Genomic DNA, 57,671 nt, shown 5'->3' with positions numbered 1-57,671 from the left:
TGGTGGTCGAGCGGGTGCGCTCGAGGATCGGCTGGAGTGTCGTGCTCGTCCTGGGCTGCCTCTTCCTCGGCTCGCCCGCCCTCGTTGAGATCTTCGCGAGCCAGGCCTGGCACGTGGTCGCGCTCGCCGCCGTACGTGGGATCGGCTTCGGCATCATCACCGTCAGCGGGGCGTCTGCCATCGCGGTGCTCTTCACCCCCGAGCGCCGCGGTCGTGCCGTCGGAGCGTACGGCCTCGCGGTTGCCGCAGCTCAGCTCCTGCTCACGCCATTGGCTCCCTGGATCGCGGAGACCGCCGGCTTCACAACTGCGATGGTGCTTGCGGCGATCCCCATTGTCGGTATCCCCTTCGGCATCTCGGCGGGCGAGGTGATCGGCCGACATCCCCGCACCGTGCCGACAGCGACCATCAAGCCGGCCACGGTGACCGGGCCCCGAATCCCGCTCGTGCGCCTGCTCCCGCCCATCGCTGCACTCACGGCGGTCACCTGCTCCGGCGGCGCGATCATGACGTTCGCGCCCCAGTTCGCCCCGGACGCCGTCCTCACGCTCGTGTTGCTTCTCGTCTTCACCGCTACCGGAGCGATCTCGCGCTGGCTCGCCGGCCATCTCGCGGACCGTTTCGGTGCGCAGACCTTCATCGTGCCCGGGCTCGGCATCGCCGCGCTCGGGCTCGTCGGCATCGCTGCGAGCATCGCCGGGATCGCCGATACGGGCGGCCCAGTGCTGCTCGTCGCCGGCGCGCTGCTGGTCGGCACTTCCTTCGGTGTCATGCAGAACGTGACCCTGGTACGCGCCTTCGAACTCGCCGGCGAGCATGCCAAGGGCACGGCCAGCACCGCATGGAACGTCGCCTTCGACGCCGGTACGGGCGTCGGTGCCCTCGGGATCGGTGCCCTCGCGACCGGTACGTCGTTCGCGTTCTCCTTCGTGCTTCTCGCCGGCCTGTGCTCTATCGTCGGCGCGGCGCTGTTGGTGAGTTCAGGGCGTCACAACGGGGAGGTTTGAATGGCCGGCATCCATCTGCACCACCATGACCTGTTCCACGAGGGGCCGGAGGCCATTCGGCCATACCTGGCGCGGATGGAGGATCTGACGCACGTGTTCGTGCAGGTCAACGACATCTTCGAGCGCAATCCGTCGCCGGTCGGCACGCTCGAACGGAACCCGGTCGAGGACGTCATCCACGGCGCCGGCCGGCTGTACGCCGACGTGGACGTCGCGCGCTTCTCACCCGAGCTGCGCCAACTCGTCGCGGAGGACCCGGCGGACGACCCGCTGGCGATCGTCAGCACCTCGACGCTCGCGGCCGACTACGAGATCGTGCCGTGGCTCAACATCACCAATGGCGCGTGGCTGGGCGACGTGGCCGGCAACGGCGTCGTCGACTATCGCGGGCGTGACGTGGACCGCTGGCTGTGCCCGAATGGACCCCTGGTCGCACCGATGTGGGGTCGCACGATCTCGGCGTTGGTGGCGCGCTACGGCTTCCGTACCTTCCTCATCGACCGCATCCGCTACCCCGACTGGGGTGGCGAGCGGGTGCAGCCGGCGAACCTGTTCAGCTGCTTCTGCGCACGGTGCTGCGCGCTGATGAGCGACCAGGGCATCGACGTCGGGGCGCTGCGCCAGGAGATGACAAGGATCGCCGAACTGCTGAGGACGGGGGAGTTCGAGGCGGCTCGGGAGCGGTTCGGCTCGGAGCCGCTGATTCGACGCTGGCTGCTCTTCCGGCAGCAGAGCGTGACCAGGCTGGTTGCTGAGATCATCCGGATCGTCGGCGAGAGCCAACCCGACGCCGAGCTGTGGCTGGACCTATGGCCGCCGTCCTACTCCTGGATTCTCGGCCAGGACTACCCGGCGCTGACCGAGCTGTCACCGCGGCTCAAGCATTTCCCCTATCACCGGTTGGGCGGTGGCGCGGATGTGCAGAGCCTCATCGACTATTTCGGACGCGACGATGCCGAGCGGGAGCGTGCGTTTGCGGCGTTCGTGCGGCTGTTCGGGCTGGACTATGGCCAGACGTACGCCCAGTTCCGCGCCGACGGCTTTCCGATCCGGCTGGTCGAGGACCAGAACCGGATGGTCCGGGAGCGGTCCCGGCCGGGCACCTATATCTACTCCGGCGTCCAGATGTGGAACCTGCCGCCCGAGGAACTGCATCGCGCCGCGGTGGCCGCGTACGCCAGCGATGCCGACGACGTCATCTACTACTGCTATGGCTGGGCGGGCACCGAGTTGTTCGGGGTGAGCAACGGCGCGCGGCCGCCGCTGATCTCGCCGACCCTCCCTAGGGCAGCCGACGGCCGCTGAACGCCTGCCCCGGATCCGGCGGCGTCGGGATGCGACCCGAGAGCCGAGTGAACTCGGTGGGGCGCACGAGCTGCACATTCACCACCACAGGTACCGAAGTCAGGGCAATCAGGGTGAACCGGTCGAGAGACTCGCTCCCGAGCAGCCGACGGCCACCTGCTATCGGCCTTCCCACGAAGCTGGAGTCGGGCGGGCAGCTGAGTTGGCTGGTCTGATCGTCGAGGCGGATCTGCAGCTGCGTCGTCACAGCCCGGTCGACCGCCTGGAAGCCGAGCCAGACCGCCTCGCCGGGCCAGAGCGCCGCCACCACGTCGCCACCCGGGGTCATCGCCAAGGGAGCCACGCCGTACGGTCGAGGCGCGGTTTCGCTCGGCACCGGCTCCAGCAGCGCCGGGGTGCGCTCCAGATACACCAGCACGGCGTCGGCGAGCCGGATCCGATCGCCGTCCAGCCTGACCTGAGTAGCCACGCCTACAGGCGGTCGCCGTCGGCGAGCCGGTCGATCGCGGCCCGTGGCATCAGCAGTTCCTCGCTGACTCGACGACGCGCCTCCTCGTCGAGGGCTGGCGCGCTCGACGCCAACTGGCTCCCGGCGTCCCCCCAGAAGACCTCAGCCTGTGGCTCGGGTGCCCGAGCCGAGAGGCTGTTGGCGATGTCCTGCGCCCAGGTCCGGGTCAGCTCGGTGTCCTGATCGGCCGGGCTCCACAAGAAGAACGGCCGCAGCGGCAGCACATGCACGGTCTGCTGCCAAACGCTGATCGGCACCAGCTCCGGGGCGTGATTGCTGGCGGCGATCAGCAGGACCCAGCTGCGCCAGAGCATCGGGGGCGCACTGATCGGCTGCAGTGCGCGTACGTCCTGGTCACTGCGCTGGGTGCTGAGCGCCAGGATGTCGGGGTGCTCCGAGCCGAGCACGGCGGCCAGTCGGTCGACGATCAGATCGAAGCGCGACTGGTCGAACTCCACCGGTGCCGCTATTGCTCGCTCGCTGAGCCGTCCGGCGCCGGCATCTTCGCGCTGCGTCAGTTGGGCATCCCGGGAGATCAGCATCAGGTGGGCGCCGAAGAGACCCAGCATCGGGTTGTCGGTCTCCTCCAACAACTCAACCAGCGCGTCGGACGCGACCTTGCGCTCGTCCGCCAAAGCGGTCCGGGCTGCTTCCACCAAGGGCAGTTCCGGATCGTTCGGTGTGAACCGATGCTGCGCCATCAACACGCTGACCCGGCTCGAGCCGATCGTGGCGTCGTCGCCTGACGCCTCGATCGCGAACAGCTGCGTCTGCCAGCCTGCTACGGCGTACACGGATTGCTCGATCACATCGCCCATCCGGTCGCGTCGGCGGACCAGATACGCGCCCGGGTCGACGTCGATGGTCTGCGCCCGCCCGCCCGTATCGGGTTCGTCTGCCGGGTCGAGGGCGGCGATCGTCGTCCCGTCGAGTTGGTGCAGTGAGATCGCGGCTGGTAGGGCCGGAGCCTCCGATGACTGTGTGTCCGCACGCGTCATCAGCAGAATCTGTGCGCTGTCGAGCCCGGTGATCGAGCGGGTCGACTGCTCGTGCGGCAGTTCGTCCCCTCGGAGGCTCGGCTCGGGCGCCGAACCCGCTGGACCAGCTGGCACAGTCGGACTGATCGGCCCTTCAGGACTGATCGGCCCTTCAGGACTGATGGACCCTGCAGGACTGATGGGCACCGCGGACCCCATCACCAGCTCGCCAGAGACGTCGAGGGAGGTGTCCTCGTCCAGGAGAATGAGCCGCTCGTAGGTGGCGTCGGCAAGCTTGGCCTTCACCTTGTACACCCCAGGCGAGACGCGGCAGTCCAGATCGCCGATCGAGCGGTCGACCAGGGCGAACTGGTCGTCGATCACGAAGATCTCGGCGAGCGGGCTGCGTGCGGTCACGCTCAGCTGGAGCTCACGTGACGGTGACATGGGCACCTCCTGCAGCCTCGAACACGACGGCCAGGTTCAGGGCGTCGACCAGCACGGCATAGAACCCCGGTTCGAGCGAGACCTCCCAGGCGGTCTCCGCGACGACGGTATCAGCCACCGCCGCAGCCTTTCGGTCTCGCGCCACCCTCGCGTGCTGTCCGATGCAGGACGGGTCGAACGTGATCGTCACTGGCACGGTCTGGCGTGCGGGAGCGGCGAACGTCAGAGGATCTCGTCGCCCGAACGACGGTTCGTGTGCGACCACACCGCGCTGCTGGTCCTCGGGGCTCTGGAACTGCTTCATCGCGTTGCGCAGATAGTCGGTCAGACTGTCACTGGTGACGGGGGTGGGCGCCTCGCCCTCGAGCCCACGCAGCAACGCGTACGTGAAGGCGCCGTGCCAGTTGCCGTCAGGCATCTGGTGTTCCACCGCGCGCAGGCCGATACCGGCGGCAAAGCTCTCGAACACTCGGACGAACGGCGCATTCGGGTGTCCCTTCGGCAACAGTCCGTTGGCGATCGGCGTCCCCTGCAGCAGGGTCGGTCGGGTACGAGTGGCGCAGGAGTCCGCCCACAACACGATCTGCTGGAACTGCGCGGCTTCGGTGAGCTGATCTGTCCAGCTCGTGATGTCGACATTGATGGGCCGGTCCTTGACCGCCTCCGCGGTGACCAGCACGGCCTGCCTGCTCCGCGTCGCCCAGCCATGGCCACTGACATAGACATAGAGCCGGCGCCCGGCGTACTGCCGCTTGTTCTCGTCCAGATACGTCTTGGGTAGCTCCGCGATCTCTTTGAACGCCGCGACGACCTGTTCCTGATCCGGCTCACCCCGCCCGTTCTGGAACGGGTTGGGTACGTGGGCTGAGCACACCACCCGGACGTTTCCTGGCGGCAGTCCACCGCCATCGGCACGCCGTAGCCACGCCGCGATGGCCGCGGCGTCGTTGTCCGGGCCTCGCAGATCCGTCGGCCAACCGGAGGCGGTGCCGAAGTATCGAGCGATGCCGAACACCAAGGCATGATCGTCGGGATTGGCGGCGATGGGGCCGGTGGCGTCGCTCTCCGTCATGCGATCAGGGCGCCGCTGGATCAGACGCTGGCTGCCGCACCGCCATAGATGCTGGCGATGAAGGCGACGTCCTTTTCGGAAAGATCGTGATTCAGATCCGCGGAGAAGCCGTCGTTGGTCCAGGATGCCGGGATCGGATACATCATGATCGACAGCCCATCGACGTCTGTGGCGGTGACCTCGTCCGGTGGGTAGTGATCGAGCACATTGTGGCGGATCTGCTCGATGGTCCAGCTGTTCGGGGGCTTGCTCAGATCGGCGATGACGGCCGGCTCATTCCAGTCGATGCCGCCTTGGGGATTCTGATGCTCGTGAATCAGCCCCAGTGCATGCCCGAATTCGTGCAGGACAACCCGCTGAACCTCGTCGTCGGGTGAGTCGGCGTCGATCCAGCCGTAGTTCATGGTCGGCTGGCTGGTGGGGATCTCCCGGCACTGGATCCCGAGATACGACCACGAGCCGTCGCCCTCGACGAACGCGATCCGTACGTCGGCCTCCGCGCTGTCGTCGACCCACTCGAACGTCAGCTGGGCCATCCCGGGGCCGGTCCAGCGCTCGGCCATTGCTCGTACGCGGTCGCGCAGCGCTGGTGAGCCTTGCAGGAACTTGACCCGGATCACCTCGTCCTGCTCCCACTGAGACTCGTTCAGTAGGGCAGCCCGGTCGTTCGCGGTCTGCGGGCCTTGCGATATTGCCACGCAGTAGTGGGTCAGATTCGAGTCAGCCATGATGACGCCCCTGTTCTTCTCGCCCCAATGGCCTGATTTTATCCGCGAGCCATCGGATGCGGAAGGGATGTTGTCGTCCGGGTGAGCGTCAGTTCTGTGGTGGCTGGTCGTCTTTGGCCCGTGGGCGCCAGATGCGCCGCCGCTTCGCTGCAGCCGCGGTCCGCTACTGGCCGTCAGGAGAGGGGAACCAGGTACGAATCCACCTGAGCGATCAGTTCGCCGCGGAAGGTGAAGATGTCGTTGTAGGCGAAGCGGAATCGTCCGTTCTCCCGGTGATGTCCGGTGCCGACGCCGGTGACCACGACGACGTCGCCGGCCTCGATGGTGCGATCGACGCTGAGTTCGGGGCTGCCCTCGAACGCCGGATTCTCGATCTCGTCGTCGAACTCGGTCTTCCCGCGGGTGGTGCGTACGCCGTGGATCTGCCAGACGACGTCGGCGGTCAGGCAGCTGAGGATTGTCTCGTGGTCGCTGCTGCGGAAGCCGTCCAGGTAGCGATGGACGGTCTGTTCGTGCTCGCTGGTCATCTGCTTCGTCTCCGTTCATCGGTCAGCTCGTCCGCCACGGCACCGAGCCGGCGGAGGATGCCGGCCAGTCCGGCCCGAGCCTGTTCGGTTTGCAGTTCGGGGGGCAGTCGGCGCTGGTGGATAGTCACACTGGTTCCGCCGGCGCTCGGCCGGAGGCTGATCGCGGTCGTCAAGCCGGTGCGGGGTTCGGTCAGCACCAAGCGGTTCGGTGGATCGATCGCCTCGTACCGAAAGCTCAGCCGATGGGTGCTGCCGTCCGGTCCCCGGGTCTCGAGCTCGAAGGTGCCGCCCACCCGAAGGTCGACAACCACCGATTCTGGTGTGACGGTGGCATGGTCGCCGCCCCAGAATGCCGCCAGGTGTGCGGGTGTGGTGAACATCGTCCAGACCAGCTCCGGATCGGCGCCAAGCTGGCGGGAGGCAATCAACTGGTCGCCATCGAGCACGGCGTCGACGCTCATCGGGACTGTTCCTCTGCCTGTGCGTCCTCTGGTCGAGTGCCCTCGAGTTGCGTGTCCTCGGGCTGCGTGTCCTGGAGCAGCGTGGCCAGGTGGGTATCGAGCCGGCGGAGCCGCGACTCCCATTCGCGCCGCTGCTCGTTGATCCAACCGGTCAGCTCCTGCAGGCGCTCGACGTTCAGTTGGCAGGGGCGGCGCTGTCCGTCGACGCGTTGTCGGATCAGCCCGCACCGTCGCAGGATGCCGACGTGGCGGGAGACCGCCTGGTGGGTCAGGTCGAACGGTTCGGCCAGCTCGCCAACTGTCGCTTCGCCCCTGGCCAGCTGGCTGACGATCGCGCGGCGGGTCCGGTCGCCGAGAGCCGCGAAGGCGGCGTCCAGGTCCGTGTCCGTATCGGTCATGGTCACGTCCCGGACTCTATCTGCAACGAATACCTTGTGCAAGGAATTCGTTGAATATAGTCGCTAACTTGCGGGCGTCGGTGACCCGCCGCTGAGCGGATTGTCGTCAGTCATGCGGACTGCCGGTGCTCCGTAGCGGGCGACCATGGTGCGAACCGCTTCGTCGACCACGTGCTGCGTCTCCGCTTCGCTGAGCGACCAGTTGCCATGCATCAGACGGGGCCAGAAGACGACGGTGGAGATCATGCCGAGAAACTGCGCTGCCGCCGTGTCGGGATCCTCGACGTGTGCGGTTCCGGCGGCGCTCTCTGTACGGAGATAGCGACCCAGTGCCGCGAGCACGGGCAGCGTGCCGAAGTCGAAGGTCCGCTCGCGTAGCTCCGGGAACCGCTGACGCTCGGCGATCAACGTCCGGATCAAATCCTCCATGCGAGGAAGGGTCAGCAACTCCACGTACGCGGTACCCAGAACAACCAGGCCCGCGTGGAAGTCCCCGGTCGGCGGCTCGACGAGCTCCCCGGCGGGCGCGGCGCCGGCTGCGAGAACTGTGGCTTCGAAGAGCTGCGCCTTGGTCGGAAACTGTTTGAACAGGGTCGCCTTGGAGACCCCGGCGTCCTCGGCGACGCGCGCCAGCGAGGTTCGGTCATAGCCGAGCTCCAGGAACAGCTCCGTCGCCGCGTCGAGGATCGCCGCGCGGTTGGTCGCCGCGATCTGTCGGTGGTAGGCGGAGACTTCGCGCGGCATGCGCCTTAGCATGCCAGAGAGGTGAGTCGCTTGACTCATGACCGGCCTGGTTGGTACGTTCCTCATGTGGTGAGTCGACCGACTCACCTTGGGCGAAGGAGTCGGACATGGCCAAGCTCATCTACTCGATGATCACCTCGCTCGACGGCTACGCGAAGGCGGCTGAGGGTGACCTCGGCAGGGGAGCCGAGGATCCGGAGATCCACACCTTCATCGGCGACGTCTTCCGTCACGTGGGGACGTTCCTCTATGGCCGGCGGATGTACGAGACGATGGTCTTCTGGGAGGCCGTGCACACTCAGCCCGACGTGCCGCCGCACATCCTGCAGTACGCCGACGACTGGAAGGCCGCAGAGAAGATCGTCTACTCCACGACTCTGGAATCGGTGTCGAGTGCGAAGACCCGGATCGAGCGGACCTTCGATCCGGAGGCCGTGCGCAAACTCAAGGCCGAGTCGGATCATGACCTCTCGGTCGACGGCCCGAACCTTGCCGCCCAGGCGATCGCGGCCGGACTGGTCGACGAGTACCACCTGTTCATCACCACGACTGTGGTGGGCGGCGGCACCCGGTTCTTCCCCGACGGTGTCCGCCTCGATCTCGACCTGGTCGAGGAGCACTCCTTCGACAGCGGACTGATCTATGCGCGCTACCGGACCCGCTGAGTCTGCGTTGTGCCGCTCTTGGTCATGCCGGTTGCGCGAGGGCACTCGTCGCAGGAAAGTCCATCGGCACGGCGAGCGTCTTGGTTTCGAGGTACTCCTCGAATCCTTCGACGCCATTCTCCCTGCCGATCCCAGACTGCTTGTAGCCGCCGAATGGCGCATTGGCGGAGAAGAAGAAGGCCCCGTTCACGTTCATCGGTCCCATGATGTTGTTCGCATCGTTCGGGTCGCCGTATGGCACGTTGCGATAGACCGCCTCCAGGATCGCGACGGCCTCGTCATAGCGTGAGCGCGGGACGAGCAGGCGCGTGTTCAGCACGCAGCCCTGGCCGGCGTTGGCACAGACATTGGCGGCCCCGAGCAATGCCTGGGAGAAGTCCGCGTCGTCGAGCACGATCATGGCCGACTTGCCCCCCAGTTCCAGCAGCGTCCGCTTGATCGTCTTCGACGCGCTTTCCATGACGCGACGTCCGGTGGCGGTCGACCCCGTGAACGAGATGACGTCCACCCGCGGGTCGGCCGTCAGCATGGCGCCGAGTGATCCGGTGGCTGTTGACGTCAGCACGTTGAACGCTCCCGGCGGGAAGTCGGGGCACTGCGACGCGACGCGGCCCAGCATGGTGGCCGACCACGGCGTGTCGTGGGCTGCCTTGAGGACCACGGTGCAACCGGCAGCCAGGGCAGGGATGATCTTCTGCAGGTTCGTCTGCACGGGAGCGTTCCACGGCGTGATGGCCACCACCACGCCGGCGGCCTCCTTGCGCACCACGCGGCGCGCGGGGCCGCCCATCGGTGATCCCAGATCCTCGATCTCCCGCTCGAATTCATAGGTGGCCAAGAGCTCCAACGAGTAGTCGATGTCGGCCACCGAGCTATCGAGCAGCGGGCCATAGGTGAAGGCGACGGGACATCCGCTTTCGGCGACGATCTGGCGGCGCCAGTCGTCCGCCACCGCCTTGAGGCCATCCCGGAACTGGGTCAGAGCGCGCATGCGTCGCGCGCGATTGGTGGACCAATCCGACTCCTCGAAGCAGCGCCGAGCCGCCGCGAGTGCACGGTCTCCATCTGCGACGGACGCTGCGGCCACGACGCCCGCGATCTCCTCGGTCGTTGGATTGACTACGTCGTAGGTCTGCCCGTCCTGCGCATCAACCAATGCGCCATCGATGTAGAGACGGTGTTCTGCGTTGAGATGTGACATGGTGATCTTCTCCTCGTGGTTTGGCTGCGGCCGCTGGGTGTCCGCCGTCGTCAGATGATGTTCAGGGTCGGTCGGTGCCCTCAGGCAGGTCCGACCGAGGTAGTGGTCAAGCCGACTTCGCCAGTGCGATGGCATCGGCGCCTGCGGGGAAGTGGAGCTGACTCGAGGTGTCGCTCGCAGCCTTCAATACGGTTTCAGCGACGTCGGTCTCCTTCGTCACCGCCTCCGGATTCGTGAACCCGGCGAAGACGCTGTGGGCGAACGGCTCGTAGGCTTCCGGAATCAGACCCTGCATCCGCTGCTGGCCGTTGGTGGCGAAGCCGGTCGTCGGGCCGTAGCCGGGCTCGACGAGCTTGACTCGCACATTGAAACCGTCGAGTTCGAGTGCCAGGGATGCTGTGAAGCCTTCGATAGCCGCCTTGCTGGCGGTGTAGGCGGCAACCAGAGGGAACGGGGCCAGGGCCACGTTCGAAGTGACGTTCACGATCGTGCCGGCCCGGCGCCCCCGGAACTGCGGGATGAATGCCTGGCACATCGCCAGCACCCCGAACGTGTTGGTCTCGAAGATGTCCCGCACGGTGGACATCGGCGTGGCCTCGAACGCCCCGAGCAGACCGACGCCGGCGTTGTTCACCAGCACGTCGATGGGTCCGGCGGCGTCCAGGGCGTTGGCGATGCTGTCGGGCCGGGTCACATCCAGCGCCAGAACGCGCAGGTGCTCGTTCGCCGGGAGGAGGTCCTCCCGTGGTGTGCGCATCGTTGCCACGACCTTCCAGCCCTGCGCAAGGAAGTGGCGAGCCGTCTCCAGGCCATAGCCGGAGGAACAGCCGGTGATGAGTACTGTCTTCATGTCTTTCTCTCCTCGGGAAGCGGATTGACTCTCTGGAGAAGACGATATGAGTTCAGATCAGGACTGTCGATAATACAAAGTCCACATTTGTTTAGTGAGAGTCCATTCCCTCCTGATGTGTCCGGCGCTCTGGTCGTGGGCTGTGCCGCCCCCAGGTGGGAGTCCGGCAGCCTCGTCAGCCTCACCTCGGGAGAGCCGAGCCGCTCAGATCGCGGTGAAGATCATCGGTAAGCTGCATGCGCAAACCGCACGTGCGGATTGACAGCGGGCGGATTGACAACGGGCGGATTGAAAGGGGAGGGGAAACGGGCCAGCGATGGCGCCGGGCCCCTGACTGCCGATGATTGACCCACTCTCCGAGGTCGTTCGACTTCTGCAGCCCCAGGCGGCGTTCGCCAACGTGATCAGCGGCAAGGGCAACTGGGCCGTGTGCTACGCAGAATTTGGCCTGCCCAGTTTCTGCATCGTGCTGGACGGAAGCTGCCGGCTGACGGTCGATGGACGCGAACCCATCACCATCGGTGTCGGTGACTTCGTCCTGCTGCCCGCCACACCGGCCTTCACCCTCTCGAGCTTCGTGCCAGCGCCGCCGGTCCTCTTGGACCCCAGGACGGTGGCGAGTGAACGCCGCGAGCATCGCTACGGCGACCCGATCGGCCCTCCTGACATGCGCTTGCTGGGAGGTTCCTTTCTGTTCGATGCCGCCGATCCGGGCCTGCTGGTGTCCTTGCTGCCTTCGTTGGTTCACGTACGGGACTCCGTCCGTCTATCGCAGCTCGTTCAGATGGTGGGCGAAGAGTCTGCTGATCAGAAGCCCGGCAGCGAGTTCGTGATGTCCCGACTGTTGGAGCTGCTGCTGGTGGAAGCCATGCGCTCGGCGTCGGGCGGGACCGCGCCTCCCGGGCTGCTGCGGGGCCTGGGAGATGAGCGGCTCGCACCTGCTCTGAACCAGATGCACGCGCGCGTTGATCACGCCTGGAGCGTCGATCAGCTGGCGAGGGTCGCCGCCCTGTCCCGTTCCGCGTTCTTTCAGCGCTTCACGCGCCTGGTGGGGGTGGCGCCAATGGAGTATCTGCTGGCGTGGCGGATGGAGATCGCAAAGAAGCTGCTTCGCGGTGGCGCACTGTCGGTCTCCGAGGTGGCTGAACGTGTGGGCTACGGCTCGACCAGCGCATTCAGCGTGGCGTTCAGCAGGCATGTCGGGCAACCGCCGAGCCAGTATGCGCGGAGACCTGAGCCGTGAGGCGCAGTCGGCCGTGGCGACGACCAGAGGCTCGGCCATCGGCACCGATCCGGTGCCTCGATCAGCTACGCCAACGCCGATGCGCTGGGCCGGAGGGCAGCCGCGTCAAGAACGTACAATCGCCGACTCGGTCCTGATCGCTAGCGTGACGACATGGACGTGGACGCCGCGACGCAGACGATGATCGACAACCTTCCCGCGAAGACTGGGAAGCCGCTCGATGAGTGGTTCGCGGTGCTCGACGCCGCCGGACTCGACAAGCACGGGCAAGCCGTCGTATTCCTCAAGACTGAGCATGGGATGTCGCACGGTTTCGCCAACCTGGTCGTCACGCTCCATCGTCGGCGCAGTGCCGGGACTTCATCGGATGCCGATCTCGTGGCGGCGCAATACACCGGCGCGAAGGCGGCGCTCCGGCCGATCTGCGACCGGCTTCTCGCCGAAGCCGAGGCGCTTGGTGCCGACGTCGAGGTCGCGCCGAAGAAGACGGGGGTGTCGCTACGGCGCTCCAAGCAGTTCGCCCTCGTCGAGGCGCCGAGCGCGAAGCGTATCCAGCTCGGACTGAACCTGCGGGGCGTCGCCGCCACCGAACGGTTGCGCTCGATGAGCGGCATGTGCACGCACCGCGTCGACCTCACATCGGTGAACGACGTAGATGACGAGGTGCAGGGCTGGCTGCGCGCGGCCTATGACCTTGCCTGAGCGGGGAGGTGCTCCAACGGCACGAAATGTGCCGCCTCCTGACCGTACTCAGACACCAGCCGGTGATACTCCGCGGGCGTCCAGCCGCTGAAGCGCTTGAACGCACGGATCACGTGGGGCTGGTCGTAGTAGCCGGATCCGGCCGCCAGCCCGGCCCAGTCGGGGGCAACTCCAGCCGTGGGCAGGACATCGACGAATCTGTGGAAGCGCAACACCTGGGCGTGGCGCTTCGGCGTCGTGCCGGTGGCCGTACGGAAGCGGGTGATGAGCGTCCGGTGTGAGACGCCGAGCTCGTCTGCGAGCAAGCTCATCGTCAGGTCCGGATCGGCGTCGATCGCCGCCAGCGCCGCAGCTACCAACGGATCGGCATCGCGGATGCGGGCCTTGATCGCCCAGCCGATCATCACGTCGATCGCCTCCGATGGGGTGCTGCACGCTCGGAGCCGATCCACCAGCAGGTCGATCCCGTCGAGCAGGGCTCGGGCATCCTGCACTCTGCCCGCACTGCCCGCACTGCCCGCACTGCCCGCACTGCCCGCACTTGCCGACGCGGCGCTCGGTGTGAGCGCGTGGAGACCACCGGGAGTGAGCTCGAGCCCGACGTGGCGGATCAACTTCGGCGACTCGATCACCAGGTACTCCGACTGCAGACCTGACACGAACGCATCGGAGACGACTACCGATCCTCCGCTGGGGCTGAACAGGCGGTACGGGGTGGAGAGGTTGACGATGACATGGGCGAACGGCAGCGGGAGGATCTTCTCGAAGCGCTGGAGGCGTGGTGCCTCGATGAACCAGGCGCGCGACACGATGCCCGCCAGTCCGGCCGGTGCCCGCCGCTCTTCGTAGGTCAACTCTCGTCCTTCACTGGACAGGCTTGGCACGTCTTGTCTGAGGGTCTCACCAGCCCGCTCGGCGGTCTCGACCTCGCGCGGTCTGAACCGCGGCCAAGCCTCGTGGAGTCAGGTTGCCATCCCCAAGGCACTTCAGAACCACGTGACTCCGCCTCTGTCTGACGGAATTGACATGGTAGAACCAGCACAGACCCCGATCACCCCGGGGAGAGTGAGTTGAGGGATCCGACTGTCGGTTGCAGAGCGCTCGTGTTGCGCGGCGATCGTCAGGAGCCGTGTCGGTCTGCGACTGCTTTTCGTCGGCTCGTGGCTCTACCGCTCCAACCCAGGAGCCAGACCAAGAGGACTACCTCGCCGACGAAGGCGAACTCGCCGATCGCGAGAGGCGTAGCAGGCGCGATCGCGATACTCACCGAATCGGCCAAGTAGCCCAGTCCCGCGGCGAGCACGAGCACGCCGACCCATCTTGGTATCCCGTCGGCGCGTACCCCCGCGATCCCGACCAGAAGGAGGTGACCGGCGAAGACGAAGAGGCCCATTTCCCAGACGGCCTCGAATCGTTCAACGTCGGATGGGCCGGCAAGCGAGCCGGCGGCCGTCGCGAAAACAGCTGCGTAGGCAAGTCGAAGGCCGCTCGCGCAGGCTGCGAGGAGTGCACCCGCTGGGAGGAGCACGGGGTAGAGGCCCACAGCGACGAACACGTCGAGAACGGCGATCAGGAGGACAACGGTGGCGGCGACGCCGACAGCACCGGCCGGCAGGGCGATCATCAGACCCAGAGGTGCGAGCACTGCCATGAGTGCCAACGACACGCCTGCCAGGAGCGATGCGGTGCGGATAGAGACAGTGCTCATCAGTGGTGCGCCGTTTCGGTGAGGGTGAGTGCGGTCTTGCCGACGACACGTCCGGGGACCAGGTCGTTGAGGGACTCGCGTACCTCGGCAAGCGGGCGTACCGCGTGAAGGTGAGGGCGGAGTCCACCCCGCGCTTTGGCGGTGAGAAGGTCCAGGTCTTGCGGCGACGTGCGTACCAGGAGGTTCGCGAACCGCTGCGAATGCCTCGTCATCCGCAGCTGGTAGGCAAACGGGCGCTCGTAGCCGCCGGTCAGGGCGCCGCCTGTCTCGTTCCCGACGAAGACGAGCGTCCCGTAGGGCTGGAGCGACGATCGCATTCGAGCGAGTGGTGTCCCGCCGGCGCAGTCGAGGATGACGTCGTAGGTGTCATCGAGCGCAGCGGACAGGCCCTCTCGATAGTCGAAGGAACGTGTTGCTCCCCACTCGAGGACGTATCGTGCCTTCCGCGCACTGCAGACGGCGGTGACATCCGCTCCCCAACGCGTCGCCAGTTTCACGGCGAAACTCCCCACTCCGCCAGAGGCTCCGAGCACCAGGATCGGTGACCCGGTCATCATGTGCACGACGCCTCGGGAGACCCCAGCGGCGTGCACTCTGACGAGCACGTGATCGGTCGCAGCGACCGGTATCGGCAGTCCGCTCGCGATCTCGAGTGACTCCGGTGTGCCGTACCGGCGGTGTCGCACGGCCGTCATGGTCACGGGTGAGGAGTCCTGATCGGCTCCAACGTATGCGCGCATCGTTCTCTCCTTGGTGTCGTACAACGTGCGATACGATGTACGATACAACGTACGATAGCATTCGGCCATGACAACTCTCAGGGCGCCGCGAAACACGCTGACCCGCGAGCGGGTGTTGGCTGGCGCGCTTGAGCTTGCCGACTCACAGGGCTTGGACGCCTTGACGATCCGGGCTCTCGCCACGCAGCTGGGCGTGCGGCCCATGTCGATCTACCACTACGTGGCGACGAAGGAAGCACTGCTCGATGCCCTTGTGGATGTGGTCTTCTTGGAGTTGTACGTGCCCACGACGACGGGAGAGTGGCGGGAGGAGCTGACCCGACGCGCGCGGTCCGTGCACTCCTCGCTCGGTCGTCATCCCTGGGCGCTCACCGTGATGGAGTCCCGGGCACAGCCTGGCCCAGCCAACCTCGCCGGGCATGAGGCGGTCCTCGACCTGCTGGGGACTGCGGGGTTCTCGGTTGAGGCTGCAGGGCATGCGTACGCAGTCCTGGACGCCTTCATCTACGGTTTCGCCCTGCAAGACGCCATGCTGCGTTCGGTTGGATTGAGCACCTCGGCGGCCGAGGTCAGGGACGGAATGGACCTGAGCCGTCACCCTCGGCTGGCCGCCATGGCTGCGCACTATGCGGAGGCCCAGGAGTATCCGCTGGACACCTCGTTCGACATCGGACTCACGATCGCGCTGGAGGGGATCGCCCGCCTCCGCGACGACGGGGATGGCGCGGCGGACTGATGTGGGCTGACTTGGGCTGACCGACCTCGGTCGGGAAATGTTGCGCTCCTGGTTTGGTCCGGTTAGCTGCGTCGTCCTTGGCTCTATAGGACCAACCCATGCCGCCGCCAGCCTGGTGGTATGACTCCGGAGTTCTGGGTGGCGTCGGTCGTGGTGACGGCCACGCCGGGCACGGGCGCGTTGTTCACGATCGCGGCGGGCCTGGCTCGTGGAACCTGGGCGGGTCTCATCGCCGCGGTCGGGTGCACGTTCGGAATCGTGCCGCATCTGGCGCTGGCCCTGACCGGGGCGGCGGCGCTCTTGGCTGCGAGTCCGTTGGCGTTCGCGACGATCAAGTGGCTTGGAGTCGCGTACCTGGTCTACCTGGCGTGGGGGATGTGGCGGCAGACCGGCGTACTCGCTCCCGAGGCAGACCAGGCGGCGCCAGGTGGTTCGCCCTCGGTCGGAAGGGTGATCGGCAGTGCGGTGCTGGTGAACCTGCTGAATCCGAAGCTCACGATCTTCTTCTTCGTGTTCTTGCCGATGTTCGTCAACCCGGCCGCGGACGGGGCGGTGCTACGCATGGCCGGGCTCGGGCTGGTGTTCATGGCGATCACGCTGGTGGTCTTCGCCGGCTACGGTGTGTGCGCGAGTTGGCTGCGGCGGCATGTGATTGGCAAGCCAGCTGTGATGCGATGGCTAGGACGTGTCTTCGCCGTGACCTTCGTGCTGCTCGCCGCGATGCTCGCGTTCACCCACCAGTGAGCACGGACCGAATCACGACGGCGAGAGACCGGCTAGGGTGCCGAGGGTCTTGATGGCCGCGTCGAGCCGGGGTGCGGGATGCGGGCCGTACCCGATGACCAGACCTGGCCGACCAGGGGTGAAGCGGTGGGCGGACAGCGGCTGTACGGCGATGCCTTCCGTCTCCGCCCGTGCCGCGAGTGCGGTGTCGTGCAGATGATCGGGGAGGAAGACGACGAGGTGGAGCCCTGCGGCGATGCCCTCGATCTGGCAGCCCGGCAGGTAGTGGTTGATCGCGGCGACGGCGGCGTCTCGTCGATCGCGATGTCGTAGTCGCAGGCCGCGGAGGTGTCGTTCCAGCGTTCCGGTGGCGATGAGTTCGGCGAGGGTGAGCTGTGGCAGGGCCGGCGATCCCAGATCGGTCGCCCAGCGTTTGCGAACGAGGTCTCGGTGCAGGGTGGTGGGTGCGATCATCCAGCCGAGCCGGAGTGCGGGTGCGAGCACTTTGGAAAGACTGGAGATGTGGGCGATCTGCTCCGGCGCGGTTGCGTGCATGGCTCGGACGGGTGCCCGGTCGTAGCGGTACTCGGAGTCGTAGTCGTCCTCGATCACCAGCCCGCCGGTGTGTTCGGCCCAGGCGATCAGTTCTCTGCGGCGTTCCGGGAGAAGAGCGACGCCGGTCGGGAACTGGTGGGTCGGGGTGACCAGCGCTGCCCGTGCCTTCGTGCGGGCGAGGGCCGATACATCGAGTCCGTGGGCGTCTACCGGCACCGGGTGCAGAGCGTCGAGCCAGTAGTCGAGGATGCGCCGGTTGCCTTCGGCGCCGGGATCCTCGACCGCGCAGTCGGTGATTCCCCGGTCGCGGAGCACCTGGCACAGCAGGCTGAGCGCGCCGGTCACCCCGGCGGTGACGATGATCCGCTCCGGTCCTGCGGTGATGCCGCGGCTCCGTGCCAGCCACCCTGCCAAGGCCTCGCGGAGTTCTGGTGTGCCTTGGGGATCGGCATAGCCGAGTTCTCGGCCGGTCGCGGTGGCGAGGATCCGGCGCTCGGCCTGCAACCAGGCGGCTCGTGGGAACGCGCTCAGGTCAGGTGCGCCGATCGAGATGTTCAGTAGCTCCCTCGACACAGGCACGGTCGGTTCTGGCGTGGCGGCCCGTACGGGAGCGGACATGAGCGAAGCGACGACGGTCCCGCCGCCGCGGTTGGTGACCAGCAGGCCTTCCTCCGAGAGCCTGCGGTACGCCTCCACCACGGTCCCGCGAGAGACCGACAGCTCTCCGGCCAGCTCCCGGCTCGCCGGCAGCCGCGCACCGGGCGCGAGCGTGCCGTCCGCGATCGCGGCACGAAGCCGCCCGGCAAGCCACACCGTCCGACCCCGGACTGGTGCCGCGGCCGGGTCGAGGGCCAAGAAGTCTGATCCGTTCATTTGGTACATTATTTCAGGTACCATCTGACGTTGTGATTAGTCCATAGAGGTGGTGCTGCTCGTCACGACCGTCACGACTAGATGAAGCCGCGTAGCTCGGCCAGATGCAGGTTGATGGGTTGGCTATCTGCAGGTTTGGGACGCTCATTGAGCGATGTCCAGGCCCCCGGTGATCAGCACGAGCCCGGAGTGGATGGGGACTGAGCGATGAGTCGCACAGGGCTTCGAAATCGGGCGGGTTGATCCGTGCGCGCATATCGGAGAGGCGTTGGTCGATGCGGTTGAGCTGGTTCCACTCGAAGCCTTGGAAGGCTGCGACGTGTGCCCATCGCAGGTCGGTGAGACTCGGCGTCGAGGGAGGCGCGTCCGTACCCGCCGCTGTGACTCACGTGTGCCGAGGGCCGCGGAGTGGCCAACGAAGGGTCTGAGACGAGAAACCCGGCCCCAGGGACCGGGTGGTGTGGCTCAAGCGTAGCGGCCGGCCCTGGCTACTCCTTGTGGCTTGATGATGCGGCCCGAGGGCCGACGGGAGCTGATGTGCGTACCAGTTGGCGCGCTGCATCTGACACCGTCAATCAATGGTTGCAGACGCTGTCCGTGTGATCGTCGGCCAGCTTGCCCGCGCGAGTCCTTAGTGGGGTTGAGGAGGCCGATCGGCACTCGACCTCACGCGAAAGCGATTGGGTAGGCCAGGTCGCTATCGTCGGAGATCACCGCAGCTGGGTCTACTGCGTCGGTGAGTAAGTCGATGAGCAGGTGGGACGCGACGTTGACGTCGGAGCCCTTCTCTTCTCGGCGAGCAACCGAGGCCATGAACCGAGCGCCGGGAACGTCTTGCTTGGCTCCGTCTTGCACCATCAGCGGCCAGTGGGGAAGGCTGGTGACCGGCTTGCCATTGCGACCGGTGATCGCGAGCGGTGCCACGGCAACTCGGGCGGCATAGTTTCCATAGCTGTTCGAGTGACCGAGCTCGATCGTTCCAGCGCGCGAAGATAGACGTACTGTTCGCGTTGGCCGGCGGGTTGCTGGCTCCCCTCACTCGTGCGTGCATTGGGTGACTGTCTCGATGATCGCGCCGTGCCAGAGGGAGTGGGTGGCAATCAGGTAGGAGGCAAGGGCCTTTAGGTCGAGCCAACGCCATCCCTGGGTCGAGCGGCCACACAAACCGCGCACGCCGCAGTACAGGTTGTACCCGTCGATGTAGACGCCGACTCGCGTGACTCTGGATCCTCTCCACCGAACCGCCGGTGAGTGCCGGCAGGAGTGTTGCTCCTGTGGCTACCGTGCGACCAATGAGAACCACTCGCATCGCTCGACTGGCCGGAGTGGTGCCGGCGATGGCGGCGGCTTCCGCGAAGTCCAGGAGATATGATGTGCACTCGTTGCTTGTCAGGCAGGAACGCCCCCTCAGTGACCTCTCGCGCAGAACCGAACGGCAGTGTGCAACTGCCTCAGACTGCGCAGGCAGCGGATCATGACCCCTCGGCTCAGGGTCGAAGAACTGATCTCGCGCTTGCGGGCTCCAGTGGTGTCGCGCCCTACTCTCTGAGCTCTCAGGTCTCAAGGAAGGTTGCCTTGCCATTCTCTGACCACGTTGTCGATGTGCTCGGGAAGCGCCGCGAGCTTCTGGGCATCACTCCAGATGTCAATGAACTTCGGGTCGTCACTCTTCGGCGGGTTCTGAACGTCACGGACGCGAACTGCAACCGGCACGCCCGTACTGACACCGGTGACAAGAGCGTGTTGCTGCGCGAGGCTCGGCAGTTGGTCGAGCAACGCTCGGGAGCTAAGAGCAGTCGCGTGACGGAGTAACCTCTGGTCGGCCTCATGGGTGAGTCGATGTGCGATGACTGTGCCGCATTGGGCCACGACGGTCTCGCTGAGTTCGCTTGGGCGCTGACTCGCGAGTAGCAGAGAGAGTCCGAACTTGCGCCCCTCCTTCGCGATTCGTTCAAAGATAGCAGCCGAGCGACTTGCTCCACCGATGGAATCAAGTCGCGACGGTATGAAGCGGTGTGCTTCTTCGAGCACCAACATGACCGGGTGTGCGGCACGCGGTTGGCTCCGAACTGCGAAGTCGAAGAGGATGCGGCCCAGTAGGGCGGTCACGTTCTCCAGGACGTCATTGGCGACGAGACTGAGGTCATAGATCGTCACCGACGGACCGTCGCCGTATGCGGCGCCCTGAGCCTGATAGTGGGATGCGGCGGGCCAGCCAGAAGTCGAGTTGCCCCCCGTGGGGTCGACACCCATGAGTGCTTTCAGGTAGCTTCCGAGCGGGTCTTCGTGCTTTTCGACGCGTGTTATGAAGTCGTAGCGCCCATCAGCGAGTAGCCGGCTCAGGCGCATCTGTAGTGTCGCGACGTAGCCCGCGATCTTGCTGTCATTCGCCTGCTCCATCTGGATTCGGTTTGGGAGGAAGAAGTCGCACAGTTCCTGAAGTGAGTAGTACACAGGGGCGTCGAAGTCAGGCGCTGCTTGAGCGCTACCCATGCCGAGCGCGCCAAAAGCAGCCGAGATCTCCTTTCGAATGGCGACAAACATCCTCGCAAGGATGTCGCGTTGAGGCGCCGTGAGCGGCTTCCACTGGGCATTCGGCACGGACGCCTGAGGGGTTCCAGAATCGAGAATCACCTTTATCTGCGACCACTGTGCAACACACGCACCGGCTTGGCCAACTTGGCTGTTGACCAGGGTGGTCATTCCGTCGAGTTGGGCGAACGTCGTGTCTGAACCACTCTTGGTGTTACTGAAGGCGCCTTCAATGATTCCCATGGAACTGAGCAAGTTCTGCAGACGGAGCAGTTCCAAATTCGTAGAGGCCCCAGCTACCCTCGCATCAGCTATAGACCGCTGAAGCACGGGAGCTTGAACGCCTTCGCTGGCCTTGAGGAGGCTCATGTGCTCCTCGTTGTTCATGAACCAGTGCGGTAGGAAGAGCCCGGAGTTCGTTCCCGGCTTCGGGCCGAGCACTAACGGCCGGGTCTTCTTTCCACGTTGGGTAGAAGTCGCGAAGGACTGTGCGTATTCTCCGTTGATATCGAAGATGACGATGTGCCCGTTGGGTATTCCGTGATCCAGTAAACCATCAACGATGGCGGCGACAGTGCAAGACTTGCCTGACCCCGTGGAGCCGACAACAGCACAGTGATGACCGAGAAGCAGGTTGGCGTCAAGGTGAACAGCCTGCTCACTGGCTACCGCAGACGTGCCAATGCGAAGTGAGGGGCCGTCCTTGGGGAGAAAGATGCTCTTCACTTCGCTAGGTGTGGCCGCCTGTACTGGCGCGTGAAGCGGAGGGTACCCCAATGTCGCTTCTTTAGAGTTACATGGGTGTAGTCTCTGTTTGTGGCTGGTGTGACGCGTGAGGTGAGGTCGGCGGAGGAGCGGTTGCCTGATCGGGTCTCGATCGGGGTGCTGGCACGGTCTGAGGTTCCCCCTGTTCCACGGACACTCGGGGTTGAGGGTCAGCCCGGACGGTCTGACCCTGTGGAACGGGTTTCAAACTCTATCGGCGACAGCATTCCAATACTCGAATGCCGACGTCTCCGATTATACCATGATTCTATCCATCGAAACATCGCGTTGGCAAGCTCGTCCCGGGTGAACCATACCTGCGAATCGAGCAGCTCGAGTTGCATTCTCTCCCAGAAGGACTCCATCATCGCATTGTCGTAGCAGTCGCCCACACTGCCCATCGACGGCACCAGCCCGGCATCATAGACTTTCTGACTGAATGCCCACGATGTGAATTGCGACCCGTGATCGGAATGCATGATCGTGTTATTGTCGACGTCCATCGGGTTGCGCCGCAGCACCGCCATCCCGAGCGCGTCGACCACGAGCTCCTTCCGCATGTTGTCGTCGATGGACCAGCCCAGGACCCGGCGGGACCAGGCGTCCATGACCGCGGCGCAGTACACCTTGCCCTCCACCGTCGGGTGCTCGGTGATGTCGGTCAGCCACAACCGGTTCGGACCGTCCACCGTGAACCGGCGGTTGACGAGGTCCTTGGCGGGGATGGCGTGCGGGTCCCGGATCGTGGTCCACGACCGACGCCGCCGGTACAGGCCCTGGATGCCGGCCTGGCGCATCAGCCGGGCGACCCGCTTCTGGTTCACCTGCAGGTCGTGCCCCAAGACCAGCTCGGCGTGCACCCGCGGCGCCCCGTACGTCTTCATGTCCTCATCGGCATGGATCTCCTCGATCAGCTTCAACAGCAGCGTGTTCTCCTGTTCCCGTGCCGATGCAGGCCGGCCGCGCCAGTCGTAGTATCCCGACCGCGACACATTCAGCACCCGGCAAGCCACCGCGACATCAATCCCGTCATCGGCCATTTCATGGACCAGCCCGTACACTATTTTGGGAGAACATTCTCCTGGGCAAAATAGGCGGCCGCCCTTTTCAAGATCTCGACTTCCATCTCCAGGCGCCGTTTATCCCGGCGCAGCTCGACCAGCTCCTTCTTCTCCCGACTGGTCAACGCCGTCTCGCTACCACCGGCAGCGTCGGTCTCGGACTGCTCCATCCAGCGACGCAGACACGATTCGGAAATTCCCAGATCTTTCGCCAACTCAGCAACTGGCTTGGACCGCTCACGAGCAAGCTCGACCGCACGACGGCGGAACTCAGGCGGGTGAGGAGCAGGCACAACGACATCTGAGGTTCCCCCTGTTCCACGGACACTCGGGGTTGAGGGTCAGCCCGGACGGTCTGACCCTGTGGAACGGGTTTCAAACTCTATCGGCGACAGCATTCCAATACTCGAATGCCGACGTCTCCGATTATACCATGATTCTATCCATCGAAACATCGCGTTGGCAAGCTCGTCCCGGGTGAACCATACCTGCGAATCGAGCAGCTCGAGTTGCATTCTCTCCCAGAAGGACTCCATCATCGCATTGTCGTAGCAGTCGCCCACACTGCCCATCGACGGCACCAGCCCGGCATCATAGACTTTCTGACTGAATGCCCACGATGTGAATTGCGACCCGTGATCGGAATGCATGATCGTGTTATTGTCGACGTCCATCGGGTTGCGCCGCAGCACCGCCATCCCGAGCGCGTCGACCACGAGCTCCTTCCGCATGTTGTCGTCGATGGACCAGCCCAGGACCCGGCGGGACCAGGCGTCCATGACCGCGGCGCAGTACACCTTGCCCTCCACCGTCGGGTGCTCGGTGATGTCGGTCAGCCACAACCGGTTCGGACCGTCCACCGTGAACCGGCGGTTGACGAGGTCCTTGGCGGGGATGGCGTGCGGGTCCCGGATCGTGGTCCACGACCGACGCCGCCGGTACAGGCCCTGGATGCCGGCCTGGCGCATCAGCCGGGCGACCCGCTTCTGGTTCACCTGCAGGTCGTGCCCCAAGACCAGCTCGGCGTGCACCCGCGGCGCCCCGTACGTCTTCATGTCCTCATCGGCATGGATCTCCTCGATCAGCTTCAACAGCAGCGTGTTCTCCTGTTCCCGTGCCGATGCAGGCCGGCCGCGCCAGTCGTAGTATCCCGACCGCGACACATTCAGCACCCGGCAAGCCACCGCGACATCAATCCCGTCATCGGCCATTTCATGGACCAGCCCGTACACTATTTTGGGAGAACATTCTCCTGGGCAAAATAGGCGGCCGCCCTTTTCAAGATCTCGACTTCCATCTCCAGGCGCCGTTTATCCCGGCGCAGCTCGACCAGCTCCTTCTTCTCCCGACTGGTCAACGCCGTCTCGCTACCACCGGCAGCGTCGGTCTCGGACTGCTCCATCCAGCGACGCAGACACGATTCGGAAATTCCCAGATCTTTCGCCAACTCAGCAACTGGCTTGGACCGCTCACGAGCAAGCTCGACCGCACGACGGCGGAACTCAGGCGGGTGAGGAGCAGGCACAACGACATCCTCCCTGGTGACCAGTGGCCACCTCAGGTCAGGTGTCCGTCAAACGGGGGGAAGTCCAGTCGTTCCCGGCGGCGGTGCTGGATGAGGTGATCGAGGCGGCAGGGGTGCGGGAGGTCCGGTATCGGCGGCTGCCGGCTCGGTTGATGATGGTATTCACGCTGGCGTGCTGGCTGTTCATGCGGTCGGGGTACGGGTTGGTGCTGTCGAGGCTGGCCGATGCGCAGGCGTTGACGGGTGGCGGCTGGGGAGACTGGCAGGCTCCGGGAACGGGATCGATCACGAAGGCGAAGGCGAAGCTGGGCGCGGAGCCGTTCAAGCTGTTGTTTGCGCGGACGACGGTGCCGGCGGGGACGCCTGTGACGCCCGGGGTCTTTCATGCCGGGCTGCGGGTGGTGACGGTCGACGGGTTCACCCTGGATGTGCCGGACACGGCGGCGAACGAGGGGTTCTTCGGCCGTGGTGGCAACGGCAGCAGGTCGCAGAATCCGTATCCGCAGCTGCGGGCGCTGGTGCTGGCCGAGTCCGGAACCCGGGTGCTGCTGGCCGCCGCCCATGGGCCGTCCAGCACCGGCGAGCAGACCCTGGCCGTCGATCTGCTGCCCGCGCTCGACAGCGGGATGCTGGTGCTGGCCGACCGGAACTTCGCCTCCTGGAAGCTGTGGCAGGCGGCCGCCGGGACCGGCGCGCAGCTGTGCTGGCGGATGTCGGCATCGTTCACTCTGCCAGTGCGGCAGGTGCTGGACGACGGCACCTACCTGTCCCAGCTGAACCCGCCCTCCAAGAAGGACGGCGACCCGATCCCGGTCCGGGTGGTCGAGTACTCGGTGACCACCACCGACACCCACGGGGTCGAGACCTCCGAACTGTTCGCGCTGGCCACCACCCTGCTCGACGCGCAGGCGTACCCGGCGATCGAGCTGGCCCAGCTCTACCACGCCCGCTGGCAGGCCGAGACCGGTATCGCCGACCTGAAGACCACCATCCGCGGCGGCCCCGAAGTGCTGCTCCGCTCCAAGACCCCCATCATGGTCGAGCAAGAATTCTGGGCCATGCTGTGCGTCTACCAGGCGATCCGCGACCTGATCGGCTACGCCACACCCGCCGGGCTCGACCCCGGCCGGATCAGCTTCAAACGCGCCTTCCAAGCCGCCCAGGACTCCACGACCCGGGCGGCTCTCTCCCCCCAGCCGACCTGACCCGCGCCCTGGCCCACCTCGCCACGCAACTGACCAAACCCGCCAACCTGATCCCCACCCGCGACGGCCGCACCGCACCCCGCGCCCGTAAACGCGGCGGCTCCCACCGCTACGAACGCCGCAAGAGCAACGCCGCACCAGTCCGCACCGTCACCCACACCATCGTCCTCCACCCCCTCAAACCACCCCAACCCTAAAAGAAGCGACATTGGAGGGTACCCAGTCAGTCCGGGCTTGAAGCAGTCATTCTCGAACCGGCCTACCACCGTCGCTTCGAGTTCATAGGCTGCCGTGTCGTCCTGGCTGAGGAGAGGGCCTTTCCCCTTCTGGTCCTCCCGCCCGCTGATGTAGACGCCGCTGACGATGCCAACAACGCGATGCGCGCCAGCGGGCACGGTGATGTAGGAGTTAACAACCCCGACGGTTTGGAGGCCGTCGGGTCCGACCTTCGTGAACCCCTTCGATCCAACGTCCAGTGCGACTCTAATCGTTGTGCTGCGGACATCGATTACACGTCCAATGATGCCGACCTCAGTCATTGAGCGCCACTTCCCGGAGCGGGCAGGCTGCCGCCGCGTGCAGCTTGCTCAAGCGCCTCAATCAGTGCTGTAACGGCCGTCGGTGTATCGCCCAACTGGGATGATCCGGGTAGAAGGCGGGCAAGCTCGGTAAATTTGCCGTGCTCGCCAGTGAGTACGGAGATGCGGGAATCGGTTGTGGTCGCAAGTGCGGCGATTGCGGTCTTCTTCGGCGTCACATCGAGGTCACTGAGCTGCTGCTGCAGAGAGTCTGACGTTAAGGACGTGATATCTGCGTCTTCGAGCACCGCGAACGGATCGGCGACGAGGACGTTAAGCGCTGAGTTCGTGGCAAGGCTGCGGAGAAGAAGACGGTTAATGTGCGGATCGGCGAATCCGTAGCCTACGACGATTACGGCCGTGTCCTCCTGCTGTACAGCATCGCCTAGCAGCCGAAGGAGGTCTGAATACGGGTACGCGAGGGTGTCGCCCTCCTTCGCCGACGTCGGGTAGATCAACACCAGTTGGTCGTCTTCAAGGAAAGCAGTGGTGTGCTTGACCTCTAGCGACTCAAGTCCAGTCAGCCGGTCCTTGTCGCTAGACGATCGCCAGTTGAGACTTCCGTGGACCTTGTGTAGATAGAGGGCACCCTCTGCGCGTGCCAGCACCGACTGCGTCGTCGTTTCGACCCGGTGAAAGTCAAGGCCGTAGAACGCGAGGTTCAGGCGGCGATCGACCGTGCCGCTGAAGCCGTCGATGTACGGATACCCGAGTTGGTCGAGAGCGCTTTCAATAACCAGGTCGTAGTTCGTGGTGAAGACTTGCGGCCGTGGCAGGTTGACTCGGCGGCTACGGATTATTCGAGAGAGGAACGTTCGGTGTGCAAGTAGTGGGTCGGCGTCGAACGGTGGGTCCAGCTGCTTGCCGGTCTTCGGCAGTCGGCATGCCTCGGCGAGTGCGCGGTTGATCTGTTGCCGGAGGCCGTCGACCAGATTCTTCGGATAGGACTTGGCATCGACCCCCGAACCAAGCGTCACCGAGTCTTGGCCGGATTGAGTGGCAAGCGATGAGGCAAGCTGAAGCCCATTCAGGAGCTTTTCCAGATCACCGCTGTCGGTGGGATTGATGGTTGCGAGCAACGCCTGATGTTCCTCGGTTGGTTCACCACCAGCCTCCTTGATGAGACCAAGTACCTGCTCATTGGTAAGGTCGCGCGTCTTCGGCGACCCCAGGTGGAACGAAGCACCTGAACCAAGAAGGACGACGAGATTCTTGACCTGCAACAGCGACCCCAGATGCTCCCGAAGGACATTTGGCTCGGATGTCGTGATGATCTCCTTGACCACACCGCCTACAACAAGCAGCCCCTTGGGCCCGCTCTCCAACTCCGTTTCAGTGCTTGAAGTCGTCATCAGGCCCCTTGCATTCGTTGATATAGGTGATGCCAAACGCGAAGACCTGGCGGAACTCCTGGCGGCGAGAGCCGAGGTCGAATTGGTTGCCCGAGCCCTTCTGGAAGATGTCAAGGCCGCGGCCGAGGAGGAGCTTCCAGCCATGGTCGGTGCGGATCGAACGATCGTGGATGGTTTGATCCCAGGCGACCGTGAACTGAATGCCGACGGTGGCTGCGCTGTCCTGGATGTCCTTGAGCATGAGGAGGTGTTGCTGTTCGTACTCACCCCTGACCTCCTTGGTCACCAGCGTCACGGCGATCTCGTCGGCGGGGTCTTTGCTGGCGGCCAGCAGCGCGAGCAGATCGACGAGGTTGCGCCCCTGGTGCGCTAGGCGGATGTAGGGGTCGACGATGCTGATCTCGCTGGCGCCGAGCAAGTACGGCATGAGCAACGTTTCGTACGAGATCCCGCGTTGGTTCTCCTGGAACTCGCGGTGGCCCTCGAATAGCTGGGGCACGACTTCAACCGGTGGCAGGAGCGGAGCCTCACCCTTCTCCTCCGAGGACTCAGCAGGGCCGAACGGATCGGGGTCTTCCTCGGTCTGGGCTCGCCGGGCTTGGTAGTAGTCGGGGTACTCGTCCTCTTCGAGTGTCGTGACGCCGCGCCAGGTGCCCGTTTTGTCGGAGTAGCCGAAGTTGACGGCGGCCATGGTGGTGTCGATTCGCAGGATCTGGTCCTTGACGCGCTTGCGTCCCTCGACGGCGAAGCGGAGCAGTTCCTCGATCTCATCCGGCGTCGCCTGACCGTTGGGATAGATGAGCTTCATCAGGCCAGAGAAGGTCTTGTGGATACCGTCGCGATCTCGCGTGGAGATGTCCGAGCCGAGGGTGAAGTGCTGCTGGTAGCGGTCGGAGTAGTCGGTGTGGCGCATCGCCCGTAGGACCTCGGCGATGTAATCGACGACGAAGCCGTAACCGGAGGAGAACATCTCGCTGCGGATCGTGTCGACTTCCCAGCCGGGGATGTAGAAGTGGAGCCGGTCGAGGTAGGCGGAGTCGTGATACGCCTCGGGTAGCTCGTCGAACAGGTCGGAGTGCTTGAGCATGTAGGGCACGTTGTGCGAGGTGTTGCCCACGAACACCATTGAGGCTTCGGCGCCGAGCGTCTCGACGCCACGGGAGAACGACTTGTTCGCCATGTAGTTCTTCATGATGTCGACCAGCGCCTTGTCGGTGCGCTTCTTCTTGCCGGCGAACTCGTCGAACGCGACGACATCCCAGTAGCCGACCAGCCCGATGCGGCCGTTGGCATTGTTGACGAAAAGCTTCGGGACGGTGACCTCGCCGCCGGAGATCAGCATGCCGTGGGGTGAAAACTCGGAGTAGATGTGCGACTTGCCGGTGCCCTTCGGCCCTAGCTCGACGAGGTTGTAGTTGCGTTCCACAAAAGGGATGAGCCGAACCAGCTGCAGCAGCTTGGCCCGCCGCCCAAACATCTCGGGGTTGAACCCGATGGACTGAATCAGCAGGTCGATCCACTCTTCGGTGTTGAAGCCCTCACGCGACGCGAGATAGCCCTCGTAGTCGAAGCTCGACATCTGGATCGGCTTCAGCGACCCGAGAATCCACGGCACGACTCGGGCATCGTCGGTGTGGAAGTATTCGATGTCGCAGATGCACCACACGCCGCCGACGAGCAGTTTCGGGTTGGCCTTCACTGTCGCCGGTTCGACGATCACGCCGTTGAGGCCGAGGTTGGCGAACGAAGCCTGGTAGACATCCTGCTTGTCGTTCAGGGTCACGGTGACCTTGTCGATGATCCGGTGACGGCCCTTCTCGCGGATGGTGGACTTCACCAGTTCCGACTCGTTGCGGTGCACGTAGTGGTCAGCCAGGATCCTGCGCACTGCATCGATGCCCGCCTGGATCGTCGCTTCGTCGTCCGAGGCCGCGTACTGCGCGAGCAAATACTCCAGCACGTACGAGGGGACGATCGCGTTGCCCTTGACGGCCTTCACGAGGTCCTTGCGAACGACGGACCCGCCGAACAGCAGGTTGATCATGTAGTCGAGGTCGCTCTGCTGCGGTGCGCTCGGCTCGGCTTCCGGATTCTGCGCGCCCGGGCTCCCGGTGTCGGTCATGGCCTGCTGCTTTCCTTAGAAATCGAAGTCCGACATGAACGAACGCTTGAGCAGATACTGCGCCCGCTGGTAGGTGCGCCACTGGGTGGTGTTGGGTATCTGCTCTTCGAGGCGGAACTCCACGGAGCGGTTGTTGAACTCGTTGGCGTCCTGGCTGAGCAGCATCCGTACGTTCTGGTAGCGGTCGCGTTTCTCATCGGAGGATTGGTCGAAGATCAGCTCGGGCTGGTTCGAGATCAGCGTCTCGCCGATATAGATGCCTGCCCGAAGTGTGCGCGGCTGGACCTTGTCGTTGACGGGCTCGGACTGGAAGAGCTTCACGACCAGCTGACCGGTGGTGATCTTGTCGGTCTCGGGCAGCACCTCGACATTGACGGGCCGGGTGTCGCTCTTGCGCTTCTTGTTGACCGTCAGCACCGGCACCACGACCTCCTGGAGCGAGGCTCCGCCGTGGACGAACCTCGATCCTGCGCCGGGCAGCTTGAGGCGGTGGATCGATTTGGGAATCTGCACCTCGAGATCGCTGCTGAGCCCGAGCTGCTCGGGCTCGAACTTCCGGAACGCTGGATCGTCCTTGAGTCCCCGGCCCAGCACATAGCGGCGGTTTGTCGCCACAAGGTCGTTGCCCTGCGGCTTGGTCGAGAGGTAGAAGGCGTCGGGGAGCGCGGTGTCTTGGTAGAGGAAGCCATGGTCGGCAGTCACCAGGATGTTTGTGGCATTCGCGTTCGTCAGCCGCTTAATGAGGTCGACCAGCTCGCGCAGCGCATCATCGGCGGCCTCGAACACCTGCCGTTCGGTACGGGCCTTGTCACCCACGGCGTCGATCCGGTCGTGGTACACATACAGCACCTGGTGTGCGCCATACAGCTCGCGCAGCTCGCTGCGGGGCATCGCAAGAACGTCCTCGGCCTGAACAGCGAACCCATTCGCCAGAGCCAGCACCTTGTTCCTATTCCCCGTTCCGTCGGAACGTTGGCCATCGACAAGCACCGGGTCTCCGTTGGGGGAGTGGCCCAGCGTCTTGTGCGGCAAGAGGGCGGCCATGCCGAGCTGGGTGTAGCTCGGCAACACACCGAGCATCGCGTCGAGGTCGGCGTCGAACTTGTCTTCCTGGCGGATGCGTGACCGCAACTCGTCGGCGACCTCGTAGCGGAGGGCATCGGAGATGATGACGACAGCCCTTCGGTTACCCTTCCGGGCGAGCGGCTCGATCCGATCAGCGAAAAACCTCGTCTGCGGCCGCAGCGTCACCGAACGCCACTCATCCACGGCGTCGATCTGCTGCTGCCAGGCATTGCCGAGTTCGTAGAGGTATCGGTTGGCGTAGTGCTTCTCTACTTCCACCCGGAGCGCTTCGAGCGGGCCGGCGTACTCGGTCGTACGGGCGGCGAAGTGGAACCGCCGGTAGAGCTGATCAACGCGGAACCAGCTCTCGCGGTACTGGTCGAGCCCGTCATCGAACGAGGCGATCTCGAATCTTGCGGTCGCGAGCTCGCTCAGCAGGTCTGAGGCGGCGCCGAGCGCCGCATACAGCTCCCGATAGCCGTCAACCCAGATGCTGCTCTGGCGAGTACGGATGGTTTCGGACACTTCGCGGGCGCTCATCGTTCGCTTGACCACAGCGTGAGCAAGGGCGCTGATGACCTTGCGTTCCACGTCTTCGAAGAGATCGTTGCCCACAAGTTCGGCGAGTTCGGCGTCCTCGATGCTGCTCGCGTAGCTCAGACTCTCTGATGCCCGTCGTGCCAAGCTCGCGAGGGCGTTTGCACTGCGCCGGTCGTTGCGCAGGCTCGCAAAGTCGAGCTGGATGTTGCGGAGGGCTCCTGGGGTGTCCGATGCGAAGCCGTTGATTGCTTGGCGGAACATCCACAGCACGAAATCGTCGATGCTGGGCGCGCCCGCCCCATAGCCGTAAATCTTGGCGGTGCCGGCCCAGTGAAACCCATCGAGCCCCTGCTCGGCCAGCGCCTCGTACTTGGTGCGGTTGCCGTCGGCGTTCTCGATCAGCAATGTGCGCGTGAGTTCCAGCATGCTGTGTTCGCGCTGGCCAAGCACTACTGCCGACATCTTTGCTCGCAGCCGATCCGCGTCATCATCAACCGCGAGCAACGCTTTGAGGCTCTGAACTCGCTTCGCGGCACGGAAGAACTTTTCATGCTCGCGGACCACATCGTCGATGCCCGTGCCGGTGAGGCCGAGCTCCTGGCGTACCAGTGCGGTCCGATCAGCGGTGAAGACCCCATACGCCAGCTCAAGGTCGAGCAGCCAGTTTCCGGTGCCAGGGGGCACAGTGCCGCCGCGATAGAGGAGGAACTTGCCGGTCGGCTCGTCATGGAGCACGCGGTTCTTCACCGCGTACTCGTTGTTCTCCACGCGCACTGTGGTCACGCCGCTGAGATCAAGCGCGTCAAGGTCGGCGGCGTATTCACCGTCAGCGTCGTGCCAGAAGACCAGGCGCTGTGTCGCTAACGTCTGCTCCAGGTGAGGCAGTACGGCGCTGAGCGAAGTCATTCGGCGTCCTCCTGCCCGGCTAGCGCGACGAGACCGAGCTCCGTGATCCGATAGCGCTGGTCTCGACTCGTGGGCTTGTCAGGGAGTGTGCGCTCTAGCAGCCCTGACTCAAGGAGCGGCTCGATATGTCGACGGAACGCGCGAGTCTGATTCGTGATGCCCAGAGCCGCCATGAGTTCCGCGCGGCTCGCTGGATCAACTCGGACCTGACGAAGAACTACAGCCTCGGTCGACGAAAGGCTGGCTACAGACTGACTTGGTGCCTCATCTTGGTGCCTTAGTGCCCGGTCTTGGTGCTTCTCATCGGCACCAAGACCCGCGTCCGGCGCATGGGACGGCACGTAGACGGTGAAGCGCAAGCGGTCGATGACCTCTTCGACCTTCGGTTCGGGGAGTCCGTCGGCGGCGAGCTGCTCATAGACCCGACGGACACCGGTTCCGAAGTTCTCCATCAGTCCGGCGGCCCTGAAAACACGAGCCAGGGACGGATTTCGCAGTCGTGAGGCGTTGCGCATGCCGGGGATCGTCATTCCCGGAACGAGCAGTCCTGGACCTTCCACCTCGATACGGTCGTCGTAGAAGGCGATGCGCACCGGTGTGCCTGGTTCGGCATAGTTTGCGTGGACGAGCGCATTCACCACGACCTCTCTGAGCGGCTCGATCGGGATCGACCAGACGTCCTGCCGTCGCACGTCACCAAAGCGGGCAGAGAGGAACGCGTTCTTGCGCAGGAAATCCATCACGGCATCGACCGCGCCAAGCATCGGGCCGTGATACTCCATACGATCGACGATGTCGGTGCGGTTGGCTCCGCGGATGCGGCCGCACTGCACCCACGCCGAGGTCATGAAGCGATCCGGGCGTGGGCATGCGGCGAGGAGTCCCGCATTGGTCGGGACGATGTCTTCTCCGTGGCGAACGGCGAGTCCCAGCGCGATCAAATCGGCCTCGCCGACGCGGCGTCCGTCGACCAAGGGCAGCACCGAAAGGTCAATGTCGGCTAGCGTTGCGCGACTGTCCGCGAGGTCTTCGAACCGAATGCCGCGTGCCGACCGTTCGATCTCGGCGACAAGTGACGCATCAGCCTTCCGGTTGGTCGACCCCAGGCGTACGTAGGTGCCGTCAGCCAGTCCCCTCGATGCGAGGTAGTGCGGTCTCCCAGTGCTCAGCGGCACATCCACCACGAGCACCGTCTTCTCACCAAGGGGTACCAAATCGATCCCCGGCATCAGCCAGGGCATGATCGAGTCCGCGATCAGACTCGCGATCCGTTCTTCTTCTGCGAGAGGGTCTGCGACGCCAACCACCGTGCCGTCGTCATCGATGCCGATGGCCAGACGCCCGCCAGCAGAATTCGCGAACGCGACAATCGTGCGCAGCGGTTTCGTCGGCGACGACAGGTCGCGCTTGAACTCCAGCGTCTTTCCTTCGGGAGCGCGCACTCGCCCACGATCGTCCAGCTCAAAGACGTCAGGCATCGGACGCATCCCCAGATTGTCGTCCCAGCGGGACAACAATCTCCTCGTGGCCGGCCGCCAGCCCGATCTCACTCATCGGCAGCCTCCAACCCCGTGATCTTCTTGAGGGCCGGGTAGAACTTCGGGTAGTTAGCTTTCACCCCATCATCGAGGTCGATCGCGATCTGCTGTGACGCCAACGGGTAGAGCACGTCGTGCTCATACTCACCTAACTCGAGCAGCACCTTGCGGAGCCGCTCTGCGTCCTTCAGCGCGGCAGCCTTCTCGCGAGGAGTGCCGTTCCCGGCGGCGAGCCGCTCCTGGTGTTGAAGGTTCGCCTCTAGCTTTGACTCGAACTCGCGCAGGTACTCGTTCAGCACGGTCGAGACCGTGGACGACGTGTAGCGGTGCATGTAGATCAGCGCGTTGAACGAGCCCTTCGGGCTGGAGAACAGCCAGTAGATCGGACGCTTCTTGTACCGCTTCACATGATCGTCGTAGAACTTCGATCGCCCGGCGCGAGTGATGAAGTACTCCCGCAGCGACCCGGCTCCCAGGGACTCCTCGACGAACCGAAGGTTCTCCTCGAAGTGCTGCTCTCCGAAGGCCGTGCGCAGGAATTGGCGGAACCGCGCCACGATGTCGTCTTCGAACCAGTCACCATCAACGATCGGGAGGACGTTGTCTGGATCGGGCTTGAACGTCGGTGTCGGCACCTTCGCGAGGTAGTCCTGGACTGTCGCGCCCTGGTCAGCCAGGATCAGGCCCGGCTCGTCGAGGCTGTATCGACCGAACATGCAGCCAACCGCATAGGAGACGAGGTCGACGATGGCGGACTCTGTGAAGAGGACATCGCGCTCCTCGGGCGTCTTGTTCGGCCACCGGAAGGCGGAGTTGTTGGTGAGTGACACGCGCTCGAGCGGTACATGCGAGCTAACCTCGTCTTCGAGCCCGTAGAGCCTCGCGACGGCCTCGTTGTTCTCGATCTCCAACTGTTGCTGAGTGCGCGAGCGCGCCGCCCATTCTGCTCGATGCTGCGCAACCACCTGCTCAAGCGTCTTCAACGAGGTTCCTTACGAGAGTCTGGCTGAGGTGCCGACTATTGCAGTCGACCGCCGTCCAGGCACGGGAGGGTAGCCATTGGGGTAGCCGAAGCGTGTCTCCTGAGGCTACCGCCCAAGTCCGACCATTTCCGCGGACACCGCGAGCGCCGCTCGGGTCCTTGCCCTGTCAGTGTGCAGGTAGGACTGCGTACTCAGCACAGAGGAGTGCCCGAGTACGGCCTTGATCGTGGTTTCGTCGATCCCGTTGGCCAGCAGGAGGGTGGCTGCCGTGTGGCGCGCCTCGTATAGAAGCGGCCTCCGAACACTGCCATCCGAGAGCGTGACTGTCACAGCGGCCTCCTCAGCGATCTCGTACCACTGCCGACGGTCCAGTTCCGCCGATCGCGGGGCGCCGTCGTCTCGGGGCCAGACGAGTCCGCACGGGGAGGGCGGCGCGCATTCTGCCCACGCCGAGAGCGCCGCGACGAGCCAGGGCACGAGCGGGATGACACGACTCCCGGCCCGGGTCTTCGGCCGGACCAGGTGGTAGGCGCCCTGGATCTGGCGGGACTCGAACCCGCGAGGAACCCGGAATCCACTCTCGGGTCGCCTGAACTCGACATAGGGCAGGGCTTTGAGTTGCCAGGCAAGCGTCATCGTCTCTGCCTCGAGATTCACCATGTCCCAGGTCAGACCCAGTGCCTCCGCGGGGCGCAGCCCTTCCACGAGCGCCGCGACCCATCGTGAGGCGTCGGGGCGGGTAACGGCGACAGCGAGGATCTTCGCCGCCGCCTCTGTACTTAGGGACTGTCTTGGGGAGTGCCCGGCCCCCGGGCTACCCGCCTCGCGAGCATGCTGAGGGACGCGATACCCCTCGGCGACTGCGTCAGTGAGGATCTTGCCGAGCACCGTGTGTGTACGTTGCATTGTGGCGAGTGCCAGGCCGGCGCCTTCCTGGGCAACTGTCACTTTGCGGATGTCCGCGGGCACGAGCGCATCGAGGCGTAAGTGCCCGATCGTCGGAACGATCCACCGGTTGACTCCCGAGCGGTCAGAGACGTACGTGCCGGGCCTGACTATGCGCTGCCGGTGTTCGAGCCACAGGTCGGCCCACCGCTTGACCGTGATGCTGTGCTTCTGGACGGTAGGCCCCTCGGCCGCGATCCGCTGCTGAGCCTCGGCGAGACGGACGCGAACCGCGGACTTTGTGCGGGCCTTCAAAGTGATGCGCCGCCGCCCGCCACGTTCGGTCCACCCGGCCTCGATCGCGGCCACCCACTGTCCCCGAGAGTTCTGGTAGACCGATCCGGTTCCCTTGCTGCGTTGCTTAACTCTAGGCATGGCGTCACGGTAGGCAATCACGCTGGCCGGCAGGGTAGCCGTCGGGGTAGCCATTGCCAGCTCGCCACCTCGCAGCTGGCGCGGCTTCGAGGGTTGGGGCCTGGCGTTGGAGGGCGAGTCGACGGCTATCCGCAACACAGTTCATGAAGGACGAGTACCCGACCGGGAAGGCCGACCTGATGACGGCATTCATGGTTCGTGCTCAGGAACTCACGGTTCGCCGCGGCACCTGGGCGATGATCAACCTCCCGTCATGGATGTCCTTGAAGTCGTTCGAAGACCTGCGGCACGACCTGCTTGGAAGCCAACGAATCGCGTCCATGGCGCACCTGGGACGCGGGATCTTCGGGTCGGACTTCGGAACCGTCGCATTCGTGATCGACAACGCCCGGGCCACCAAGTCAGCGCCTAGCGTGTATCGACGGCTCTTCGAGCAGCACGTTGATGTCAGGCCGGTGTCTGCGATCGAGGCGCTGTTCCGTGACTCGGCGTACAACCGCTACGAGGTCTCACAGGCGGACTTCGCCCGACGCCAGATGATAGCCCGACCCCTTGTCGCGGCCAACAAGCGCGGTGCGGAGCGCAGCGATCTTCTCGGCCTCCGAGGAGCCCTCGACCAGGCGGACGAAGACTCCCTTCTGGGCAGTGATCGTGCCTCGACTCCCGCCTGGTCGGCTGTTCAGAACGAACGCAGTCGAGGAGACGACCTCGCCCCCAATCGAGTCGAAAGCGCGAGCACCAAGGTGCAGCATCGAGGTGATCCGCTGATTGGTGAGGAGGGAGGCCCGGAGCTTCTCGTACGAGCTAAGAAACATCCACGACTGCATCGTGATCATCGCCACCGCCCCTCGCGGACCTGCGAAGGCGGTGCAGCGTTCGATGAAGCCGGAGAACAGGTCGGTCTTGGTGTCCGGGTACTCGTCCTTCATGAACTGTGAAAGGCGGGCGTTCATCTGTTTGCTACCCATATATGGTGGGTTCGCGACCACCACCGTGTATGCCCGGGTGAGATACTCGGCTTGGTCGATGACGCGCTGGGCCCACTTGAGCGCGTCGGCGCGGAGCATGTCGCCTTCGTCATCGAGGGTTGCGAGATGACGCGCCAGGCGGACGGTTAGGTCAGGATCTGCCTGGATGAGGGAACCGAAGGTGTCAGCCTCGGCGAACTGGTTCCAGAACGCTTTCTCTGCGTGCCGGTCGCCGTTCTTGGTGACGAGGTAATCCAACTCGTCGGGGCTGAACGTGATCGGGTCCAGCACACAGATGCTGGGCACGACCCGCTTGCTGAAGAACCTGCGCTGCTTTGCACGGGCCTTCATCGTGAGCGCGAACGCCGCCAGCGCTCCGGCGCGTGGGTCGATCTCGGTGCCGTAGAGATTGTGCGTGAGGATCAGCCCGGGAATCTCGGAGGGGGCGTAGCCCTCTTCCTCGTAGATCGCATAGAGCAGGTCGAATGCGTAGGTCAACATGTGCCCGGAGCCGCAGGCCGGGTCGATGATCTTCAGTTCTTCCGGGCTGCTGATCTTGAGGAAGTCGGTCTCCTCGTCGACCGGCGCAATGTAGTAGTCCATCTGCTCGATGAGTCTGGATGAGGGATAGTTGAGCATCCAGAGGCGGCCGAGGGAGTTCTCGACGAGGTAGCGAACGATCCAGTGCGGGGTGAAGAGCTGGGTCGCGGCGGGAATCTCGACGGCACCGGCCTTCTTCCCCTTCTTGAATCCGGCGAAGACTTCGTCTTTCCGCTCTGAGATGTAGAACTGGTAGAGCCAGCCAATCACTTCGACGCCACCCGCCCCGTCTCCGCCGTCGTAGCAGATCTCCTCGGTGAGTGCCGCAGCAGCTTTGGTGAGGATGGAGTCTGCGGCGAGGAGGTTCGCGGGGATGAGGAGTTCGGTGTAGTCGCCCTCGCGCTCGAACATGAAGGGCATTGGGCGGTGCCAGTAGCGGCAGTACTCCGCGAGCAGGAGCGTGTAGGCCTCGCCTTGGGCATCTGCGCTGGGGCGGGTGCCGTCAAGGAGCCCGGTGATCGTTTCGAGGGTGCGCTTGTTGCTGACGACGGCAGGGTCGATGCTGCCACGCTTGGCGTCGGCGAGAATCTCTGGTTGCCCAGTCTGCTGGCCGTGGGCGGGTGAGACGACGCCGATTCCGGTGTAGCCGTTGGCGTCCATGAAGCGTAGAGCGATGATGCGGTTGAACCAGGTGTACGCGACTCTGTCGGTGATCGCGTCCTTGCCCTTGGCTCCGCCGCCGGCGGACGCGATATCGCGTTCGAGTGCGGACACGGCACGCTGGTTCTCGACTCGCTCCGGTGATGCGGGCGCGAGCACGGCGGTCAGGCGAGCGCTGACCTGAGTGATGAGTTCGCGCCTGGCCCAGGTGGCGAAGCTCTTCAGCGGTGCGGTGTTCATGCGTGCTTCTCCTACAGCGCGATGCGCTTGTTGTCGTTGAGGGCTCGGACCAGCGCCTTGCGCAGTGCGTCGAGGTAGCGATCGACGTCCTCTTCGGATTCCAGCACGCCATGGATGCCGGTGGGGCTGATGCTCTTGACCGAGACGGTCTGCTTCTTGATCGGTGCCGGGTCAGGCTCGCCGCTGCCATCCGCGTCGCTGCTGCGATGAGAAACAGCGAGCTGGTCGAGCATGGCCGGGTAGGTGCGTTCCTCGAAGGTGTTCGCGATCTCGCGGACGACAGCGATCTGGCGCTCTCGGCCGATCCGGTCGAGAATCGTGTTGACCTTCCGAGTCACGCTGTGCTGCGCCTCGTCGGTGGCTTTCAGATAGATCGTGCTGGTCTGGAGTGGTGCCCAACGGGAGTCGATCTCCAGAAGCGCTCCGTCGCGGTTGGCCACGAGCGCATCGTCGATGCTCGACTGGAGCTCGACGGCAGCGGCTTTGAGCTTGGTCATCCGGTTTCCGCGGAAGGCTTGCGGGTCGGCGAGGAGACGCGACACCTCCTGGCTGCTTCCGGAGGGCAAGTAGTTCAGGTTGCTTGCGTTGGCGGCCAACAGGTCGGCTGCCTCGTCGAAAATCTGGCGCTGCGCGCCACCGAGGAAGATCTGGATGGGATCGATGACGTCGGTCTTCGCGTCAAGCAGATCATCGGCGGTGGCGAAGTCGGTCAGGTACCAGTCGTCGGGCTTTCCGACGACGGATTCGAGCAGCGCGATGGGACCTTCGAGTTGAGTCACGAAGGGGTACTTCGAGCCGCTGACTCGTGCCTTGAGCTCCTCGCACTTGGCGCGGAGGCGCTCGCTGGCGTGTCGAGCCAGTTCGAGCGGGTCCTTCGGCGCGGTGGGCTCATCGAAGAAGTCTGTGGAGAAGGCGCGCAGCACCGTGACCTTGCGCGGGTCGAAGGTCTTCTGCGGGGCGACGACGGCGTGAGAGTGCTTCGGGGTCTTGCAGAGTGTGGTCGCGACTTCGCTGCGTTTGAGGATGTTTGAGTCGACGGTGAGGGTGATCTTTGAGGTACCGACGAGCCAGGCTGAGACGCACTCGATGGAGGCCAGATCCCAGCCGTAAGGCTTGGCCTGAAAGTGATCGACGATCTTCTTGACCGTGACCTGCTCACGGAGCCGGTCACGCTGCAGCAGGTACGACAGCACCTCGTCGGACGGCGCGGCGAGTGCATGGATCGAGGAGCCGTCCAACAGCGTGGATTGGTCAGGGTTCGCGAATCCGGCGACCTGCTGCTCGGTGTAGGTACGTCCTCCGAGGAGGCTCAGCTGCGTGTAGGTGCGTGAGATGAGGTCCTGGAATCCGTCGGTGATCCGGATGAGCGCGTCCTGTGATCCCGGCGCCAGGTCTGCTGCGTTGATCACGAGATCGGCTCGCCCGACGGCGCGGCGGATCCGCTCGACCAGCTCCTTCTCCCGCTGCGCGTTGTGGGTCGCCTTGGCGCGCAGAATCTGTTCCTCGACCGGCGACAGCGAGCTGGTCTGCTTGCGCTTGGTGTATTTCTCGGTCTTGATCAGCAGCCGCAAGTCGGCCAGCACCCGGTCGTCAGGAGCGAGGATCACCCGGAGCTCGTCCTTGCCCGCCGAGTGCATCCGAATCTCTTCGGGTCCATACGGATACTCGGGAGTGATGAAGTGCAGCGAGAGTTCACGCTGCTGTCCGAATGCCTGGTCGTCGAGCTTGTACCCGAACGGGAAGTCCTGCCCGTTCTTGGTATAGCGGAGCTTGGAGGTCTTGACGACATCGCCGGAGAGAATCCTGTTGAGCCGGGTGGAGACCTCGGAGGAGTCGATCTCGACGTTCTTGATCTCTTCCTCGATCACCTGCTCTTCATTGGTCAAGTACTCGTAGACGTTGCCGTTGCGCTGCACGTACGTCTGCGTTTCCAGCAGCGTGAGTGCTTCTTGAACCTGCTTGGACAACGCCGGCAGGTCGAGCCCGAATCGGTCGTAGACCAGCACGGTCAGGTTGCGCGGTGTGGCCTGGAAGTTCTCCACGTACTTGACCAGGAACAGCGCTTTGAGCAGCCGCACCGCGAGCTTGGTGACCGGTGAGCCGCTGTCGGGGAGGTCGCGCTCCGCACGGTCGATCGAGCGCTGCGCCGCCGACTTCAGCGAGGCGCGGATGCCGGAGAACATAGCGTCGAAGGTGGCCAGTGAGCCGATCTCCACGTCACCGATGTCTTTGGCGACCTGCTGGACGACGCCGAGCATGGAACGTTCGCCGACTGAGCTGTTGCGGCCCTCAAAGACGTTGTGGTCGGAGATGCCCTCGATCGCGGCCTGGAACAGCGGGAACTGGTAGGTGACGAACGGGTAGGTGCCGATGAACTTGGTCTCGTCGGTGAAGTTGCGGTAAGTCTTCCCGCCATCGACAAAGTCGAACAGGGTCTTGAAGTTCGCCGACTCCTGCGCGTAGACGGCTTCGAGCACCTGAGTACCTTTGTCGTTCTTCTCCAGCAGACGCTTGCGGATGACTTCTTCCACGTCGGCCGAGGTGAGCTTGACGCGGGTCTTGAACCGGGCCTGAATCTTCGAGAAGTCGTTGCCCTGCTGCTTGGTGCGATCTCCGACGACCTTGTCCATGTCCTCCTGCGAGGTGACGAACACCCAGGCCCGACCGCCGCACTTCGTGTTCAGCGACTCGGCGATCGTCTGAAGATTCAGCATCAGATGCGTGTTGGAGCCGATGAACTGCCCTACCTCATCGACGAAGAAGTTCAACCGGTAGCCCGCGGGCTGTTGGTCGAGCCAGACACGGACCTCGTCGGCGAAGTCCTCGATCGATACCGCGTAGGTGTCCTGATAGGTCTTGAGGATGTCTCCTGCGGTTGCGGAGTCAATGCCAGTGATCTGTGCATAGGCCGCGTTGACCTGACGGCGCACGGTTGGGAGGCCGAAGCTCGGACGGCGCTCCATCCAGTCTCGGCCGGACACGGCTCGGAAGGCTTGTTTGAACGCATCGAGTTGGCCTTCGTCGTCAAGCTGCCGCTCGAATCGGGCGATGTGGCCCTGATCGCCGTAGTAACCGCGGGACTCGTCGAAGACCTTCACGAACACACGCAGCAAGGCGTCGGTCTGATCCTTGCTGATCAGGGTGGCCTTCTGATCGATGTTGAACAACAGGCTCTTGGCCGGGATGCGGTCGGCCTTGTTGAGCAGCGGCGGCAGGAAAGCATCCGTCGCCTTGGCACGAAAGCTCTCCGACACTCGCTCACGCGGGAAGTCGTCGCCCTCCACCTCGCCGAGGAGATGCGCGAGCATCTTCAACAGGTGCGACTTGCCGGAGCCGAAGAAACCCGAAATCCACACGCCGTTCGCGTTGGTGTAGTTGGTGTACGACTCAAGCAGCAGTTCCAGACCCTTGGCGGCTTCATTGGTCAGGACGTACTCGTCGACCTCGGTGCCCAGATGCGCCACGTCATCGGCCTTGATGACGCCCTCGATGGGCCGCTGGACATCCTTGGCGAAAATCTCGGTGAGCTGCATGACGGTCACGGTTCCTGTTCCAGAATGTTCTTGGCGCGGTAGTACTGGTCGTCTTTCAACCTGCCGAACAACACCAGCGAGGAGCCGAGAGTGTCGGACTGCTCGTAGCGGCCGGGGAAGAACATGAGCATCGGCCGGCCTACCACGACGCTCTGCAAGTTGTTGAGCACGTTGTGGGACCGGATATAGGGGAAGACCTCGCCGATTCCGGTCAGGAACACAATGTCGAAACCACCATCAGCGAGGCGATCTCGGATCGCGGGGGCGAGGTGGTGCTGCGGGTTGAGCATCGACTGCAACATCTCGGTGAACTCGGCCTTGTCCAGCTCGGGCTCGACCTCGAGCACTTCATCCCAGTCGCCCCGCTCCTTCAGGATCTCGACCGAGAGGTCGTAGAGATTGACCTCACGAACCTCGATGCCCCTGCTCGCCAGCCGGTTCTTGACTCGCTTCTTCGCCTTCGCCACGTCGAGGGCATGCTCGGGCTCGTAGGGGTAGATGAAGAACGGAACCTCGTTCGACAGGCCCTCCATCTTCAAGAAGCGCTCACCGCTGAGCACCGCGAACAGGTGCTCCTCCTGGCGAGTGAGATCATGAACCGTCACAGTGTGACCTCCTGGCCGGCACGCGTGGGCAGGAACCGCAAGTCACTCGGTACGCGTGCGTTGAGCACGTCGAGTACGCGTTGGGAGACCATGGCTTGGGTGATCTCGCCATTGGCGAGTAGCCCCGCATCTGCGAGCATCCGGAACAGATTGGAACGGAGCTTCTGCAATGTCGATGGCTTTAGCTCGGCCAGTTCCGGGTGCCACAGCGACTTGCCCCTGACGAAGCTGTCGAACTCGGCATAGCCGAGTGCCGGGGTAAGCAGCAGGAACCGTTCGCGCACCACTTCTTCGGCGAAATCGCCAATGAAGGCGTACCGGCGGCATGCGGCAGCCCACATCAGATGGCTCCGCTCGCTCGGGCTGGCCTCGATCAGCAGGCGAAGCTCGGTCTCCGTGAGAGTCGCAAGTCGCTGAACGACCTCCCAAGCCAACCGATCCCTCGATGATGCGGTCCGCGCCTGGAGCAGGTTCTCTGCGTTCAGCAGGCCTCGGACTACTGCCCAGTCCTGGGTGTCGAGATACAGCGGTGCGGCGATCACGGACTCGCGGGACAGAAGGGTGCCGGTGCTGAAGGACATGGCGTAGCGGCGGTCGCCGCATGCGCTAGTGCTCAATCGCCACCTCCATCCGGTTCAGCACAGACGATCAGGCTACATACGTTCGGTCTCTGACCTATTTCTATCGGGTGGCCTCCGCCCGTTGAGGCTTAGCCACCGATGCAACCGTCTGAATGAGTTCAGTGCCGCCGCTCCGCACCCTGTCGTCAACCTCGCCCGCCGAACCTTACCGGTCACTATGCGCGCCCTGGGGCCGAGGATGCCGTGGAAGCGGTGGGGCTTGAACCGATGTGATGCCTGAATCCCGAAGCATGGGTGGCCGCAATCCGCACCCCTCGTTCAGGCATCAGGGCTCCAAGCCGTCGTGCATGTCGAATCGAGCGAAGTGAAGGGTCGCGATAGCGCCCAGCAGAATGCCCTCTTCTTCAGTAGGGGCGGCTCCGGTTACAGGGGACAGGATGACCTCTGCCAGGGTTGTGGTTGCAGTTCCAGCCTCCTCTGCAGCGACTTGGGAGCTAAGGACCCACAGAGCCTCAGCGACAGCGTCGCCGGCGAGAGATCCTGCTGCGCTTGGTGTGCCGACCGCTTGGTCATCGGCCGCGTGTAGTGGTCCGGGCATCTCTCCCGGAGGTGAGAAGCGTCGCATGCGTAGCAACGCAGCGTTCGTCGACCTGACAATCAGGTTCTCCAACACGTTGGCTGGAGGCGTGGGATCGGTTGGTATGCGGGCCAGGCCGCCTGCTTCGGACCACTCGCACGCGCGTTCAGGCGTCAACGGAACAGTCGGGAATGAGGAGCTGAAGCTGAGTTGGAAGCCGGCATCCAGGGATACACGTCGTGGCTCAGCTGAATCAGATCGGGTCTGGGCCGCTTCTTGCATCGAGTACGCGCTGCTGGTGGGATCGATGAACCCGACGGCGAGCACGACGACCCGCCCGCTGATCTGGGTTCGCTCATCGTCAGTGAGGCCATCCAGTAACTCGGCTACAGCGTCAAGCTCGTCCATGCGCGTCGTGATCAGCCACGCCCGATGGTCGAGCGACCACAATGGGGGGTCAGGGTCGAGAACGGTTTGGATCTCGACGCCGGACAGTGACTCGAGCCGACTCGCCAATCGCGAGAGGGATGAAGTTGCTGCTTGTTCGGAGATTCGGGTCCAGATTTCGTCGGCGGAGTCGAGTGGGTCAGTTGCTCGGATCTCCGTTGTGGCCGCCTCGTGAGTGTGGAGTGCGGCTAGGAGGTTCGCTACGCGCTCGAGATTGTTAATGAGCTTGCTGGGGATCGGAGACCCCCGGCGGTCGAGTACGGTGCGGCCCTGTGCGAGGGCGGCCCGCAGGTTGGAGATTGCGGACCGCAGGTCCATCGCAGAGGTCAGTCGCCGGGGCGGTTCCGAGACATCCTCGGGACAGAGGCGTTCGAGTGCGTCAGCGGTATTGCTTAGCGCCCGCGTAGTGGCATCGCGGCTGCGATCAGTGTGATCGTGGTGTGCCTCGTCGACTGCTGGTCCCGCTCCGCGCTCCATGGGCGGCGGGTCCAGCGCGGCGAGTCGCGTACGCAGGCTCGTTAGTTGATCACGCCAGTCGTTTCGCCTGCGGTTGTTGTCGTATGGCTTGAGCCGGAGGGGTGCCTGCTCGGTGAGGGTGGCGAGTCCGTTGGCTAGTTCGATCTGCTCGGTGACGACCTCAGTCCAGGTCTGAGATGCGGTCGCACGTCGCAGCGCGGCTTGGTAGCCGACTGCTCGGCGCACGGAAGCGCGATCAGGGAAGCGCTCGCGTGCCATGTCCTTGTATCCAGGCTCGTGATTAGCGACGACGTGAGGAGTGCCCGACGCCGTTAGGGTCTTGATCTCGAACTGTATGAGCTCGGGGCAGGCGTCGACCAGCCGCTCGAGACATGCGACGGTTTCGGTGTTCAGGATGTCACTCGCGTCCGCCCGCGGCAGATCCCACGACATCGCGGGAGGCATAGTGCTTTCGAGCGGCAGCAGACGCTTCACGCTGACCTTGGCGGCGGTGAGGTCGACCGTTGCGTCGAGGCTCCAGGGATCAGCTGCGGCGACGGCCCGAGCGCGGTCCTGAACGGAGCCGAAGGTCGACTCGTATTGCTCGGGCTGGACATGGCGAGCAGCGGCGGCGATCAGCCGGGAGTAGTGCATCGCGGTGACCGGGTCACGTGGCAGTGGAGCGCGTTCGACGAGAGAGCGAATGAGCGGGACTGGGACCGTGACGTGCTCCTGGCCGGCCTCTAGCAGCCGCACTGCGCTGACGATGTCCGCCCCATCCAAGAGACGAGGCAGGACCTCCCCGGTCAATGACGCGCATGCCTGCCCGAGGGTCGAGTCGAAGTCAACGCGGAGCGGCATCCTCTCCGCCACAGCCCGTAGCCTGGCCGCGGCGTGGTCCCACGAATCCGAGCCGATGGGCTCCCACATCAATGATTGGTTGCGCATCGGATAGGTGATCGTCGACATGTTCTCGATGTTCATCCCCGGCCGGAGCGCTGCTCGAAGGATTGGTATGGAGGCTTGGACGTAGAGCGTGTTGTCGGCCCGTTCTGCCCCTTCGAGCACTTTGGCCACGTCGACGGCGGTGTGTCCAGACTCGGCAAGCAGGCAACCGATGGAGGGCATCAGGTCTGGAACCGATTCTGGTGCTCGCTCTGCGACTCGCCGCAGCATCCAGCCGGCCTGCGCTGGCTCTACGATGTCGATGACGCGAGACCAGGTAGCTCCGATGGTTGGAGGCGGACTCTCGTGGAGTAGTTCGGTGATCGTGGTCGAGCGCAGCTCGTGAAGACCGCTCCAGGTGGTCCCATCCGCGATGATGATGTGCTCGTCACGGAGCACTCCGAGCGCGTCACCAACACTGTCCTGGTCTGTCGGTGCGGAGAGGCTGGCACCCAGCCGATCGGCCCGCAATGACAGGCCGAGTGTGTGCGCGGCGGTGAGCAATCTGGCCGCGTCACGTTGGAGTCGTCGGTCCGGGTCTGCGAGGTCAGCGACCTGGCCAGCCAGCACCTGGCGTAGCCGCTGGCCGGTGGTGAGTAGGGCCACGAACTCCATCAGGAGGCCCTCGCTGGATTCGAGTGCCTCTTCGACATCCATGCGTTGCGTAATACCGAGGTCTTGGACCCGCGAGCCGATCTCGACTCCCGTCGCTGTGTCGAGCCGGGGTTGGACTACTCGCGTGGCTCCGACCAGCAGACGTGGATGGAAGTCCTCCGCCCTCGCTGCTCCGAGCAGAAAGGTGTGCGGGACTTCCCGCAGCAACGCCGCTGCTCCGGGCCAGGCTGTAGTTGCCGGACGGCCGAGATCGTCAGTCACGACGAGCACCGGCGCATGCTCGCTCGGCCGCATGAGCCGAACATGGCGCGCAAGGTCAGCGGCGTCACGTTCGTTGGTCACTCGTCGGACTCTGAGGACGCGGGCCGCAGGGATGAGATCGCGCGCTGCTCGCCAGAGCAGAACCGACTTTCCAGAGCCGGAGGGCCCGACAACCAGCACGCTTCGTTCATCGGCGAGTCCGTCGGCGCAGGTCGCGAGTTCCACTGGCCGGACGACGTCGAGATTCGCGGCGACATGGCTCGGCCGACCATCGACACCGAGATAGAACGTCCTCGCCGGAACCGCGTCGGGTGTCAGGAAGTCTGCTGGCGAACAGATCCCCTGGCGCTGGGCATGGTCGAGACCCTCGACGTCGACGGTGTCCTGGATGTCGCTGACCACCACGTCGATGTCGCTTGTTCGAACTCGCCGGGCTGTGTCGATATGAGTGTTGCGTTGCTCAGCGGCCGCCGTTGCCACAATCTCCGTGAGCCTGCTGACAGCCAGTCCGGCCACCGTGTTATGGCAGCCGGTTGCACGTGCGAGAAGGGCCTCACTCGACTCCCGGACGCGATACGGCAACTGCACCACGCGAGTTCTTCTCCCGATGTCTTCAGCCTGGTCACGGTCGTAGCCGCGGTTGGTGAGGGCCGCGACTACGTCCTCGGTGCCTGGGTTCTGCTGGTCGGAGAGATAGCCGGTCCAGCCTGAGAAAGCCAGGCCCGACCCGAGAGATCCATCAGTGATCAGGACAATCTCAGCACCGCGAGCACTGGCCTCCGCGTGGGCAAGGGCCTCTGCGACTGCGGCCGCGCCGAGGCGTCCAGCACCTGCGCTGAGTTCCTTCGTTTGAACAAAGATACGGGTTCCATTGCCCGCCTCGCAGTCTGCGTCTTCGTACCCCTCGGGCGTGATGCGGGTGAATGGGAGGTCGCCGGCGAAGCTTGCGATCAGCAGATAGACGCAGACGTTCACCTGCCATGTGACTCCGGCGACGTTGCGTGCGCCTTGCCGAAGGTCCTCCCAGAGGGCTTCTGGGTCCATCGCGCGCCGCCGCTCGAGCCTCGTGAGAGCGGACCCGCTGCTCGGCGATGCAGTCGAACTGCCTTTCGTTCGGCGTCGACCAGGGCTGTTCGGTCGCGTATTGCCCTGGGGAGACCGTTGTCCCCGTCCGCGCTTCCCCGGCACTACTGGCTGTCCCTTCGCTCGGTGTGTGGCCTGATCCCCATCTAACCGGCCGCCCAACCACGACAGTTGCCGACACCCCCGGAGACGAGAGGGCGACGCACGTTCAGCACAGCTTTAGGACCTGAGTCGGGGGTGAAATATCACGTCCGGAGGTGCGGCTGCGGAGCGCCTCAGCCTCGTGGGTGGTCGAGCCTCAGGTAGAGCAGGTAGTCGTAGCCCGAGTGCTTCGAATCGGGGTCAGGCACTCTGGCCAATTCGGTGAAGCCAAGACTCTCGTAGAGTGCGACCGCCGCGGTGTCGCGATCGCCGACCTCGAAAATGAAGATGGTGTCTGGGAATCGGATACCCACGACGCCACGTCTTGTCGAGCACGGCGGCGGCGATGCTTCCCCGGAGCAGTCCGAGCTTCCGTCTCAGGTGTGCGGCATTCAACTCCACGGCTGGCTCGTTCCCATCCGTGATGCCCGCCATCGCAGCGACGGCTCCGTCTTCGATCGCGACGAAGAAGCAATCCGTGCGAAACATGTGAGCGAACGCCGCAACCAGCCGGACCGGATCCTTCGAGAAGTACGTGAGGCGATGACCGAACCCGTCGACGAATACGCGAGCCAGTCGTCGTCCGGCATCCGCGAGCTGGTCAGCACGTATGACTCCCATCATGCGTGTCCTCCTTGGTGTCCCTGCGTAGTGCGTTCTCCAACTCTGCCCGGCGAGCAAGGACCTGGTCACGCGGTGGGAGCGGGGTGCCTGCCGGGTGGCTCAGCGTGCATGGACGACCCGCCGCCCAGAATGCGCCGTGACCTTGGCCGGCGAGCTTCGGTTGCTATGCCACAACCGGCCGTACGGGGGAGATGGTGACGATGACCTTGCCTCGTGCGTGGTGAGTGCCCACTCTCGCGAGCGCCTCCGGTGCCTGATCCAGGGGGTACGTCGTGTCCACGAGAGGCCGGATGCGTTCAGTGGCGAGCAGCTGCCCCAAGTCCGTGAGGCGCTCCGTGGTGACGGTCCCGGAGAAGACCCGTACACGCTGCGGCGCGACGAGCCCATGCCACTGCGCCTTGAAGACGCGCATGAGGGCACCGCCGTCGGGCCCTCGCACCCCGCTGTTGGGCAGGATGGCACCACCGCGCGCCACGACCCGGCGCCAGTCCCGGATGCGCACACCGCCCGCGTTGTCGATGACTGCGTCGTAGAGCGTGGCTGTGTCCAGGGGGTCCTGGGTTTCGTAGTCGAGGACGTTCTCGATTCCCAGCGACCGCACGCGCTCCACGTTCCGACCGGAGCACACTCCGATGACCTCGGCGCCGCGCAGCGCCGCCAGCTGTGCCGCGAACTGGCCGACGCCACCGGCGACACCGGTGACGAGAACTCGCTGGCGCGGCATCACCTTCGCCACCTCGACTGCGCGCATGGCGGTGGTTCCGGCGACGGGAAGGGCGGCGGCGTGCTCGGCGTCAAGGCCCTGGGGCAGCGCCGCGAGGCGGCGCTCCTCGGCGAGGGCAAACTCGGCGAACGTGGCGATGCCTTGCCCGAACACCGCGTCGCCTACCTGCCAGCGGGTTACTCCGGGGCCGACATCCGCAACGACGCCCGCCAAGTCCATGCCGAGCCTGTGCCGCGCCGGGCGTCGCAGTCCGTTCCCGGGTCGCACCATACGGGGCACGCCGCGCATGACGAACACGTCGGCCGCATTGACCGACGCCGCAGCGACTTGGATGAGTACCTGGCCCTTGCCGGGGGTGGGGATGGGCGCGTCGCCCACCGTAAGAGTGTCTGCCTCGCCGTAGGCGGGCTGAAGAAGTGCACGCATGAAGGCTCCAAAAGGGTGTGGAAAGCTGAGGTCCCGTCCTGTGGCCACGGGCCTTGGGTGTTGGGTGCGGTGGCGCTAGGCGCGCCTGGCGCTAGGGCTGTACGGCGCTAGGCCGGAATCGTGTCAGTTCGCATCGTCCCCCTGATAGGTGAAGACCCCATCGAGCGGGACACCGAGCGCCTGCGCGATCTGGAAGGCCATCTCAAGCGAAGGCGAGTAGCGCCCCTGCTCGATGGCAATGATGGTCTGGCGGGTGACGCCGAGGGTTGCCGCGAGCTCCGCCTGTGTGAGATTGCGCTCCGCGCGCAGTTCGCGGATGCGATTGGACACCCGAGTGGGTTTGGGGCCGGCCATCACAGCCCCTTGCGGTAGGCGGCGAGACTGACTCCCACGCTCGCGAGCGAGCCGAGGAACGAACCCACGAAGAGGACCGTCGCCGTCCAGAACGCAGGCGCGTTGAGTGCCAGCATGACGAGAGCCGCCAGCGCGGCAAGCCCGGTGATCCCACCGCCCGTGCTCGCGGCGTGCCGCTCGATCTCGTGGTCTCGTTCGTCGGTGTGCGCCTCCCCGCGAACACGCAGCCACAGCAGCAGCATCACCACCGCGTACAGCCCACCGCCGAGAAGGAGAGACCACAGCATCGGACCTTGCCAGTCGACGTCGACGAGCGGGCGTCCGTCCGTGCCGGCACGCACTATGACGACCGTCCAGTACGCGACGAACGTCACGACGCTGATGGCGAGTCCCGCCCAGGTGTACCGCTCGGTGAAGGTCATGACGTCTCCAGATGTTAAAAATTCTTGACACGGCCACCGTAGTGCGACCAGCGAAGAGTGTCAAGAATTATTTACATCAACCATGCGGCGTGCTCGTGAAGGCGACGGGGACGAACCCGCTCTCTCCGATGGCTCGGATCTACCGGCGAGACTGTTGGAGCGGCGCCGCCGGGTCGATCAGGCGCTGTTCGCGGTCGTGATGGATGGAGGCGCTGTCGGACTTCGCATACATACTCGGCCGTCCCACTTTGACAACCGGATCTACATCTCACGTCGTGCCGAGCCTGCTCCTCCCTAGGAGGAAGGGACGTAGGCGCAGTCGCGATACCCCACGCGCTCGTGCGCGTCAGTCGAACAGGATGACCGCCCGGCCCACGTTCGTGCCGTCGCGGAGGCGATCGACCGCGTCGCCGAGCTTGTCGAACGTGACCGGGGCCGTATCGGCGACGAGCTTGCCGTCGAGCATGAGCTGCAGCACCTGCGCGACGTCCTCGTTGTCGCCGCCCATCGAGCCGACGAGCTCGATCTGACGCATGACGAGGTCGGAGCTGTCGATCGTCGCGAACTGCGCGCCGAGGCCCACCAGCACGACGCGCCCGCCGCCGCGGACCGTCTTGATGGCCTGCGCCGTGGTCGTGCCGAAGCCGGCGAAGTCGACGATCGCGTCGAGCCCGACGTCGGCGAAGGCATCGACCGAGGTGGCGACGTCGGTGACGCCGGCGGCGAGGATCTCGGGGAAGCGATCCTCACGGACCTCGGCGACATAGACGACGGCGCCGCGGCCCAGGGCGGTCTGCACGCCGAGGCTGCCCAGCCCGCCGTAGCCGATGAGCCCGAGCTTGAGCCCGGGGGACGCCTCGGCGCGGGCGCCGACGGCGTGGTACGAGGTCATCCCGCCGTCGGTGGCCACCGCGGCCTGGTCCCACGGCACGCCGTCGGGCAGCGGCACGAGCAGCTCCTGCTGCACCGAGACGAGCGGCGCGAATCCGCCGTCGCGCTCGGTGCCGGGTCCCTCCGGCGCGGCACGCACGACCACCCGGTCGCCGACCCGACGATCGGTCACGCCCTCGCCGACCTCACGGACGATGCCCGCGATCTCGTGCCCCATCGTGCGCGCCTCGCCTTCGGCCGCGTGCAGCAGGTAGCTGATGACGCCGTCGACGTGTCCCACGTCGGTGTGGCACACCCCCGCGGCCTTCACGTCGAGCACCACCTCGCCGGGACCGGCGACGGGCTCGGGAACCTCGTTCAGCGTGATGGGCTCGCCATCGCCGACGTACTGCCATGCCTTCATGTGCCTGTCCTGTCTCTCAGGTGTCGGTGAGGTGGTACATCGCGCCATCGCTGCCCGCGGTCGGCGCCTCTTTCGCACGCACTTCGAACGTCGCGCTGAGCCGCAGGTCCTGCGACGATGCGCCGATCCGCACCGTGTAGGTGCCGCTGATCGTGCGCCACAGGTGCGCTCCGGCATCCCACATCGACAGCGGATGCGCGGGGCTCAGCGGATCGATGACGAGCTCCACCTCGCGGGACTCGCCGGGCTCGAGCGGCACCTTCGCGAAGCCGACGAGCTTCTTGGCGGGCTCGTCGTGGCCTTCGGGGACCGACAGGTACGCCTGCGCCACCTCCGCGCCCGCCCGCTCACCCGTGTTCGTCAGAGTGAACCGGAGCACGACGGGCGCCGTGCCGTCGGAGACCTCGGGCTCGACGGTCAGCGAGTCGTAGCCGAACCGCGTGTACGACAGCCCGTGCCCGAACGGGAACTGCGGCGTGAGCCCGTGCTTCTCGAAACCGCGGTAGCCGATGAACAGGCCCTCGGTGTACTCGACGTCGCGGTTCCACTCGTTGCGCACGGGGTTGGCGACGCCGATCGTCTCGTACTGGTCTTCGCTCCGCGCCATCGTGTAGGGGAGCTTGCCCGAGGGGTTCACGTCGCCGAACAGCACGCGCGCGATCGCGTGCCCCTGTTCCTGCCCGCCCATGTAGCTCTGCAGCACGGCGGCCACATCCGGCGTCCACGGTGTGAGCACCGGTGTGCCGGAGCCGATCACCACGACGGTGTTCGGGTTGGCGGCGGCGACGGCCTGGACCATCGCGTCCTGATTGCGGGCCAGCGACAGCGTCGCGGAGTCCTGCTGCTCGCACTCCATCGTCCGCACGAAGACGACCGCGACGTCCGACTCGCGGGCGAGCTCCGCGGCGGCGGCGATGTCGGGGCTGGCGACGTCGTCGGGGTGCGTCCAGCCCAGCTGCACGGCACACGGCTCGACGCCGCCGGCGCGCCCGCCCGTCGAGCGCACCTCCACGCGGAGCGAGAGCGTCGTGCCGGCCTCGAGCGTGTACTCGGCGGTCTCGACGGTGGTGTGCGCCCACGGCGAGTCGAACCGCGCGGCTTCGACGTCGTCGATCCAGAGCTTCGCCACGCCGAGCCCGGACAGCGTGAAACGGTAGGGGACGGTGAGGATGCCGGTGGAACGCAGCGACCGGGCCGACAGCGGGGGCCCGACCCGGCCCATGTCGTGGAACATGTTGAACACGAACACGTTGACGGTGGTGTCGGGCTCGACACGGTCCTCGACCGGCTCGCCGCTCAGTTCGTCGTTCTCGCAGTACTCGATGCGCACGCCCTTGACGCCGGGCTGGCCGGGCGGAGACTGGAAGGCAGAGGCGATCGGCTGCGCGCCGAGGAAGATGCCGTCACCCGACGCGATCGGGTCGGTGCCCGGTGCCGAACGCACCTCGACGCCCTCGGGGGCGCGCTCGGCGATGCCGCGCAGGATACCGACGGAGTCGGCCGGGATCGTCACGAAGCTGGAGCCTCCCACCCGGGCCGGTCGGTCGGTGTCGGCGCCGATGACGGCGATCGAGTGCACCGCGCCCAGCGGCGGCACCCCGCCCTCGTTGCGCAGCAGCGTGATCGCGGCCTCTTCGATCTCCCGCGCGATGGTCGCGTGCTCGGCGTAGGGGACCGGCTGGTCGACTTCGGGCAACGGCGTGTCGAACAGGCCGGTGACGAACATCGCCCACAGGATGCGCTGGCACGCCCGGTCGAGCACCGACTTGCTGATCGACCCGTTCTGCACGGCCCACAGCAGATGCGGCCCGTAGTAGGTGGGCTCGACGGGGTGCCCGGGCTCCTCCATGTCCAGGCCCGCGCCCGGGGAGAGGCTGTGGTTGGCGAGGTAGTCCGACATCAGGAAGCCGGCGAAGCCGAAGGCATCCCGCAGCAGCTTGTTCTGCATGTCGTCGTTCTCGTTCGCGTACACGCCGTTGATCTTGTTGAACGACGACATCAGCGAGACGGCGCCGGCGCGGATCGCGGCGTCGAACGGCGGCGCGTACACCTCGCGGATCGTGCGCTCGTCGAGGATCGAGTTGCCGCCCCCGCCGCGGTTGGTCTCCTGGTTGTAGGCCAGCGGGTGCTTGTAACAGCACAGCACACCCGGGCGCTGCACCGCGGCGGGCACCTTCATGGTCATCTCGCACACGAGCACCGGGTCTTCCCCGACGGTCTCGCCGATGCGTCCGGACCACGGCACGCGGGAGAGGTCGGCGTTCGGGCCGAGCATGACGTTGTGGCGCAGCAGGAACGACTCCTCGCCGACGACGTAGCCGTAGGGGGTTCCCAGGTCGGCATCCCACGTCGCGGCGAGCGCGATCGGCGCCGGCATCGCGGTCGCGGCCGAGTACCCCGCGGGCCGGCGCAGGCCGCTGCCGGCATCCGCCATGCGCAGCGGCGGGATGCCGAGGCGGTCGATGCCCGCGTTGCTGAAGCCCTCGACGCCCTCCAGGACGTCGCCGGTCATCAGCGCCACCTTCTCCTCGCTGGTCATCTCCTCCAGGAGAAGCGACGCGCGTCGATCGGCGGACAGCTCGGCGTCCATCCAGGGACGCTCGCTCATCGGCTCGCCTCGTCTTCGGGGATGACTTCGAGGGTGTTTCGTCGCACGGGCTCGGTGGACATCGTCACTGAGTACGGGCTATCGGCGTACTTGTCGAGGAAGGAGGCGTCGACGGCTTGATTCGTCTCTTCGTCATCGGAGGCGACGGGCACGAATCGCACGTTCTTCTCCACGCCTCCGGCCGATACGCGGCCGCGACCGGTCTCCAGCGCGGGTCCGTACCACTTGCCTTGCGTTCCGTTGAAGGAGCGGATGAAGATCCGCATCCCCACCGGCACCGACCAGATGTCGACGGTCTTCGGGGTGGTGCCGTCGGGCAGCGTCGCTCCGACGGTGAAGTAGGTCTCGGCGTTGATGCGGTCCAGCTCGTCCTGGGTCCAGGAAGCCATGATTGCGTCCTTCGATTCGATGCGGCCGTGCCGCCCCGCAACATCGACACGGGGCGGCAGGTTGGATGCCCGGCTCAGAGCCTGTCGGTGAAGAAGGGGCCGAGCTTGCTGACGGCCTCGGCGACTTCCTTCTCGCCGTCGTAGAGCTCCATGTGGTTCGCGCCCTCCACGATGTGGAAGGACTTGTCGGTGCTCGCGGCCCGTTGGTGGAGGTCGTCGCTCATCCACTTCGATCCGGCCTCGCTGCCCGCGATCACGAGCAGCGGCTGGGTCAGGAACGCCTCGGCCTTGTGGAAGGCGTCGTAGCTGAGGATCTGCGACAGGCTCCGCGCGGTCATGAAGCCCGGCGCGTTGGGGTGCTCGCAACGGGGCGTGTGGTAGTACTCCCACGCCTGGCGCAGCTCCTCGTTCGGGGCGTCCTCCTCCTTCAGCGGGGCCAGCGGGAACGGGTTGTCCTTGCCCGCGGCGTCGGCGGTGCGCGCGTCCGCGCCCATCTGCAGGACGGGAGCCGCATCGGCGTCGGCGACGTCGTTGGTCCAGCCGTTGCGGAACATCTGACCGATGTTGACCATGCTGACCGTTCCCACAGCCTTGATGCGGGGGTCGTTGATCGCGGCGTTGGCGGTGTAGCCGGCGCCGGCGCAGATGCCCATCGCGCCGATCCGGTCGGTGTCGACGTAGTCGAGGGTGGTCAGGTAGTCCACGACCGCGGACACGTCCTCGGTGCGGATGTGGGGGTTCTCCAACTGACGGGGCTCGCCGGTGCTCGCGCCTTGGAACGAGGCGTCGTAGGCGACTGTCACGAACCCGGCGTCGGCGAGCTTGCCTGCATACAGGCCCGCAGTCTGCTCCTTCACACCGCCGCCAGGGTGGGAGACGACGATGGCCGGATAAGCCTTCGACGTGTCGAAGTCCGGCGGAAAGTTGATGACAGCAGCCAGCGTGGTGCCATAGCCATTCAAGGTCTTGATGTCGATGTTCTCGCTCATGGTTCTCCTTCGCTTCGGGTCTGTGCATGGGCCGCGTTTGGCGATCCCCGTCGCACCGAACAGTTCCATCGTGGAATGCGTCCGACAGCCGCGGAAGGTTCCGTTGGAACCCCCCACTGCCCGAGCCAAGCTCTCCGGGGTTCCCGCAGAGCCTGGCTCTGGTCAGCAGACGTTCGTAGGCTCGAGATGTGACGACGAAGGACGAGAACGTGCGGGACTTCCTGTCCACCCGCCGCGCGAAAATAACCCCGGACATGGCCGGCCTGCCCACAGGCAGCGACGTCCGCCGCGTGCCAGGTCTTCGCCGCGAGGAGGTCGCCATACTCTCCGGGGTCTCAGTCGACTACTACACCCGGATCGAAAAGGGCGACCTCACCGGCGTCTCCGACGAGGTCCTCGATGCCGTCGCCCGTGCTCTGCACATGACCGACGACGAGACCGCCTACCTCTACGATCTCGCCCGCGCGGTCCGCCGACCCGCCCGCGCCCGCAAGCGGGCCAAGCCGTCCTCGACGGTTCCGCGGCAGGCGCAGCTGCTCATCGACTCCATGAACACCACGCCGGTCATCGCGCACAACGGGTGCCTGGACATCCTGGCCGCGAACCCGCTGGGCCGAGCACTGTTCTCCGTCGTCTACGACAGCCCGACCAGGAGATCCGCGGCCGCGCCGCCCAACTTGGCCTCGTTCGTGTTCCTCGACCCCGCGGCCGGGGAGTTCTACGCCGACCTCGACGACACCGCGGCTACCGTCGTGCGAATGCTGCGGGCCCAGGCCGCGACCACTCCGCACGAATCACGTCTTACCGCCCTTGTCGGGGAGCTCTCCACGCGAAGCGAGGACTTCCGTATCCGTTGGGGCGCCCACGACGTCGGCAAGCATCGCGCCGGCAGCAAGGCCCTCCATCATCGCGAGGTCGGCGACCTCGTCCTCGGGTTCGAGGAACTCACCCTCGACTCCAGCCCGTCGATCGCACTGTCCGCCTACATCGCCGAACCCGCCTCTCCCACAGCGGAACGGCTCCAACTGCTGGCAGCCCTGGCTCTGACGACGATCCCTACACAACCCTGACGCTCGCCGAGTGAGCGTGTCAGCGCACCTGCTGGATGCTGCGGGCCTACACCGCCCCGGTCTGGCTGCTCGCCGCCGTGCTGACCTGGGTGTCCATCGCGGGAAGGGGCTGCATCTGGTGATCCCGGCGATCCTCGACGCATCCGGTGCCGTCATGGTGATCTCGACTCGGCCGGATGACCTCACCGCGACCATGCGCGTCCGCCGCCGGATCGGCCCGGTGGCGATCTTCGACCCGCAGCACTTGGCCGAGGGCCTACCCGCCGGGATGCGGTGGTCACCGATCCGGGGCTGCGAGTCACCGCAGACGGCGATGATCCGCGCCACCGGACTCGCGCCGTAGAAAGAAGGCGTCCGTCGTAGAGGCGGATGTCGCGGTCCTACCTCGCCGTCTCGGCGGGGCAATCTACTTGGCCGTTCGCGGTCATGTCCTACAGCCTTCGGGCTCTTCTCACGATCAACATTCGCAGTTGACGCACTCTGCGGTGGACGCATTGGACCACCAACTGCGGAGGAGAGCCCATGACCATCGTCAATGCCGACCAGATCGGCGCGACCATCGTGGCCGAGTTCGTGGGCGCCGGGGAGTCCGCGCGCAAGGCGGACCGGCCCGAGCTGATGCGGATGATCCGGTACGTCACCGAGCATCAGGTCAACTACTGCATCGTCCACAAGGTCGATCGGCTGGCCCGCAACCGCGCCGACGACGTGACCATCCACCTCGCTCTCCGCGACGCCGGCGTGATGCTGGTGTCGGCCAGCGAGAACATCGACAGACGCCTTCGGGGACGCCACGGCCGCAAGAGCGACTGCACCCGTCAGGCCATGCTGATCGAGGACGTAGAGCGCCTGATCGAAGGGCTGTACGAGACGATCCAAGTCGGTGGCGAGACCCCGACAGGGCCTGGCCGGGATGCTGCACGCGGAGTTCGACCGGCTCATGGCATCGGAGACCAAGGAACTGGCTCGACTGACGACCGACCGCGACCGGCTGGACGACGAGCGGGTCAAGCTGCTGCAAGCCCACTACGCCGAGCTGGACGCGATCAACAACCGGATCGCCGCCCACCACGACGAATACGCCGCGGCCCGCGCCAACCTGGACGACTCGCTCGGCCTGCTCGCACACGCCGCAGACATCTATCGCGGCTGCGACGACGCCAACCGGCGGCTGTGCAACCAGGCGTTCTTCACCGCTATCTCGATTGACGAGGACGGCGAACCCCAGGTCGCCTACCAGCGGCCCTACGACGCTGTGCGATCCGGGGGTGCAAGGCAACGCGCTGACCTGGGCGGCCGAGGCCAAGAAGAAGAGCGAGGTTCAAACCCGGACCGAGGGTGGTTCCTTGGTCGAAAGTTTGAACCTCGCCCACATGGGGTCCCTGCGTAGTACGTTCGCAAACCTTACCCCGCGCACGAAGACCCTGGTCACACGCTGGAAGCGGGGCGTCTACAGG

The 57,671-nt window shown here is 65.1% G+C and carries 50 protein-coding genes and 1 pseudogene (1 of these 51 cut by a window edge); 12 read left to right on the top strand and 39 right to left on the bottom strand.

All coding sequences use genetic code 11. The annotated features are described in order from the left end of the window. Both MLP_RS18580 and MLP_RS18575 read left to right on the top strand, forming a co-directional pair. On the top strand, positions 1-1,007 hold the 3' portion of the coding sequence (locus MLP_RS18580; protein WP_013864700.1) for an MFS transporter. It extends 202 nt beyond the left edge of the window; the window shows 1,007 of its 1,209 coding nt (coding positions 203-1,209); the start codon falls outside the window, past its left edge; it ends in the stop codon at positions 1,005-1,007. Continuing rightward, entirely contained in the window at positions 1,008-2,312 is a 1,305-nt protein-coding gene (locus MLP_RS18575; protein ID WP_013864699.1) for a hypothetical protein, read from the top strand. Here MLP_RS18575 and MLP_RS18570 read toward each other — a convergent pair. From MLP_RS18570 to MLP_RS18535, 8 genes are all read right to left on the bottom strand, one after another. Beyond that, positions 2,290-2,781 carry a hypothetical protein gene (locus MLP_RS18570; protein WP_013864698.1) on the bottom strand — a complete coding sequence of 164 codons (492 nt, stop codon included), beginning with the start codon at positions 2,779-2,781 and terminating at the stop codon, positions 2,290-2,292. The genes MLP_RS18575 and MLP_RS18570 overlap by 23 nt on opposite strands. 2 nt (positions 2,782-2,783) lie before the next feature. Beyond that, positions 2,784-4,244 (bottom strand): hypothetical protein, encoded by a 1,461-nt coding sequence (locus MLP_RS18565; protein WP_041790264.1) that lies wholly within the window; start codon positions 4,242-4,244, stop codon positions 2,784-2,786. Continuing rightward, positions 4,228-5,316: a caspase family protein gene (locus MLP_RS18560; protein WP_013864696.1), complete on the bottom strand. Its 1,089-nt coding sequence runs from the start codon at positions 5,314-5,316 to the stop codon at positions 4,228-4,230. Before MLP_RS18560 ends, MLP_RS18565 begins: the two co-directional genes overlap by 17 nt. A 20-nt stretch (positions 5,317-5,336) precedes the next feature. Further along, positions 5,337-6,044: a zinc metalloprotease gene (locus MLP_RS18555; protein ID WP_013864695.1), complete on the bottom strand. Its 708-nt coding sequence runs from the start codon at positions 6,042-6,044 to the stop codon at positions 5,337-5,339. A 173-nt stretch (positions 6,045-6,217) separates the two neighbouring features. Next, positions 6,218-6,571 (bottom strand): nuclear transport factor 2 family protein, encoded by a 354-nt coding sequence (locus tag MLP_RS18550; RefSeq protein ID WP_013864694.1) that lies wholly within the window; start codon positions 6,569-6,571, stop codon positions 6,218-6,220. Continuing rightward, positions 6,568-7,032, bottom strand: a complete 465-nt coding sequence (locus tag MLP_RS18545; protein ID WP_013864693.1) for an SRPBCC family protein — start codon at positions 7,030-7,032, stop codon at positions 6,568-6,570. The genes MLP_RS18550 and MLP_RS18545 overlap by 4 nt, the downstream gene beginning before the upstream one ends. Continuing rightward, positions 7,029-7,430, bottom strand: coding sequence for an ArsR/SmtB family transcription factor (locus tag MLP_RS18540; RefSeq protein ID WP_049804781.1), 402 nt, complete (start codon positions 7,428-7,430; stop codon positions 7,029-7,031). The genes MLP_RS18545 and MLP_RS18540 overlap by 4 nt, the downstream gene beginning before the upstream one ends. A 63-nt stretch (positions 7,431-7,493) precedes the next feature. Further along, positions 7,494-8,174: a TetR/AcrR family transcriptional regulator gene (locus MLP_RS18535; RefSeq protein ID WP_013864691.1), complete on the bottom strand. Its 681-nt coding sequence runs from the start codon at positions 8,172-8,174 to the stop codon at positions 7,494-7,496. Positions 8,175-8,281: 107 nt separating this feature from the next. Here MLP_RS18535 and MLP_RS18530 point away from each other — a divergent pair, with 107 nt between their 5' ends. Continuing rightward, a complete protein-coding gene (locus MLP_RS18530) occupies positions 8,282-8,839 on the top strand; it encodes a dihydrofolate reductase family protein (RefSeq protein WP_013864690.1) in 558 nt (185 codons plus the stop codon). A 22-nt stretch (positions 8,840-8,861) separates the two neighbouring features. Here MLP_RS18530 and MLP_RS18525 read toward each other — a convergent pair whose 3' ends face one another. Both MLP_RS18525 and MLP_RS18520 read right to left on the bottom strand, forming a co-directional pair. After that, the gene (locus MLP_RS18525) at positions 8,862-10,040 is read right to left on the bottom strand and encodes an aldehyde dehydrogenase family protein (RefSeq protein ID WP_013864689.1); all 1,179 of its coding nucleotides are present in this window, start codon (positions 10,038-10,040) and stop codon (positions 8,862-8,864) included. Between the two features lie 106 nt (positions 10,041-10,146). After that, on the bottom strand, positions 10,147-10,890 hold the full coding sequence (locus MLP_RS18520; RefSeq protein WP_013864688.1) for an SDR family oxidoreductase: 744 nt from the start codon (positions 10,888-10,890) through the stop codon (positions 10,147-10,149). A 340-nt stretch (positions 10,891-11,230) separates the two neighbouring features. Here MLP_RS18520 and MLP_RS18515 point away from each other — a divergent pair, with 340 nt between their 5' ends. Together MLP_RS18515 and MLP_RS18510 are read left to right on the top strand one after the other, a co-directional pair. After that, positions 11,231-12,133: an AraC family transcriptional regulator gene (locus MLP_RS18515; protein ID WP_013864687.1), complete on the top strand. Its 903-nt coding sequence runs from the start codon at positions 11,231-11,233 to the stop codon at positions 12,131-12,133. 153 nt (positions 12,134-12,286) lie between these two features. Beyond that, positions 12,287-12,835: a DUF4287 domain-containing protein gene (locus MLP_RS18510; RefSeq protein WP_013864686.1), complete on the top strand. Its 549-nt coding sequence runs from the start codon at positions 12,287-12,289 to the stop codon at positions 12,833-12,835. Here the strand turns inward: MLP_RS18510 and MLP_RS18505 are convergent. The 3 genes from MLP_RS18505 to MLP_RS18495 form a co-directional block, all read right to left on the bottom strand. Next, a complete protein-coding gene (locus MLP_RS18505; RefSeq protein WP_041790258.1) occupies positions 12,820-13,689 on the bottom strand; it encodes an AraC family transcriptional regulator in 870 nt (289 codons plus the stop codon). The genes MLP_RS18510 and MLP_RS18505 overlap by 16 nt on opposite strands. A 266-nt stretch (positions 13,690-13,955) precedes the next feature. Beyond that, positions 13,956-14,543, bottom strand: a complete 588-nt coding sequence (locus tag MLP_RS18500; RefSeq protein ID WP_013864684.1) for a DUF4386 family protein — start codon at positions 14,541-14,543, stop codon at positions 13,956-13,958. Beyond that, positions 14,543-15,283 carry a zinc-binding dehydrogenase gene (locus MLP_RS18495; RefSeq protein ID WP_172641597.1) on the bottom strand — a complete coding sequence of 247 codons (741 nt, stop codon included), beginning with the start codon at positions 15,281-15,283 and terminating at the stop codon, positions 14,543-14,545. The genes MLP_RS18500 and MLP_RS18495 overlap by 1 nt, the downstream gene beginning before the upstream one ends. A gap of 67 nt (positions 15,284-15,350) precedes the next feature. On the opposite strand from MLP_RS18495, the gene MLP_RS18490 reads away from it, so the two are divergent. After that, positions 15,351-16,019, top strand: coding sequence for a TetR/AcrR family transcriptional regulator (locus MLP_RS18490; protein WP_013864682.1), 669 nt, complete (start codon positions 15,351-15,353; stop codon positions 16,017-16,019). Positions 16,020-16,139: 120 nt separating this feature from the next. Then, positions 16,140-16,763 carry a LysE family translocator gene (locus tag MLP_RS18485; protein ID WP_013864681.1) on the top strand — a complete coding sequence of 208 codons (624 nt, stop codon included), beginning with the start codon at positions 16,140-16,142 and terminating at the stop codon, positions 16,761-16,763. A 12-nt stretch (positions 16,764-16,775) separates the two neighbouring features. Here the strand turns inward: MLP_RS18485 and pdxR are convergent, their stop codons facing one another. The 7 genes from pdxR to MLP_RS18450 all read right to left on the bottom strand — a co-directional run bounded on the left by pdxR (position 16,776) and on the right by MLP_RS18450 (position 24,053). Next, on the bottom strand, positions 16,776-18,170 hold the full coding sequence (pdxR, locus tag MLP_RS18480; RefSeq protein WP_013864680.1) for a MocR-like pyridoxine biosynthesis transcription factor PdxR: 1,395 nt from the start codon (positions 18,168-18,170) through the stop codon (positions 16,776-16,778). Positions 18,171-18,836: 666 nt separating this feature from the next. After that, entirely contained in the window at positions 18,837-19,094 is a 258-nt protein-coding gene (locus MLP_RS28105) for a PIN domain-containing protein (protein WP_013864679.1), read from the bottom strand. A gap of 636 nt (positions 19,095-19,730) precedes the next feature. Next, a complete protein-coding gene (locus tag MLP_RS26625) occupies positions 19,731-21,428 on the bottom strand; it encodes an ATP-binding protein (RefSeq protein WP_172641596.1) in 1,698 nt (565 codons plus the stop codon). Between the two features lie 209 nt (positions 21,429-21,637). Continuing rightward, positions 21,638-22,507: an IS3 family transposase gene (locus MLP_RS18465; protein ID WP_041790759.1), complete on the bottom strand. Its 870-nt coding sequence runs from the start codon at positions 22,505-22,507 to the stop codon at positions 21,638-21,640. A gap of 20 nt (positions 22,508-22,527) precedes the next feature. Further along, entirely contained in the window at positions 22,528-22,821 is a 294-nt protein-coding gene (locus tag MLP_RS18460; protein ID WP_013861031.1) for a transposase, read from the bottom strand. 48 nt (positions 22,822-22,869) lie between these two features. Next, positions 22,870-23,739: an IS3 family transposase gene (locus MLP_RS18455; protein ID WP_041790759.1), complete on the bottom strand. Its 870-nt coding sequence runs from the start codon at positions 23,737-23,739 to the stop codon at positions 22,870-22,872. 20 nt (positions 23,740-23,759) lie between these two features. Beyond that, positions 23,760-24,053: a transposase gene (locus tag MLP_RS18450; protein WP_013861031.1), complete on the bottom strand. Its 294-nt coding sequence runs from the start codon at positions 24,051-24,053 to the stop codon at positions 23,760-23,762. A gap of 23 nt (positions 24,054-24,076) precedes the next feature. Here MLP_RS18450 and MLP_RS18445 point away from each other — a divergent pair, with 23 nt between their 5' ends. Then, a complete protein-coding gene (locus MLP_RS18445) occupies positions 24,077-25,258 on the top strand; it encodes an IS4 family transposase (RefSeq protein ID WP_013864677.1) in 1,182 nt (393 codons plus the stop codon). A 535-nt stretch (positions 25,259-25,793) separates the two neighbouring features. Here the strand turns inward: MLP_RS18445 and MLP_RS18435 are convergent. From MLP_RS18435 to MLP_RS18345, 19 genes are all read right to left on the bottom strand, one after another. Then, positions 25,794-27,188 (bottom strand): SIR2 family protein, encoded by a 1,395-nt coding sequence (locus MLP_RS18435; RefSeq protein ID WP_083843875.1) that lies wholly within the window; start codon positions 27,186-27,188, stop codon positions 25,794-25,796. Next, entirely contained in the window at positions 27,169-29,310 is a 2,142-nt protein-coding gene (gene brxL, locus MLP_RS18430) for a BREX system Lon protease-like protein BrxL (protein ID WP_013864675.1), read from the bottom strand. The genes MLP_RS18435 and brxL overlap by 20 nt, the downstream gene beginning before the upstream one ends. Before the next feature lie 15 nt (positions 29,311-29,325). Continuing rightward, positions 29,326-31,821: a BREX-1 system phosphatase PglZ type A gene (gene pglZ / locus MLP_RS18425; protein WP_013864674.1), complete on the bottom strand. Its 2,496-nt coding sequence runs from the start codon at positions 31,819-31,821 to the stop codon at positions 29,326-29,328. After that, the gene (locus tag MLP_RS18420; RefSeq protein ID WP_041792944.1) at positions 31,818-33,299 is read right to left on the bottom strand and encodes an RNA-binding domain-containing protein; all 1,482 of its coding nucleotides are present in this window, start codon (positions 33,297-33,299) and stop codon (positions 31,818-31,820) included. The genes pglZ and MLP_RS18420 overlap by 4 nt, the downstream gene beginning before the upstream one ends. A gap of 68 nt (positions 33,300-33,367) precedes the next feature. After that, a complete protein-coding gene (locus tag MLP_RS18415) occupies positions 33,368-34,342 on the bottom strand; it encodes a BREX-1 system adenine-specific DNA-methyltransferase PglX (protein WP_013864672.1) in 975 nt (324 codons plus the stop codon). A gap of 105 nt (positions 34,343-34,447) precedes the next feature. Further along, positions 34,448-35,662 carry a tyrosine-type recombinase/integrase gene (locus MLP_RS18410; protein ID WP_013864671.1) on the bottom strand — a complete coding sequence of 405 codons (1,215 nt, stop codon included), beginning with the start codon at positions 35,660-35,662 and terminating at the stop codon, positions 34,448-34,450. A gap of 509 nt (positions 35,663-36,171) precedes the next feature. Beyond that, the gene (pglX, locus tag MLP_RS18405) at positions 36,172-38,070 is read right to left on the bottom strand and encodes a BREX-1 system adenine-specific DNA-methyltransferase PglX (RefSeq protein WP_013864669.1); all 1,899 of its coding nucleotides are present in this window, start codon (positions 38,068-38,070) and stop codon (positions 36,172-36,174) included. An 11-nt stretch (positions 38,071-38,081) separates the two neighbouring features. After that, the gene (gene brxC, locus MLP_RS18400) at positions 38,082-41,603 is read right to left on the bottom strand and encodes a BREX system P-loop protein BrxC (protein ID WP_041792941.1); all 3,522 of its coding nucleotides are present in this window, start codon (positions 41,601-41,603) and stop codon (positions 38,082-38,084) included. A gap of 5 nt (positions 41,604-41,608) precedes the next feature. Continuing rightward, a complete protein-coding gene (locus MLP_RS18395; protein ID WP_013864667.1) occupies positions 41,609-42,208 on the bottom strand; it encodes a DUF1788 domain-containing protein in 600 nt (199 codons plus the stop codon). Further along, entirely contained in the window at positions 42,205-42,825 is a 621-nt protein-coding gene (locus tag MLP_RS18390) for a DUF1819 family protein (protein ID WP_013864666.1), read from the bottom strand. Before MLP_RS18390 ends, MLP_RS18395 begins: the two co-directional genes overlap by 4 nt. A 289-nt stretch (positions 42,826-43,114) precedes the next feature. Beyond that, positions 43,115-47,134 (bottom strand): ATP-binding protein, encoded by a 4,020-nt coding sequence (locus MLP_RS18385; RefSeq protein WP_041790252.1) that lies wholly within the window; start codon positions 47,132-47,134, stop codon positions 43,115-43,117. A gap of 314 nt (positions 47,135-47,448) precedes the next feature. Beyond that, entirely contained in the window at positions 47,449-47,628 is a 180-nt protein-coding gene (locus MLP_RS18380; RefSeq protein WP_013864664.1) for a GNAT family N-acetyltransferase, read from the bottom strand. Positions 47,629-48,101: 473 nt separating this feature from the next. Further along, a complete protein-coding gene (locus MLP_RS18375; RefSeq protein WP_172641595.1) occupies positions 48,102-49,040 on the bottom strand; it encodes an NAD(P)-dependent alcohol dehydrogenase in 939 nt (312 codons plus the stop codon). A gap of 171 nt (positions 49,041-49,211) precedes the next feature. Then, positions 49,212-49,418, bottom strand: coding sequence for a helix-turn-helix transcriptional regulator (locus tag MLP_RS18370; RefSeq protein WP_231851338.1), 207 nt, complete (start codon positions 49,416-49,418; stop codon positions 49,212-49,214). A gap of 23 nt (positions 49,419-49,441) precedes the next feature. After that, positions 49,442-49,864, bottom strand: a complete 423-nt coding sequence (locus MLP_RS18365) for a hypothetical protein (protein WP_013864660.1) — start codon at positions 49,862-49,864, stop codon at positions 49,442-49,444. 346 nt (positions 49,865-50,210) lie between these two features. Next, positions 50,211-51,158 carry a zinc-binding dehydrogenase gene (locus tag MLP_RS18360; protein WP_013864658.1) on the bottom strand — a complete coding sequence of 316 codons (948 nt, stop codon included), beginning with the start codon at positions 51,156-51,158 and terminating at the stop codon, positions 50,211-50,213. Positions 51,159-51,174: 16 nt separating this feature from the next. Then, positions 51,175-53,766, bottom strand: a complete 2,592-nt coding sequence (locus MLP_RS18355; protein WP_013864657.1) for a glycoside hydrolase family 3 protein — start codon at positions 53,764-53,766, stop codon at positions 51,175-51,177. Then, positions 53,763-54,155: a DUF2255 family protein gene (locus tag MLP_RS18350; protein WP_013864656.1), complete on the bottom strand. Its 393-nt coding sequence runs from the start codon at positions 54,153-54,155 to the stop codon at positions 53,763-53,765. Before MLP_RS18350 ends, MLP_RS18355 begins: the two co-directional genes overlap by 4 nt. Positions 54,156-54,229: 74 nt before the next feature. Further along, entirely contained in the window at positions 54,230-55,144 is a 915-nt protein-coding gene (locus MLP_RS18345; protein ID WP_013864655.1) for an alpha/beta hydrolase, read from the bottom strand. Between the two features lie 188 nt (positions 55,145-55,332). Here MLP_RS18345 and MLP_RS18340 point away from each other — a divergent pair, with 188 nt between their 5' ends. The 4 genes and pseudogenes from MLP_RS18340 to MLP_RS29045 all read left to right on the top strand — a co-directional run bounded on the left by MLP_RS18340 (position 55,333) and on the right by MLP_RS29045 (position 57,604). Continuing rightward, complete coding sequence (locus MLP_RS18340) at positions 55,333-56,214, top strand: helix-turn-helix domain-containing protein (protein ID WP_013864654.1); 882 nt, start codon at positions 55,333-55,335, stop codon at positions 56,212-56,214. A gap of 10 nt (positions 56,215-56,224) precedes the next feature. Beyond that, positions 56,225-56,557 (top strand): hypothetical protein, encoded by a 333-nt coding sequence (locus MLP_RS18335; RefSeq protein WP_013864653.1) that lies wholly within the window; start codon positions 56,225-56,227, stop codon positions 56,555-56,557. Positions 56,558-56,736: 179 nt separating this feature from the next. After that, positions 56,737-56,931: pseudogene (locus MLP_RS29050) on the top strand (recombinase family protein); the annotation flags it as partial. A 166-nt stretch (positions 56,932-57,097) separates the two neighbouring features. After that, complete coding sequence (locus tag MLP_RS29045) at positions 57,098-57,604, top strand: hypothetical protein (protein WP_013864651.1); 507 nt, start codon at positions 57,098-57,100, stop codon at positions 57,602-57,604. The last annotated feature ends 67 nt before the right edge of the window (positions 57,605-57,671 follow it).

The organism is Microlunatus phosphovorus NM-1 (assembly GCF_000270245.1).
Classification (GTDB): Bacteria; Actinomycetota; Actinomycetes; order Propionibacteriales; family Propionibacteriaceae; genus Microlunatus; species Microlunatus phosphovorus.
This window is presented reverse-complemented; position numbering and strand designations above follow the sequence as displayed.

Coding starts and splice junctions, on each gene's coding strand:
- MLP_RS18535 (WP_013864691.1), bottom strand. CDS start 8,174: ATGCCGCGCGAAGTCTCCGCCTACCACCGACAGATCGCGGCGACCAAC.
- MLP_RS18560 (WP_013864696.1), bottom strand. CDS start 5,316: ATGACGGAGAGCGACGCCACCGGCCCCATCGCCGCCAATCCCGACGAT.
- MLP_RS18550 (WP_013864694.1), bottom strand. CDS start 6,571: ATGACCAGCGAGCACGAACAGACCGTCCATCGCTACCTGGACGGCTTC.
- MLP_RS18525 (WP_013864689.1), bottom strand. CDS start 10,040: ATGTCACATCTCAACGCAGAACACCGTCTCTACATCGATGGCGCATTG.
- MLP_RS18350 (WP_013864656.1), bottom strand. CDS start 54,155: ATGGCTTCCTGGACCCAGGACGAGCTGGACCGCATCAACGCCGAGACC.
- MLP_RS18530 (WP_013864690.1), top strand. CDS start 8,282: ATGGCCAAGCTCATCTACTCGATGATCACCTCGCTCGACGGCTACGCG.
- MLP_RS18515 (WP_013864687.1), top strand. CDS start 11,231: ATGATTGACCCACTCTCCGAGGTCGTTCGACTTCTGCAGCCCCAGGCG.
- MLP_RS18490 (WP_013864682.1), top strand. CDS start 15,351: ATGACAACTCTCAGGGCGCCGCGAAACACGCTGACCCGCGAGCGGGTG.
- pdxR (WP_013864680.1), bottom strand. CDS start 18,170: ATGAACGGATCAGACTTCTTGGCCCTCGACCCGGCCGCGGCACCAGTC.
- MLP_RS18360 (WP_013864658.1), bottom strand. CDS start 51,158: ATGAAGGCATGGCAGTACGTCGGCGATGGCGAGCCCATCACGCTGAAC.
- MLP_RS18355 (WP_013864657.1), bottom strand. CDS start 53,766: ATGAGCGAGCGTCCCTGGATGGACGCCGAGCTGTCCGCCGATCGACGC.
- MLP_RS18555 (WP_013864695.1), bottom strand. CDS start 6,044: ATGGCTGACTCGAATCTGACCCACTACTGCGTGGCAATATCGCAAGGC.
- MLP_RS18455 (WP_041790759.1), bottom strand. CDS start 23,739: ATGGCCGATGACGGGATTGATGTCGCGGTGGCTTGCCGGGTGCTGAAT.
- MLP_RS18410 (WP_013864671.1), bottom strand. CDS start 35,662: ATGCCTAGAGTTAAGCAACGCAGCAAGGGAACCGGATCGGTCTACCAG.
- pglZ (WP_013864674.1), bottom strand. CDS start 31,821: ATGACTTCGCTCAGCGCCGTACTGCCTCACCTGGAGCAGACGTTAGCG.
- MLP_RS18385 (WP_041790252.1), bottom strand. CDS start 47,134: ATGGACCCAGAAGCCCTCTGGGAGGACCTTCGGCAAGGCGCACGCAAC.
- MLP_RS18485 (WP_013864681.1), top strand. CDS start 16,140: ATGACTCCGGAGTTCTGGGTGGCGTCGGTCGTGGTGACGGCCACGCCG.
- MLP_RS18465 (WP_041790759.1), bottom strand. CDS start 22,507: ATGGCCGATGACGGGATTGATGTCGCGGTGGCTTGCCGGGTGCTGAAT.
- brxC (WP_041792941.1), bottom strand. CDS start 41,603: ATGCAGCTCACCGAGATTTTCGCCAAGGATGTCCAGCGGCCCATCGAG.
- MLP_RS18565 (WP_041790264.1), bottom strand. CDS start 4,244: ATGTCACCGTCACGTGAGCTCCAGCTGAGCGTGACCGCACGCAGCCCG.
- MLP_RS18435 (WP_083843875.1), bottom strand. CDS start 27,188: ATGACGACTTCAAGCACTGAAACGGAGTTGGAGAGCGGGCCCAAGGGG.
- MLP_RS18575 (WP_013864699.1), top strand. CDS start 1,008: ATGGCCGGCATCCATCTGCACCACCATGACCTGTTCCACGAGGGGCCG.
- pglX (WP_013864669.1), bottom strand. CDS start 38,070: ATGAACACCGCACCGCTGAAGAGCTTCGCCACCTGGGCCAGGCGCGAA.
- MLP_RS18540 (WP_049804781.1), bottom strand. CDS start 7,430: ATGACCGATACGGACACGGACCTGGACGCCGCCTTCGCGGCTCTCGGC.
- MLP_RS18545 (WP_013864693.1), bottom strand. CDS start 7,032: ATGAGCGTCGACGCCGTGCTCGATGGCGACCAGTTGATTGCCTCCCGC.
- MLP_RS18520 (WP_013864688.1), bottom strand. CDS start 10,890: ATGAAGACAGTACTCATCACCGGCTGTTCCTCCGGCTATGGCCTGGAG.
- brxL (WP_013864675.1), bottom strand. CDS start 29,310: ATGACCGACACCGGGAGCCCGGGCGCGCAGAATCCGGAAGCCGAGCCG.
- MLP_RS18500 (WP_013864684.1), bottom strand. CDS start 14,543: ATGAGCACTGTCTCTATCCGCACCGCATCGCTCCTGGCAGGCGTGTCG.
- MLP_RS18510 (WP_013864686.1), top strand. CDS start 12,287: ATGGACGTGGACGCCGCGACGCAGACGATGATCGACAACCTTCCCGCG.
- MLP_RS18495 (WP_172641597.1), bottom strand. CDS start 15,283: ATGCGCGCATACGTTGGAGCCGATCAGGACTCCTCACCCGTGACCATG.
- MLP_RS18420 (WP_041792944.1), bottom strand. CDS start 33,299: ATGCCTGACGTCTTTGAGCTGGACGATCGTGGGCGAGTGCGCGCTCCC.
- MLP_RS18345 (WP_013864655.1), bottom strand. CDS start 55,144: ATGAGCGAGAACATCGACATCAAGACCTTGAATGGCTATGGCACCACG.
- MLP_RS18365 (WP_013864660.1), bottom strand. CDS start 49,864: ATGACCTTCACCGAGCGGTACACCTGGGCGGGACTCGCCATCAGCGTC.